The organism is Paenibacillus yanchengensis, assembly GCF_042684845.1.
Lineage (GTDB): Bacteria > Bacillota > Bacilli > Paenibacillales > Paenibacillaceae > Pristimantibacillus > Pristimantibacillus yanchengensis.
Window position 1 is genome coordinate 1 of record NZ_JBHUMH010000063.1, and the last position, 57,671, is coordinate 57,671.

Annotated in this window: 44 protein-coding genes and 1 rRNA gene (1 of these 45 running past the window's edge); 2 read left to right on the plus strand and 43 right to left on the minus strand. The window is 39.8% G+C overall.

Annotated elements, in window-relative coordinates; all coding sequences use genetic code 11:
* From ACFSTH_RS19020 to ACFSTH_RS19040, 5 genes are all read right to left on the minus strand, one after another.
* A 16S ribosomal RNA gene (locus ACFSTH_RS19020) occupies positions 1-95 on the minus strand; the annotation flags it as partial.
* Between the two features lie 497 nt (positions 96-592).
* Positions 593-2,650: an NAD-dependent DNA ligase LigA gene (gene ligA / locus ACFSTH_RS19025; protein ID WP_377773616.1), complete on the minus strand. Its 2,058-nt coding sequence runs from the start codon at positions 2,648-2,650 to the stop codon at positions 593-595.
* Positions 2,651-2,691: 41 nt separating this feature from the next.
* Complete coding sequence (gene pcrA, locus ACFSTH_RS19030; protein ID WP_377773618.1) at positions 2,692-5,055, minus strand: DNA helicase PcrA; 2,364 nt, start codon at positions 5,053-5,055, stop codon at positions 2,692-2,694.
* 172 nt (positions 5,056-5,227) lie between these two features.
* On the minus strand, positions 5,228-5,938 hold the full coding sequence (locus tag ACFSTH_RS19035; RefSeq protein ID WP_377773620.1) for a heptaprenylglyceryl phosphate synthase: 711 nt from the start codon (positions 5,936-5,938) through the stop codon (positions 5,228-5,230).
* 103 nt (positions 5,939-6,041) lie between these two features.
* Positions 6,042-8,591: a U32 family peptidase gene (locus ACFSTH_RS19040; protein WP_377773921.1), complete on the minus strand. Its 2,550-nt coding sequence runs from the start codon at positions 8,589-8,591 to the stop codon at positions 6,042-6,044.
* A 256-nt stretch (positions 8,592-8,847) separates the two neighbouring features.
* Between ACFSTH_RS19040 and ACFSTH_RS19045 the strand changes: the two genes are divergently transcribed.
* Complete coding sequence (locus tag ACFSTH_RS19045; RefSeq protein WP_377773622.1) at positions 8,848-9,819, plus strand: sugar phosphate isomerase/epimerase family protein; 972 nt, start codon at positions 8,848-8,850, stop codon at positions 9,817-9,819.
* Between the two features lie 353 nt (positions 9,820-10,172).
* Here the strand turns inward: ACFSTH_RS19045 and ACFSTH_RS19050 are convergent, their stop codons facing one another.
* The 3 genes from ACFSTH_RS19050 to uvrB all read right to left on the minus strand — a co-directional run bounded on the left by ACFSTH_RS19050 (position 10,173) and on the right by uvrB (position 15,596).
* Entirely contained in the window at positions 10,173-10,394 is a 222-nt protein-coding gene (locus ACFSTH_RS19050; RefSeq protein WP_377773624.1) for a hypothetical protein, read from the minus strand.
* A gap of 330 nt (positions 10,395-10,724) precedes the next feature.
* Entirely contained in the window at positions 10,725-13,589 is a 2,865-nt protein-coding gene (gene uvrA, locus ACFSTH_RS19055; RefSeq protein ID WP_377773626.1) for an excinuclease ABC subunit UvrA, read from the minus strand.
* A 15-nt stretch (positions 13,590-13,604) separates the two neighbouring features.
* Positions 13,605-15,596: an excinuclease ABC subunit UvrB gene (gene uvrB, locus ACFSTH_RS19060; protein ID WP_377773923.1), complete on the minus strand. Its 1,992-nt coding sequence runs from the start codon at positions 15,594-15,596 to the stop codon at positions 13,605-13,607.
* Between the two features lie 504 nt (positions 15,597-16,100).
* On the opposite strand from uvrB, the gene ACFSTH_RS19065 reads away from it, so the two are divergent.
* Positions 16,101-20,636 carry a collagen binding domain-containing protein gene (locus ACFSTH_RS19065; RefSeq protein ID WP_377773629.1) on the plus strand — a complete coding sequence of 1,512 codons (4,536 nt, stop codon included), beginning with the start codon at positions 16,101-16,103 and terminating at the stop codon, positions 20,634-20,636.
* A 152-nt stretch (positions 20,637-20,788) separates the two neighbouring features.
* Here the strand turns inward: ACFSTH_RS19065 and ACFSTH_RS19070 are convergent, their stop codons facing one another.
* The 35 genes from ACFSTH_RS19070 to ACFSTH_RS19240 all read right to left on the minus strand — a co-directional run.
* The gene (locus tag ACFSTH_RS19070) at positions 20,789-20,992 is read right to left on the minus strand and encodes a helix-turn-helix transcriptional regulator (RefSeq protein WP_377773631.1); all 204 of its coding nucleotides are present in this window, start codon (positions 20,990-20,992) and stop codon (positions 20,789-20,791) included.
* 15 nt (positions 20,993-21,007) lie between these two features.
* Positions 21,008-21,316, minus strand: a complete 309-nt coding sequence (locus ACFSTH_RS19075) for a DUF6442 family protein (protein ID WP_377773633.1) — start codon at positions 21,314-21,316, stop codon at positions 21,008-21,010.
* Between the two features lie 170 nt (positions 21,317-21,486).
* Entirely contained in the window at positions 21,487-22,866 is a 1,380-nt protein-coding gene (locus ACFSTH_RS19080; protein WP_377773635.1) for a serine protease, read from the minus strand.
* A gap of 126 nt (positions 22,867-22,992) precedes the next feature.
* On the minus strand, positions 22,993-24,465 hold the full coding sequence (locus ACFSTH_RS19085; RefSeq protein ID WP_377773637.1) for a S41 family peptidase: 1,473 nt from the start codon (positions 24,463-24,465) through the stop codon (positions 22,993-22,995).
* Between the two features lie 125 nt (positions 24,466-24,590).
* The gene (locus tag ACFSTH_RS19090; protein WP_377773639.1) at positions 24,591-25,808 is read right to left on the minus strand and encodes a murein hydrolase activator EnvC family protein; all 1,218 of its coding nucleotides are present in this window, start codon (positions 25,806-25,808) and stop codon (positions 24,591-24,593) included.
* 12 nt (positions 25,809-25,820) lie between these two features.
* Positions 25,821-26,738 carry a permease-like cell division protein FtsX gene (ftsX, locus tag ACFSTH_RS19095; RefSeq protein WP_377773641.1) on the minus strand — a complete coding sequence of 306 codons (918 nt, stop codon included), beginning with the start codon at positions 26,736-26,738 and terminating at the stop codon, positions 25,821-25,823.
* Positions 26,728-27,414, minus strand: coding sequence for a cell division ATP-binding protein FtsE (ftsE, locus tag ACFSTH_RS19100; protein WP_377773643.1), 687 nt, complete (start codon positions 27,412-27,414; stop codon positions 26,728-26,730). The genes ftsX and ftsE overlap by 11 nt, the downstream gene beginning before the upstream one ends.
* Positions 27,415-27,621: 207 nt before the next feature.
* On the minus strand, positions 27,622-29,037 hold the full coding sequence (argH, locus tag ACFSTH_RS19105) for an argininosuccinate lyase (RefSeq protein WP_377773645.1): 1,416 nt from the start codon (positions 29,035-29,037) through the stop codon (positions 27,622-27,624).
* Positions 29,034-30,278 (minus strand): argininosuccinate synthase, encoded by a 1,245-nt coding sequence (locus tag ACFSTH_RS19110; RefSeq protein WP_377773647.1) that lies wholly within the window; start codon positions 30,276-30,278, stop codon positions 29,034-29,036. Before ACFSTH_RS19110 ends, argH begins: the two co-directional genes overlap by 4 nt.
* A gap of 48 nt (positions 30,279-30,326) precedes the next feature.
* Positions 30,327-31,283, minus strand: a complete 957-nt coding sequence (gene argF / locus ACFSTH_RS19115) for an ornithine carbamoyltransferase (RefSeq protein ID WP_377773649.1) — start codon at positions 31,281-31,283, stop codon at positions 30,327-30,329.
* A 14-nt stretch (positions 31,284-31,297) separates the two neighbouring features.
* A complete protein-coding gene (locus ACFSTH_RS19120) occupies positions 31,298-32,524 on the minus strand; it encodes an acetylornithine transaminase (protein ID WP_377773925.1) in 1,227 nt (408 codons plus the stop codon).
* A gap of 58 nt (positions 32,525-32,582) precedes the next feature.
* Positions 32,583-33,368, minus strand: a complete 786-nt coding sequence (gene argB, locus ACFSTH_RS19125) for an acetylglutamate kinase (protein ID WP_377773927.1) — start codon at positions 33,366-33,368, stop codon at positions 32,583-32,585.
* A 68-nt stretch (positions 33,369-33,436) separates the two neighbouring features.
* The gene (gene argJ / locus ACFSTH_RS19130; protein WP_377773651.1) at positions 33,437-34,678 is read right to left on the minus strand and encodes a bifunctional glutamate N-acetyltransferase/amino-acid acetyltransferase ArgJ; all 1,242 of its coding nucleotides are present in this window, start codon (positions 34,676-34,678) and stop codon (positions 33,437-33,439) included.
* A 39-nt stretch (positions 34,679-34,717) separates the two neighbouring features.
* Positions 34,718-35,767 carry an N-acetyl-gamma-glutamyl-phosphate reductase gene (argC, locus tag ACFSTH_RS19135; protein ID WP_377773653.1) on the minus strand — a complete coding sequence of 350 codons (1,050 nt, stop codon included), beginning with the start codon at positions 35,765-35,767 and terminating at the stop codon, positions 34,718-34,720.
* A 300-nt stretch (positions 35,768-36,067) separates the two neighbouring features.
* Complete coding sequence (locus ACFSTH_RS19140; RefSeq protein ID WP_377773655.1) at positions 36,068-36,277, minus strand: hypothetical protein; 210 nt, start codon at positions 36,275-36,277, stop codon at positions 36,068-36,070.
* Positions 36,243-36,779 (minus strand): Rpn family recombination-promoting nuclease/putative transposase, encoded by a 537-nt coding sequence (locus ACFSTH_RS19145; RefSeq protein ID WP_377773657.1) that lies wholly within the window; start codon positions 36,777-36,779, stop codon positions 36,243-36,245. Before ACFSTH_RS19145 ends, ACFSTH_RS19140 begins: the two co-directional genes overlap by 35 nt.
* 225 nt (positions 36,780-37,004) lie before the next feature.
* A protein-coding gene (gene prfB, locus ACFSTH_RS19150; RefSeq protein ID WP_377773659.1) for a peptide chain release factor 2 occupies positions 37,005-38,118 on the minus strand; the annotation gives its coding sequence in 2 pieces (ribosomal slippage) (positions 37,005-38,045 and positions 38,047-38,118; 1,113 coding nt in all).
* Between the two features lie 84 nt (positions 38,119-38,202).
* Positions 38,203-40,710 (minus strand): preprotein translocase subunit SecA, encoded by a 2,508-nt coding sequence (gene secA, locus ACFSTH_RS19155; protein WP_377773661.1) that lies wholly within the window; start codon positions 40,708-40,710, stop codon positions 38,203-38,205.
* A gap of 359 nt (positions 40,711-41,069) precedes the next feature.
* Positions 41,070-41,615, minus strand: a complete 546-nt coding sequence (hpf, locus tag ACFSTH_RS19160; protein WP_377773663.1) for a ribosome hibernation-promoting factor, HPF/YfiA family — start codon at positions 41,613-41,615, stop codon at positions 41,070-41,072.
* Between the two features lie 245 nt (positions 41,616-41,860).
* A complete protein-coding gene (locus ACFSTH_RS19165) occupies positions 41,861-42,058 on the minus strand; it encodes a cold shock domain-containing protein (protein WP_377773929.1) in 198 nt (65 codons plus the stop codon).
* A 151-nt stretch (positions 42,059-42,209) separates the two neighbouring features.
* Complete coding sequence (locus tag ACFSTH_RS19170; RefSeq protein ID WP_377773665.1) at positions 42,210-43,022, minus strand: formyltransferase family protein; 813 nt, start codon at positions 43,020-43,022, stop codon at positions 42,210-42,212.
* Entirely contained in the window at positions 43,019-44,365 is a 1,347-nt protein-coding gene (locus ACFSTH_RS19175; RefSeq protein ID WP_377773667.1) for a DUF4910 domain-containing protein, read from the minus strand. Before ACFSTH_RS19175 ends, ACFSTH_RS19170 begins: the two co-directional genes overlap by 4 nt.
* 20 nt (positions 44,366-44,385) lie before the next feature.
* On the minus strand, positions 44,386-45,531 hold the full coding sequence (gene pseC / locus ACFSTH_RS19180) for a UDP-4-amino-4,6-dideoxy-N-acetyl-beta-L-altrosamine transaminase (protein WP_377773669.1): 1,146 nt from the start codon (positions 45,529-45,531) through the stop codon (positions 44,386-44,388).
* A complete protein-coding gene (gene pseI / locus ACFSTH_RS19185) occupies positions 45,528-46,574 on the minus strand; it encodes a pseudaminic acid synthase (protein ID WP_377773931.1) in 1,047 nt (348 codons plus the stop codon). The genes pseC and pseI overlap by 4 nt, the downstream gene beginning before the upstream one ends.
* Positions 46,575-46,576: 2 nt before the next feature.
* Entirely contained in the window at positions 46,577-47,554 is a 978-nt protein-coding gene (gene pseG / locus ACFSTH_RS19190) for a UDP-2,4-diacetamido-2,4,6-trideoxy-beta-L-altropyranose hydrolase (RefSeq protein ID WP_377773671.1), read from the minus strand.
* A gap of 113 nt (positions 47,555-47,667) precedes the next feature.
* Positions 47,668-48,339: an HAD family hydrolase gene (locus ACFSTH_RS19195; protein ID WP_377773673.1), complete on the minus strand. Its 672-nt coding sequence runs from the start codon at positions 48,337-48,339 to the stop codon at positions 47,668-47,670.
* Positions 48,336-49,271, minus strand: a complete 936-nt coding sequence (locus ACFSTH_RS19200; RefSeq protein WP_377773675.1) for an ATP-grasp domain-containing protein — start codon at positions 49,269-49,271, stop codon at positions 48,336-48,338. The genes ACFSTH_RS19195 and ACFSTH_RS19200 overlap by 4 nt, the downstream gene beginning before the upstream one ends.
* 17 nt (positions 49,272-49,288) lie before the next feature.
* Positions 49,289-50,014 (minus strand): cytidylyltransferase domain-containing protein, encoded by a 726-nt coding sequence (locus ACFSTH_RS19205; protein ID WP_377773677.1) that lies wholly within the window; start codon positions 50,012-50,014, stop codon positions 49,289-49,291.
* Positions 50,015-50,016: 2 nt separating this feature from the next.
* Entirely contained in the window at positions 50,017-51,180 is a 1,164-nt protein-coding gene (glf, locus tag ACFSTH_RS19210) for a UDP-galactopyranose mutase (protein WP_377773679.1), read from the minus strand.
* Between the two features lie 2 nt (positions 51,181-51,182).
* Positions 51,183-51,683, minus strand: a complete 501-nt coding sequence (locus tag ACFSTH_RS19215; protein WP_377773681.1) for a hypothetical protein — start codon at positions 51,681-51,683, stop codon at positions 51,183-51,185.
* A gap of 27 nt (positions 51,684-51,710) precedes the next feature.
* Positions 51,711-52,601, minus strand: a complete 891-nt coding sequence (locus ACFSTH_RS19220; RefSeq protein ID WP_377773683.1) for a glycosyltransferase family 2 protein — start codon at positions 52,599-52,601, stop codon at positions 51,711-51,713.
* The gene (locus tag ACFSTH_RS19225) at positions 52,598-54,064 is read right to left on the minus strand and encodes a CDP-glycerol glycerophosphotransferase family protein (protein ID WP_377773685.1); all 1,467 of its coding nucleotides are present in this window, start codon (positions 54,062-54,064) and stop codon (positions 52,598-52,600) included. The genes ACFSTH_RS19220 and ACFSTH_RS19225 overlap by 4 nt, the downstream gene beginning before the upstream one ends.
* 31 nt (positions 54,065-54,095) lie before the next feature.
* Positions 54,096-55,607, minus strand: coding sequence for an HAD-IIA family hydrolase (locus ACFSTH_RS19230; protein WP_377773687.1), 1,512 nt, complete (start codon positions 55,605-55,607; stop codon positions 54,096-54,098).
* A 36-nt stretch (positions 55,608-55,643) separates the two neighbouring features.
* Positions 55,644-57,050 carry a glycosyltransferase family 2 protein gene (locus ACFSTH_RS19235; RefSeq protein WP_377773689.1) on the minus strand — a complete coding sequence of 469 codons (1,407 nt, stop codon included), beginning with the start codon at positions 57,048-57,050 and terminating at the stop codon, positions 55,644-55,646.
* Between the two features lie 34 nt (positions 57,051-57,084).
* A protein-coding gene (locus ACFSTH_RS19240) for a CDP-glycerol glycerophosphotransferase family protein (RefSeq protein ID WP_377773691.1) crosses the window boundary here: on the minus strand, positions 57,085-57,671 show its final stretch. The gene runs 832 nt beyond the window's last position; 587 of the gene's 1,419 nt are visible here — the last part of the coding sequence; its start codon lies off the right edge, out of view; its stop codon occupies positions 57,085-57,087.

Here is a 57,671-nt window from a genome sequence, read left to right on the forward strand (position 1 = left end):
AAAGAAAGCAAGCTTTCTTCTAAACCCCGCTCGACTTGCATGTATTAGGCACGCCGCCAGCGTTCGTCCTGAGCCAGGATCAAACTCTCCAATAAAAGTTTGTAGCTCATTTCTTGCTGACTTGCTTATTAAAAAACCATTGTCATAACTTGACTTGATTCATTTGTTCAGTTTTCAAAGAACTTACTGTCGGTGTCACTGTTTTGTGGTGACAAGATAATACTTTACCAGAGCAACTTCCGATTGTCAAGAACTTTTTTGAAAATGTTTTTCTCCATATTTCTACAAGTTCTTTCATTTTTCTTCGCTTCGTAAGAAGTGAAAATCAGTTGCTACAACTCAATAGTTTAGATTATATCGTTGTGGTTTTTGTCGTAAAATGTAACATTGATAAATTTAGCACATCCAATTCCAAATTGCAACATCAATTTTCAATTTCTTTTTCTGCAACATCATATATCAGCTAACAAAACTACAAAGCCGCAACCAGTATCGTCATACAACAATCTAGTAACGGCTAATGCAGTTGACCATATATAGCGGTCGATCATTTCTTTTTCCTTCAATAGATACTATATACGCATATATTGCTCTACTGTTCTAACATCCGCAAAAGTTCTACTTCATCTTCTATTATAGTAACTCCTAGCTGTTGTGCTTTCGTTAATTTACTTCCCGCTTTTTCACCAGCGATCACAAAATCCGTTTTTTTGGATACACTACCCGTTATTTTCGCACCACAGCGTTCTAACCTTTTTGCTGCTTCATCTCGTGTTAAAGTCGGTAACGTTCCAGTCAATACGATCGTTTTCCCATAAAACGGATGATCTTCCCGTGGAGTTAAACCTTCTCCCCCACCAGCTATTTCTTCCAATTCCGATTCCATCTCTACTTTTACACCTGCTGCTCGCATTTTGGCAATACTTTCTCGATTTCGTTCATCTGCGAAAAAAGCTATAATACTTTCAGCAACAATCATACCAACGTCAGGTAGCGTTATTAACTCTTCTATAGAAGCATCCAACAGTTTATCCAAACTACGATAATAGTCAGCCAACATTTTCGTCGTTGCCCGTCCCGTATTCGGAATACCTAGCGCAAATAAAAAAGCAGCAAGACCACGTTCCTTTGATTTTTCAATCGCAGCTAACAAATTATTTGCCTTCCGCTCCCCGAAACGCGGCAAATCAATAATATCTTCATATTGTAGTCGATATAAATCAGCCGGGTCGTGTACATCACACTGTTCATATAACAATTCGGCCGTCATGACACTAAAAGTCTCAATATCCATCGCATCACGCGAAGCAAAATGAGTTAACCGGGCAATGATTTGCGGTTTACAATCTAATTTATTATCGCAAAATAAATGCGCCCCCCGCTGCTCAAGCGGTGATTGACAAGCAGGGCATAAAGTAGGAAAAACAATTTCCTCTCCTTGCTGTTCATCTGCTTTTCCTAATATTTCAGGTATAACATCATTTGACCTACGTATCGTTACTAGCGTTCCCAGCCCATAGCGTAGATTTTTCCGTTCAATATCACCAATGTTGTTCAACGTACAGTTCTGTACCGTCACACCACCAATTTCTACCGCTTCCAAACGAGCGACTGGCGTTATTTTCCCCGTTCGACCTACTTCCCAGCTTACAGATTGCAAAATAGTCTCTACTTCTTCCGCTTCAAACTTAAAAGCAACTGCCCAACGTGGAAACTTATCCGTATAGCCCAAAACTTCTCTCGTTCGAATATCTGTCAATTTCACAACAGCACCATCGATCAAAAAGTCCAACTCAGCCCGTCTCGCATCCAATTGTTGTAACTCCGTAACGACATCCGTTATCGCATTAAAATATTGCACATACGGATTTACTTTAAAACGATTATCTCGCAAAAAACGGTGCATCTCTTCATGATTGTCAAATGAAATACCTTTCGCATAACCAATATGATAGAAAAAAGCATCCAACTTTCGTTCCGCCGTAGTAGCTGGATTTAAATTACGAATTGCACCAGCAGCAGCATTACGTGCATTTTTGAGCGGTTCAATAGCCGTTTGGTTATATTTCTCCAAGACAGACAGCTGCATAATCGCTTCTCCCTGTACTTCAATCACTCCGTCTGAAAACGAGATTTCTGTCGGAATCGAACGAATCGTTTTCACTTGTGCTAATATGCCTTCTCCCACTTCCCCATTACCACGTGTAGCAGCCTGCACTAATTGTCCGTTTTCATAGGTTAAATTTAAAGATAATCCATCAAACTTTAACTCTATAACATAGCTTGGCTCCGGCAAAGCGACAAAATCAGGCTCATCAGCATTTTTCATATTATAATCTGCAATGACACGACGCACACGGGTATCCCACGAAAGTATATCATCCGCTTGCTGCGCTTTGTCCAAACTCCATAACCGTGCAAGGTGACGATGCGGCAAAAAACCAGCTAACAGTTCTCCGCCTACCCGCTGTGTAGGAGAATACGGTAATATTAAGCCTGTCGTCTTCTCTAGCTCTACCAGTTCATCATATAAAGCATCATATTCCACATCGCTAATTCGCGGCTCATCTAGGGTATAGTAATAATAATTATGTTCATTGAGTATAGCTACCAAAGCTTTCACTCGATCTTGCTGCTCCATTGCCGCCATAGAACCGTCCCCTTTTCACAATATAATGTTATTATGTGCAATTATAGTTTTTTAATCGGTGCATAAGTGGCTAACAATCGTTTAATACCAACAGGAGCAGCAAAAGCAATTTGCAATTCCGTATCATTACCGCTACCTTTTACCGATACGATTGTTCCTTCTCCCCACTTACCGTGCGCCACTTTATCGCCAGCAACAAACGTAACACCAGCACCCGCTCCAGCAGCAACACCTTGCCCGCTACTAGTTTCGCCTACGCCACCCATTCCAGTTACAACGCGTACACCACTACTTTTTGGCTGTATTAGCCCAGCAGACTTCGCAGCACTTGCCGCTCCATAACTGGTCGTTCCACTATTCGCTCGCGCTCCAAACCCACCGCTACTTGCTTTTCTTCCCCAACCACCACCGAATGAACCAGTATCTGCTGATTGCTCCTGTAACAATTCAGTTGGAATTTCTTTCAAAAAACGAGAAGGTTCATTATAGTTAGTTCGCCCGAATAACGTCCGCATTCTAGCACAGCTTAAATATAACTGCTTTTCAGCACGTGTAATACCGACATAGGCTAGTCGTCGTTCTTCTTCCATTTCTTCATCATCCATAAATGTACGACTGTGCGGAAATACCGACTCTTCCATGCCAACGATAAAGACATACGGAAACTCTAGCCCCTTGGCACTGTGCATTGTCATCAATACGACAGCTTCTTCCGCTACTTGCTCCGCATCATCTGGATTATTATTCATCGAATCAATATCGGCAATTAACGCTAGATCAGTCAAAAAGGCTACCAAAGAACGATCTTCATTTTTCGCTTCAAAATCTAACGTTACTGATAGAAACTCATCAATGTTTTCCACTCTCGCCTGTGACTCTAACGTATTTTCACGATGTAGCTCTGCTTTGTAATCCGTTTTTTCTAATACTTGTTCTGTTAATTCTGTTACAGTCAAATAATCTGCCATCGTATGCAAATTGGAAACTAACTGATAGAAATCAATTAACAGTCCCCGTGTGCGAGAATTAATGTCCAGCGCTGGATCAATCGACTGCTCCAATTCGCTTAGTACGCGATATAGTGACATGCCGCGAGCAGCCGCTACTGCTTCTAGTTTTCCCACTGTCGTATCACCAATACCTCGTTTCGGTACATTAATAACTCTAAGCAAACTAATATCATCATCTATATTGGAAATAAGCCGTAAATAAGCTAAAATATCTTTGATCTCTTTTCGATCGTAGAATCGAATACCGCCCACGATTTGATACGGAATATCCGATTTAATCAAAATTTCCTCTATAACCCGAGACTGTGCATTCGTTCGATACAAAATAGCATGATCCGAATACCGCACGCCCTTTTGCTGATTTTCACGAATTTTCCCAGTGACAAAGTATCCCTCTTCATGTTCCGAATCTGCTTGATGAACTGTAATTAGCTCTCCTGGACCTTGATCGGTCCACAACTTCTTCGGTTTACGACCAGTATTGTTACTAATGACAGCATTTGCCGCATCCAAAATATTGCCGGTTGAACGATAATTTTGCTCCAACAAAATCGTATTCGCTTCGGGGTAATCTTTTTCAAAGTTCAATATATTAGTAATATCCGCACCACGCCACCGATAAATCGACTGATCACTATCTCCAACGACACATATATTATGATGGTCATCGGCAAGCATTCGACATAACATATATTGCGCACGGTTCGTATCTTGATACTCATCCACATGAACGTAACGGAACTTCATTTGATAAAATTTAAGCACTTCTGGCTCATCTTTAAATAGTTGAATTGTCAACATAATCAAATCATCAAAATCCAAAGAGTTGTTCAGCTTCAACTTTTTCTGGTATAGCTTGTACACATTAGCTGCAATACTTTGAAAATAATCACCTGTTTTATCTTCAAAACGCTTTGGCGTAATTAATTCATTTTTCGCATTACTAATCGCTGCTTGAATCGCCTTCGGCTCGAACTTCTTCGTATCCAAATTCAATTCCTTCATACAATTACGAATAACAGATAACTGATCTCCCGAATCGATAATGGAAAAACTAGAGTTATAACCAATCCGATGGATATCTTTACGTAAAATCCGAACACACATCGAGTGAAAAGTAGAAACCCACACATCTCGTCCCGACAGCCCTATTAAGGAAGATACACGCTCTTGCATCTCACGAGCCGCTTTGTTCGTAAACGTAATCGCCAATATACTCCACGGTGCTACTCGTTTATTATCAATTAAATAAGCGATACGGTGCGTAAGCACCCGTGTTTTCCCACTACCTGCTCCTGCCATAATAAGTAGCGGACCTTCCGTAGCGAGCACCGCTTCTTTTTGCCGTTCATTCAATTTATCAATCGCTTGTTCTATCTGCTTCGGATGAAACATTATAGCACTCCTTTTCTACCAAAACATATTTCTACACTAACGTTGTTCGTATTTTGTTCGCATTTAACTATTCACAGTGTATATGACTTTTTCGGGACCTGTCAATCACTAATACATGGTTCTTTTCTAGTACCATTCCAGAACATCGATTATCGTCCAAAAATAGAGAATATTAATAACTTTTAGCTAGTACTGCCTCAACTGTTGCTAATGCTGCTGGCAAATCCGTATATACAACATTACCTACTACTACCGTATCCGCAAATTGAGCTGCTTTTTTCGCCTTATCCACACTATCAATGCCACCACCGTAAAATAGCTGCGCTTCCGTTACCGTTTTTTGCACTGTAGACACTATTTCCATCTCGCCAAACGTACCACTATATTCTATGTAAATTATCGGCAATCGCATCAAACGATCCGCCATCTGCACATGAGCTACCACTTGTTCTTTCGATAACTGCGTCTCCGCTTGCGTAAGTTTTGCTACCGTTGATTGTTCATGCAGTACAATATATCCTTGTGCCGCTGTTATATGCCATGGTACAAAACGACCATACTCGATCAAACCAGCCGTATGCTTCCCATTAATCCACGTCGCATCAGCCGTATTTAGTACTAGTGGCACAAAATAACCGTCAAACCCTGGCACAGCCGCTTCCAACGTCGAAACTTCTAGTGCGCAATCTACTTCAAACCGACGAATACGAGAAAGTAAATCTACAATATTTTCAAAAGTTACGCCACTTGAGCCACCTACAATGATAGCATCCGTACCCGACATACATATTTGTTCTAGTGCTTCCTCCGTCAATTGTTTATCCGGATCTAATTTAAATGCGTGCCGCCAGTGGGAATACCATGTTTCTTCTTTGTTAACCATACTATCCGCCCCTCTTCTCTACACGAATTAGAAAAAACAACTCGCAATAAACGAGCCTACTGCACCGTAAAGATCGCTATGCAATAGGCTCCTGTTTCCATTTCTATTTTACTAATTGACCGCGCGTTACTCCCAGTTGATTCGTCGCTTTTAATTTACGCCACACTTGCGTGCCACTAATTCGTCCATCTAATGCAGCTCGGTACAATTCCAATACTTCATGGACTTGATCTGCTGTTTCTTCCAAAAACTCTACTCTAAACTGCTTAACGCCCCGCTCCATAAACTGCTGTAAATATTCTGCTCCCGATTGCTCAATCGCATTATAAACCGTATTTCGGCAGCCTTCGTCTACTCGAACGGGGTGAGACATTCCAATTCTGTCTTGCAACGACACTCGATGATCCTCACATGGACGACCACAATTGCGGAAATCTGTTCCTTCACTTAAAAAAGTACAATACACACAATGCTCCGTATGAAACATCGGCAAATGCTGATGAATAACGATTTCAATTCCGTCTGTTTGGGCAACATCTAACATATCGATCATTTGCTGAATATTCAAATCATACGAAGGTGTTACCTTTTGCAATCCTGTTTGTAAAAACAGCTCAACCGCTTTATGATTAGCAATATTCAATGAAAAATCACCGATCAACTCCGGAAACGGCTGACCTTTGCTCTCCGCTCTCGCTTGCATATAGAAGTAGAGCGCTCCTGTATTACGTACTAACACCGCATCTGGCTGCAAACGTAAAATATTTTTGTGATACCCATTTTCGTTCGGCATATGAATTCGTGGTGTAGCAAGCGCAATTTTTTTGCCCGCCCGCCGTGCTATTTCAATCGCAGCCGGAAACTGCTTAATAAATTCAAAATCAGCATATATATAGTTGACATCGGTCATTGCGGCAGCTTCAACCTGCTCCAAACTACGACAAAGCACAATCAACTCTGCACGTGCCGACGCATCACTGCCTGTCCGGTTGATGGATACTGTTTGACTATTGTCACTGTGCGCTACTTCTCCAGAATGTAGCTCACCTACCGGATGCCTTCTATATATAGGAGGTTTCGGACGTTCTCCCGCCAACTGTTCTATTGCTTCTCGGCGCAGACGATTAAGCTCACGTACTGGCAATATAATATCGCCTTGTAACGCCACTTCCAACTTATCCAGTTGATAAATTGTACCGCCCAATCGACCTAACTGTTCTTCCAGCAAAGCTGCTTCTAACGGACGTTTACGAGCAACTTCCAATTCCATCTCCGATTCCACATATACAGTCGTTCCTTTGTCTACATCCGTCCACCACGTTTTCAACGGCTGACCAGCCGCACCAGTTACACGTGCATGTAGCGGAAAAGTCCGATATGGTTTGTCTGTTTCGAACGTAGCTCGCAATCGTTTATCGAGTGCCGGATCGTTTGTTTTCCATACTTTATCACCGACACGCACTTTGCGAAGATCGACATCATTACGTCCCGGTACTAGCTCAATTTTCGTTCCTTCTTGCGCTTCGCCGTCCAGCTTAATCCCTTGCCTGCGCAAATCATAAATCCGACCGCCTTCTTCTTTTTTCGTCGGATCACCAGCATCGAATACAATACCATCGCCACGCTTCAGCGGTGCTTCCAGTCGAACTGTCACGGCATCTCGCATAACTTGCTCCACTCTACCGACATAAACACCACGACTTTTTGGGAAAGTACCGTCAACTAATTGCTTATTATTCGTCCCCTGCAAAAATCCATGTGTAAAACCACGTGAAAAGCTTTGTTGTAGTTCCCGTACATCTTCTTTGGAAGGAGCGGACAAATCACCGTCAAAATATTTATCAATCTCCGTCCGATATTTACTTACTACATTTGCCACATACTCCGGCGTTTTCAATCTGCCTTCTATTTTAAAGGACGTTACACCCGCTTCAATTAATTCTGGTACCAAATCAATCGCCGCCAAATCTTTCGGAGACAGCAAGTAAGTAACATCTCCCATCGGGCGATGCTCGCCATCCACCATCAAATCGTAAGGAAGTCTACATGCTTGCGCACATTCCCCCCGATTGGCCGACCTTCCACCCCACATTTCGGATGTCAAACATTGCCCAGAATACGAAACGCACAACGCTCCATGTACAAACACTTCCATCGGCAACTTCGCCTGCTCGCCAATCGTCCTAATTTGCTTCAAATTATTTTCACGCCCAAGTACCACTCGCTCCATCATAAACGGTTTTGTGAACTCGACCGCTTCTGGCGATGTAATCGTCATCTGTGTAGATCCATGAATCGGGAAGTCAGGCGATATTTCTCTGATCAATTTCACCAAACCTAAATCCTGCACAATAACAGCATCGACACCAGCATCGATACACATCTCAATCAGTTGCTGTGCCTCTCGCAATTCATCTTCAAATACTAAAATATTAAACGTTAAAAAACCTTTCACTCCATACGTATGCAAAAAAGCCATAATTTCAGGTAGCTCTTCACTACGAAAATTGTTTGCTCTAGCCCGCGCATTAAACTTCTCCACACCAAAAAAGATGGCATCCGCTCCATTAGCTACAGCCGCTCGCATACAATCCCAATCACCAGCAGGTGCGAGCAATTCAATATCTGTTCTGGTTAACCCAGTTTTGTTCATCATTCCAATTCCTCTCATTATCCAAACTATGCTTATTTGTCATTATTTTATCAAACAGTGAGCGACTATGCTACTATTACTACCTAGCAATTTGTTACCAGCACTATTGCTCACTCATTTTGTCTAATAGTTATGTGATATTGGCATGTCGCCTTTGTTGAGTAGTAGAGTTCCATTGCTTAGTGCTATACTATAGGAGAACTGGCAATGCTAATGGAAGTAACGTCATATTTCTAATTAACAGGAGGTACACAAAATGAAATTAGGTGTATTCAGCGTACTATTTGCCGAGAAATCATTGGAAGAAACGTTAAGCTATATTGCTTCCAAAGGGCTTGAAGCAATTGAACTAGGAACAGGTGGCTTTCCGGGTAACGCCCACTGTAATCCGGACGAACTACTAGCAGACAACGGCAAACTTAAAGCATTCAAACAAACAATCGAATCAAGCGGTATTATGATCAGTGCGCTTAGCTGCCATGCTAATCCACTTCACCCGCAAAAAGCGATTTCTTCTGTACAAGATGCAGAATTACGTAAAACAATTGAACTAGCTAACCGTTTAGAAGTACCAGTTGTTAATACATTCTCTGGCTGCCCCGGCGACCATGAAGATGCAAAATATCCAAACTGGCCTGTAGCACCATGGCCAAATGATTTTCAAGAAATTTTGAAATGGCAATGGGAAGAGAAAGTTATTCCATATTGGACGGAAGTTGGCGGTATCGCTACTAACGCTGGTGTGAATATCGGTCTTGAACTACACGGCGGATTCTCCGTGCATAGCCCAGCAACACTACTTCGCTTGCGTGAAGCAGTTGGCGGCAATGTTATCGGTGCAAACCTTGACCCAAGTCATATGTGGTGGCAAGGAATTGATCCGGTACAAGCGGTTCACATTCTAGGACGTGCTGGAGCAATTCACCATTTCCACGCCAAAGATACGACGATCGACCCAATTAACGTTAACCATCACGGTGTAACAGATATGCAGTCCTATGCACTTATGCTAGACCGCGCATGGCAATTCCGTACAGTTGGATACGGTCATGATATGAAAACTTGGGCAGACATCATCAGCGCACTACGTCTAGTTGGTTATGACTACGTAGTAAGTATTGAACACGAAGACGGACTAATGTCTGTAGACGAAGGATTTACTAAAGCTGTTGAAAACCTACAACAAGTACTTATCCGCGAGCCACTTGGCGAGATGTGGTGGGTGTAACAATTACACCATCGGTGTTATTGCATTAGTTGGATTATAAAAGTTGGACGAAATGGAGGTGCGACACCTCTATCCGCTCCAACTTTTTTTATTCCCATTATGGGGTGTATCCCATTCGCTCAGCACCATTTTATTACATAATTTCGTTCTGTTATCATATTAATACCGACTGGCAACTCACTAACATGTACACTGAGCGAATGGGATACGCCTATAAAGATGACATTAATACCAACAGACCCATCATTTGAAATACCTATGCACGTTAAAAGAGTCTTGTCCCCTTTACTGGTAAAGGATGACAAGACTCTTTATGGTTCATTCATTTTAATTTACACTGTACCGTTACACTTTTACACGAACCAACCTTTGATCATGACAAAATCAATGAATAGGAACAAACCAAGTGCTACAGCAGTAAAGCCAATTGCAAACAGGTTCTTTCTAGGACGTGCTAGCAATAGTCGTACAAACCCAATTGCAATAACAATAGTAATCGCTAGCATAAACCAATCGAAGGGGTCGATGCCAGATTTTGTTGCTTCCGTTGCTGCCTCGCTTGCCGCTAAAAACATGTAGGGACCTCCTTTAATCTATCCGATGACAATAACTGAATTATAGTTTTGATAACATCTAGAGCTACAATTCGCCTAATCTTACTCTATGTTAGCTGGTTGTGCTACAAGATGCAAGTATTACCTTTAAATCGTAACAGCTTTGTCAACTTTGCCACAATTGTTACATTTTCACGCAAAGTTATTATATCATACTGTACAACAGAAAGTACTATATTATTCCTATTTTTTGAACATATTTTTGTATCAAAATCGACGAAAGCTGAAACTCCCTTACGCAGGAATTTCAGCTTCTCATGGACACACATTTATACAGTTAGATTTAATACTTTATTCTACCTTTACAGCATGACGCTGTTCTGTTCTGGCACGATCTCTCTCCAATATTTCTTGCAAATAATGTCCTGTATAAGAACCAGCTACTTGTACTACTTGTTCAGGAGTTCCGACGGCTACTAATGTTCCGCCTTTGTCGCCACCTTCTGGACCTAAGTCAATGATATAGTCAGCAGTTTTAATAACGTCTAAGTTATGTTCGATAACAAGAACTGATTCTCCCGAATCAACGAGACGATGTAGCACATCGAGTAAACGCTGAATATCGTGAGCATGCAAACCAGTCGTAGGCTCGTCCAATATATATAGCGTTTTGCCCGTACTGCGGCGATATAACTCCGATGCAAGTTTGACACGTTGCGCTTCTCCACCAGATAATGTTGTTGCTGGTTGACCAAGCTTCATATAACCCAACCCTACATCCACTAATGTACTTATTTTACGCTGAATGCGTGGCAGGTTCTCAAAAAATTGACAACCATCTTCTATCGTCATATCCAATACTTCAGCGATATTCATTCCTTTATACTTCACTTCCAGTGTTTCCCGGTTATACCGTTTACCTTTACATACTTCACAAGGAACGTAGACATCTGGCAAGAAATGCATTTCTATTTTAATAATTCCGTCACCACGACAAGCTTCGCAGCGTCCGCCTTTGACGTTAAAGCTGAACCGCCCTTTTTTGTAGCCACGCACTTTCGCTTCATTCGTACTAGCATACAAATCACGGATATCATCAAAGACACCAGTATATGTTGCTGGATTTGAACGAGGTGTTCTACCAATCGGAGATTGATCGATGTCGATCACTTTCTCCAAATGCTCCAACCCCTTCATTTCCAGATATTGACCAGGTCTTACTTTCGCTCGATTCAAATCACGTGCCAACGTTTTATAGACAATTTCATTTACAAACGTTGATTTCCCAGACCCCGATACACCAGTTACTGCGGTAAACACACCTAGTGGAATTTTCACATTCAGTTGTTGTAAATTATTTTCTTTTGCTCCACGAACATCCAACCATTTACCATTCGGCTCTCTCCGCTTGAGCGGCACTTCAATAAACTGACGACCACTCAAATATTGCCCCGTCAACGAACGTTCATCTTCCATTACTTCCGCAGGTGTTCCTTCGGCAATAATTTGACCACCGTGAATACCAGCTCCAGGACCAATATCGATAATATAATCCGCAGCCAGCATCGTATCTTCATCATGCTCTACTACAATTAGCGTATTACCAAGATCTCGCATATGCTCTAACGTTTTAATTAATCGATCATTATCACGCTGGTGCAAACCGATACTCGGCTCATCTAATATATAGAGTACACCCATCAAACTAGATCCGATCTGCGTAGCCAAACGAATCCGTTGTGCTTCACCACCAGATAGCGTACCAGCGGAACGACTCATCGATAAATAGGATAGCCCCACATTTACTAAAAAACCTAATCGACTATTAATTTCTTTCAAAATAAGCTGAGCGATCATCGTTTCTTTTTCGTTTAATTGAAGTGTATCGAAAAAGTTTTGTGCTTCACCAACAGAAAGCGAGGTAACATAAGCAATATTTTGCTCTCCGACTGTAACTGCCAACGTTTCTTTACGTAGACGCTTCCCTTTACAACCAGTACACGGTTTAGCACTCATATAGCCTTCAATATGCTCCCGCATATATTCGGAACTCGTATCTCGATAACGACGCTCCAAATTATTAATAATTCCTTCGAACGGCACCAATGCTTCTTTTCGCATACCAAACTCGTTTTCATAAATAAAGGTTACTTTTTCACTACCAGTACCATACAGCAGTGTATTCATCTGTTCTTTCGTGAACTCGCCAACTGGCATATCTTCTGGTATATGATAGTGTTTACACACGGCACTTAAAAATTGTGGATAATAGTTCGATGTACTACCTGCCCATGCAACAAACGCTGCATCTTCAATAGATTTACTTTTATCTGGAACTAGTAGATCAGGATCAACTACCATACTCGCTCCTAATCCATCACAATCTGGACAAGCGCCAAACGGACTATTAAATGAAAACATACGTGGAGCGAGTTCATCCATACTGAACCCACATTGCGGACATGCAAAGTTAGAGCTGAACAAAAGCTCTTCGTCGTCAATAATATCTACAATTACTTTGCCTTCCGCTAGTTGCAATGCTGTTTCTAGCGAATCCGCTAAACGGGTTTGAACATCTTCCTTGACAACAATCCGATCCACGACTACTTCTATATTATGTTTGCAATTTTTCTCTAGTTCGATCTTTTCACTTAGCTCACGCAATTCACCATTCACACGCACTCTAACATATCCTTGCTTGTGCATCTCTTGCAACAGCTTCACATGTTCCCCTTTGCGCCCGGATACAATCGGAGCTAAAATTTGCAGTCTTGTACGTTCCGGATACTCCATCACTCTATCTACCATCTGTTCTATCGTCTGCGATGAAATCGGCACATGATGAACAGGGCAATGTGGCTTACCGATGCGCGCAAACAACAAGCGCAAGTAATCATATATTTCAGTCACTGTACCTACGGTAGAACGAGGATTTCGACTCGTCGTCTTTTGATCAATAGAGATTGCAGGAGACAGCCCTTCAATGGAATCCACATCTGGTTTATCCATTTGCCCTAAAAACTGGCGCGCGTAAGCAGACAGTGACTCGACATAACGCCGCTGCCCTTCTGCATAAATCGTGTCAAAAGCTAGTGATGATTTGCCAGAACCACTTAGTCCTGTTAAAACAACAAACTTGTCTCTCGGAATAGTTACATCTATATTTTTCAAGTTATGGGCACGCGCACCCTTTACTACTATTTTATCTATCGCCAATTCTTTCTCCTCCTACTATCCCGTCTCCGCACGTAATTCTAGCAACGCATCACGCAGCTCTGCCGCACGTTCAAATTGCATCTGCTTCGCTGCTTCTTTCATCTCTACTTCGAGTCGATCCAACAATTTTTGCTTCTCTTTCTTAGTTAGCTTGCTGCCACCAATTTCCGTCAAATAATCTGCTTTTTGCTCAGCAACCTTCGTCGCTTCGATTACATCATGCACCTTTTTACGAATCGTTTGTGGTGTAACACCATGTTTTTCATTGGAAGCTATTTGAATCGTTCTTCTTCGTTCCGTCTCTTTTATCGCACGATCCATAGAATCGGTTATTCTGTCAGCATACATAATAACTCGCCCATCACTATTACGGGCAGCACGACCAATCGTTTGAATTAACGCACGATCTGAACGCAAAAATCCTTCCTTGTCTGCATCCAATATCGTTACCAAAGATACTTCAGGAAGATCAAGCCCTTCTCTAAGCAAGTTAATACCAACTAATACATCAAATTCTCCCAATCGTAAATTACGAATAATCGCCAGTCGCTCTAATGTTTTAATATCCGAATGCAAATAGCGAACTTTAATCCCTGTTTCTTTCATATAATCCGTCAAATCTTCCGCCATTTTCTTCGTAAGTGTCGTCACCAGCACCCGCTCGTTTCTCTCCACTCGAAGTCGGATCTCTTCTAACAAATCATCAATTTGCCCTTTCGATGGACGCACATCAATAATCGGATCTAATAATCCAGTTGGACGAATAATTTGTTCAGTCATCACTGGACAATGCTCCAACTCATAAGGACCCGGCGTAGCTGAAACATAGATTAACTGCTTTGCTTTCGCTTCAAACTCTTCAAACCGCATCGGACGATTATCAAGAGCAGATGGCAAACGGAATCCATGCTCAATTAGCATTTCTTTCCGTGCTTTATCTCCATTGAACATCGCTCTAATCTGTGGCAAAGACACATGCGACTCATCAATAACGACTAGCATATCTTCTGGAAAATAATCGAACAACGTATATGGCGTCGCTCCACGCTCTCGAAATGTAAGTGGACCAGAGTAGTTTTCAATACCAGAACAAAAACCCATCTCTTCCATCATTTCCAAATCATAACGTGTCCGCTGCTCCAGACGCTGCGCTTCCAGCAACTTATTGTTACCTCGAAGCTCCTCCAACCGTTCCTCTAGCTCACGTTCAATATTTTTAATCGCTAATTTCATCGTATCTGCATGCGTCACGAAGTGAGAAGCAGGGTAGATTGAAATATGTTGCCGTTCCGCTACAATTTCACCAGTAATAACATCAATAGAAGAAATGCGTTCGATCTCATCTCCGAACAGTTCCACTCGTACTGCTTGCTCATTACTTTCAATCGGGAAAATTTCTATCACATCACCACGTACACGAAACGTCCCTCGAGTAAAGCTAATATCATTACGTTGATACTGAATATCTACTAACTTATGCAATATTTCTTCACGAGACCGCTCCATCCCTTTGCGTAAAGACAACACTAGCGATCCGTAATCTGACGGCGAACCTAAACCATAAATGCAAGAAACACTCGCAACGATAATAACATCACGACGCTCAAACAATGCACTCGTTGCCGAGTGACGCAATTTATCTATTTCATCATTAATGCTGGCATCTTTCTCAATGAATGTATCTGAAGATGGAATATATGCTTCTGGCTGGTAATAATCATAGTAACTGACGAAATACTCTACTGCGTTGTTAGGAAAAAATTCCTTAAACTCGCTACACAATTGCGCTGCTAACGTTTTATTATGAGCAATAACAAGGGTTGGTCTATTCAACTGTTCAATTGCATTAGCAATCGTATACGTTTTTCCCGTTCCCGTCGCTCCAAGTAAAGTCTGATGCCGTAAGCCTTGTTTCACACCTGCAACCAATTCTACAATCGCATTCGGTTGATCACCTTGCGGTCGATATTCCGAAATTAACTCGAAAGGACGTTCCAGTGGTTTCATAACCGTCACAACTTCACTCTCCTTGCGTTGTCTCATTACTACTATTAAGTTTATACGAACATTATGGACATTAAATCAAGCAATCAGTATCTTCTATAACGTAATCGGCAAACTTTGCCACAAACAAGAATGTACGTTCTCTTTTTTCATATTATAACGTTACTACTCATTTGACGCAATATAAATATTCATCATTTTAATGGACAATTATCCCAACTAAGGTTTTAAGTCTTTGTACCTATATTATTATAGTCATAAAGATGTAAATATTTTTCATGAATCGAGACCGATGAACCATTTATGAAAAGGTAACCTTATCTTTCACAAGTTTTTCAGAAATTTTCTAGTTATCTCTGCTATCATAACAGATACGATGCCTACAGTATGTATTTCATTATGGAGGTGCATTACATAAGAACAATGTGTACAGTAAAGCGCAGTACAATACGTATAGCCTAGTACAGTTGAGTAGGTAAGGTTTATTAAAAATTGGAGGGAAATTGTATGTCGAAAAGTTTGAACCAAAAAACGCTGGCAATTCTAATGGCGTTCTTATTGGTATTTCAAATGGCAGTCTATGCAGGTGTAACTAATGCAGAGACGAACTTGCCAGAAGAAGTGCCGTTGACTGAGATTCAAGAAGTGATTGAAGGTGGAGAAACGACACCTGAGGATGAAGGAGCAGTTGAGGGAGCGCCTGATGAGGGTGCAGAGACTGATGAAACTACAGAAGGTGAGCCGGAAAACACACCTGAAGCTGGAAACGAGGAAAATGCATCAATTAATTCTCTCATGGCAAATGCAAACTCATCTGGAGTTGATTGCACAGAGAACGAAGCTCTTTGTTTCTTCTTGAAAAAAATCAGCTTTACGGTTGATGGCGATCCTGTTGTTACTCTAACAAAATCGAAATATGATGACACAGAATATGTAAGTGAAATTAAAGAAGATTTCGAGTTTAATTATAACGAAGAAGTTACTTACTCTGTAAAATATGATTGGGAAATTTTAGATGGGCACCAATTTACAGATGGTTCCATTAAAACATTGTCATTACCTGAAGGATTTCTTTTTGATGACCTAACAACCCCTGCCAACCTTGAAGTAACTGGTCCAAATGGACCTCTTGTTATTGGAACATACACAGTTATAAACAAGGAAATTATTATTGAATTCAATGATAAAATAACTGATGAGATAATATCAAATGGCGTTGTTACTCTTGAGTCAAAAATGAAAATTGAGAATCAATTTGAAGATTATGAATTGAACTTTTCTGAATATTTTGATCAAGTAATTAAAATACCTGTTAAAAACCCTAATAAAGAAAATTATATCGATAAGTCTGGTTCAGCTCTTCCAACACCAATTAATAGTAAAGAGTTAGAGTGGAAAATTAACATTAATCTTGCTTTAGATGAACTTACTAATGCGAAGTTATTAGAAAAATTGCCCGAAGGAGTTAGCAAACCAACAAGTATTGAAATAAAAAAAATTAATAATCCTTTAGATTCTGAACCTAAATGGACTTATACGCCTCTTGAGCCAAGCAAATACACAAATATAGGATTAGATAACACAGATAATCAAGAATTCAGCATCGCTTTTAACGAAAAATTAACCGATGCTTATCAAATTACATTTAAAACCCAAATTACAGATTCCACTAAGATAAAGTTTAATAATGTAGCTACTTTAATACATTCAAATGACAGCGATGGAAAAAGTGATGATTATGAAGTGAACATTACACGTAGTCCATTGTTTAAAAAAGAAGGTAAAGTAGTAGATAATTCATCTATAGAATGGACTATAACTTATAATGAAGCGCAACAAAAAATAACTAATGAAGAATTTAAAACGATAGTTGACTCCTTTGAAAGTAATAATGAAACAAATACTCATCAATTTGATAGCACAACTTTTGAGGTGTGGGAGAAAAAAACAGGAGATAATAGCTACAAAAAATTACCTAATCATTCTCCATTTGTTTTGAATTCTACAACTGATAAAACTGGATTTGAACTATCTTTAGAAGCTGATGTTAACAGTATTAATAGTTCCTATCAATTCAAGTATAGAACCAAACCAACTGACAACACATATATATTTAATTCCAACACGGACAAATATATAATAACAAACACAGTTAAAGGCGGCGAGGAATCTGCTCCTCCAATAGGCGTGGGTGTTGACTCCGGTATTCTGCATAAATGGCATGAAAATATTGACTATTCCACAAAGTCTCTTACTTGGAGAATAGACTTTAACCGTGAACACTATGATATTAAAGGGACAGATGGGGTTATCATCCTTACAGAAAAACTTCCTGCTGGTATGTCTTTAATAGATAATTCTCTTGTTGTAGGATACAAAGATAAAAATGGTGAGAATCAGAATTTACCAAATGTTAGTTTCGAAACTGGTGCTGACGGTCACTTAACATTAGAACTTCCTGAAGGAAACAGCAGAAAATATAACATTGAGTTTAAAACAACTTTTGAGAATAACGAAGATGCGTACGATAGTAATAATAATTATTGCAACACAGCAGATATGCAATTCAAGCATTCAAAGTTTAATAAAGAGAAAGTATCAGCAACATCTTGTTTTAATGCGCATAGTTATACAGAACACAATGGTTTTAAAGAAACAAAAGGCTATGATGCTACTACGAAGACAATAACATGGGGTATCGTTGTTAACTATAATTCAAAGACAATGAATAATGTAAAAGTCGTCGATATAATGAGGCCTTTTATCATTACTTCTGAACCCCTATTCGAAATTTATGAATTAGATATAAATGCAAATGGATCAATTTCTAAAAAAACAACCCCTTTAAACGAAAAAGACAAAAAAGATCTAATTAATATGTCTTTGAATACAGCTGAACAAACTATAGATTTCAATTTCATAAAAGAAATCAACAAACCTTATTACATTGAATTAAAAACTGTTATTGATGGTACTATTCCAGATGATGGGAAAATTAAAAACAAAGCTACAATTTCTGCCGACGGTTTTGGCGAAAAAACAACAAATGAAGTTCAAGTTAATATTCCTAACGCCGGAAACGAAATCACTAAGCAGTTTGTAAATCAAGAACAAAATAATGCTTTCGTTGCTAATTGGTCCATTATTATGAACAGAGCTCAATCAACAATAGAGACTGCTAAAATTATAGATAAACCTAGTGACAATCAAATCGTTATTAGAGAAAGTATTAAAGTTTATTCTACAGATGTGGATAAAGATGGAAATATATCTGAGGGTAGTATGATCCAATCAGATAGCGATCTATATAAGCTGAACTTTAGTGATAAAGATAACTCTTTCACAATAGAATTCTTAAGTAAAATTGATCGTCCTTTTATCATTAAATATCAAACATTTATCGATGTTGTTCCAAGTGCTAGTGTGACAATCGATAATGATGTTGAACTAGAAACTACTGTCGATCATTCTTATAAAATAAAAAAACCAGTTTCAAAGTCTAACTTATTCCAAGACAATAGCGCCGCTGGTGAATACGGAAGTGCCACTCTTACTATTCATAAAAAAGATGAGCAAGGGCGAGCATTACCTAATGTAGAATTTGACTTAAAGAGAACAACAACTGGAAAAATAATTCCTGGTAAAACTGATGCTTCTGGTACTCTAGTTTTCGAGGATTTAAAGTATTCCAAATATGAATTAATAGAAACAGGATCGCTTCCGTATTATGATCTCCAAGGTGATGGAAAAATCAATATTGCTATTGGTGGAGATACTGAAGTTACTGTAATTAATACTAAAAAACCAAGAATCGATATTACTGTTTCGAAATTAGGAGAGCAAATAGATGGATCAAATGAAGCATTAGCCGGCGCTGAGTTCGAGCTTTATGAAGATTCTAATCCTAATACGTTTATAGCTAAAGGCGTAACTAATGCTGCAGGAAAACTAGTCTTTGATGGAACGACGGGAGCATTAGAGCTTTACCCAGACGTTTCCTATACTTTGAAAGAAGTTACTGCTCCATTTGGTTACACAGTACACGCTGATGTTCCTGTATCAATAGATCGTGATAATAATGTTCCGATCGTTGTCACAAATAAATTGCTACCATATCAAGACATTGTTATCTATAAAGTTCATGAAGGTAACTCAAACAGAGTATTAGAAGGTGCAGTTTTTGAATTGTTAGATAAAAATAATATCGTGAGATATACTGGAACGAGCGATATTAACGGAAGTATTACATTTAAACACGTACCTATCGGACAATATACTTTAAAAGAAACAACAGCACCATCTGGTTATCAATTGTTAAAAGAGACTATTGAAATAACTGTTACTGAAAATGACATAACAATAATTAAAGCACCTGCTCTTGTAGCACAGGATCAAAATACAGGTGAAATCACAGTCTACAACAAACCAAACAACTATCCACCGTATGAACCGGATCCGACGCCAGAGCCAACTCCGACACCTACACCAGGTGGACCAGAGCCAACTCCGTCACCTACACCAGGTGGACCAGAGCCAACTCCGTCACCTACACCAGGTGGTCCAGAGCCAACTCCATCACCTACACCAGGTGGTCCAGAGCCAACTCCGTCACCTACACCAGGTGGACCAGAGCCAACTCCGACACCTACACCAGGTGGACCAGAGCCGACTCCGACACCGGTAGATCCTGAGGTAGAAGTACCGGATGAGGAAGTACCAACAGGAGGAATTCCTGAAATAGTTACTCCACCTACAAAAGGTAAAGTTATTATTACACCTGATGGCAAGTGGAAATACGTTCCGAACCCAGGTCAGAAGGGTAAAGATACGTTTACATTGTTAATCGATGGCGAGGAAGTTTTATTCGAAGTCGATCTTGATGAAATTCCACGTGGTGGAATCGAAGGCGAAAAGATTCCGAACTTAACTAAACTACCTAAGACAGGTCAAGATAGTTATCTAGCTGTTCAATTGGTAGGTGCAGCAATCTTACTTGCAGGTATCGCATTGTTACTTCGTCGCCGTATAGCTGTTAAGAAGTAATCTCCTGCATTTGATCATATCGTTATCATTTGATTAGTAAGTCGAAATGAAAAAAAGGGCAGTCCAGAAAGTCAGTGAAAACTGACCTCTGGGCTGTCCTTTCTTAGTTTTCCTTTTTCCAGAATCGCACCCCATATTTATAAAATGAAAAATTAAAAATAATCCTCAAACTTTTTCTCTAAAGCGATACAAAGGACTAATGCCAATTTGGCAGTTGGATTAAATTGACCTGTCTCAATCGAACTGATTGTATTTCTTGATACCCCAACAAGATCTGCCAATTCTCTCTGCGATATTTTTTTTTCCTTCCGTACGTCACTAATATTATTTTTAAGAACCAACTCTTGACTTTGCATACAACTTACCTCATTTTAAATAGTTTGGATAACATACCAAATGATAAAACCAATACATACAACACTGCTAAATAGACTAAATATTAAAATGTCTTTTTCTCGTGTTTTTTTATAACGGTGAAAACCACCAACAGCTAAAAAGCTAAAGAGAAGTGCTGGCACGTCACCAAATGGAACATCTTTATAAATCTGATATATCATGAAAAGTACTGCCAACACCATCATAACTGAAAAACCCTTAGAGTCAGACACATGATTTAAATGATCGCGTCCTTCATCTTGTTTCTCAGAACGATACTTTTCTAACAACTCATCTTTTTGCATAGTATTCATCTCCCAATTTGCCAAGTTTACTTGTCAAGTGTAGATGAATATTACAACTTCTATATTTGCATCTTTACTGAACATCTGCATAAAAAAGAAGGACACTAGTCAATGAAACCCTGTGTCCTTTAACAATCACCATCATTTCTATTTACTTCTACTATCTCCGCCTACTTCATTGCTTCCGTATCATCCGCAGTATTCTCATTTATGGTGTTTTTCTTTTGTGGTTGTGCATTATTTTTACGCCGACTACTGGTCGTTCTGTTTCGTTTGAATAGATGCAGCCACGTTAAACTATTTTTCCCTACAATTTGGTAGTTGGATTGGGCATGTGGTACGAGAATGACACCCAGTTGATGGTGATCTCCCGCAAATCTTGCTCGCTGGGCAAAGCGTAATTCACCATCTCTATTTAAAATATCTAATTTGCAAAAGGCAGCATTAATCATTAGTGCTTCGTACAATTCTTCTTGATTGTTGACTGCAACATTATTTACTTTGACAATCGTTTCACCCGGTATAATACCAAGCTCGATTGCTGGTGTAGCAGGCACTACTCCTAGCACGTGTAAACCTTTATTATATGGGACGTAAAGCGGTGGTTGAGCTATCTCTTGCATACGAGTCCAAGCTCGTGTTACCTCATGCATAAGCAGTAGTACAACAGCTACAAATGGTAATAGTATTGGCTGCCACCACGCAAGTGTTGCCAACACTAATAGCACAGCACTATAAATGTACAATTGCTTTATGATAGACTGTAATTTTTGTTCTGGCCACTTCGAAATTGTCACTTCACTAAATCCAATCATGACGGGAAAGGCAAGTAACGACCAGCTGGCACTTAATGAACCGCTGAACAACGGATCGAACGGCAACGTTGCTCCCGCAGTAGCTATAGAACCGAAACTTATCGTTGATGCGCCGATATTAGCTGCTGGTACAAGTAAAAACAACGGTATGGGCCAAAATCCTTGCAAACGATAACCGCCAATTAGCTTACCACGTTTTCCTTCGAGAATGAAAGGTGTCGCTAATTTCATCCCTTGCCTACGAATAAATAAAGCTTCTACCAGATGTAATAGCGCTGCGAGTAATAATAAACTTACACCATCTATTGCAGCAAGCGAACGAGCGGCTTGTCCGAGCCAATCTGCGCGCTCCGCCAGCGATGTGAAGGTAATGACGACCCATTGACTCAAAACGAGCAATCCAGCACTATAAGCGTAGCGTAGAAAGCGAATACGAATAATGGATAACAGAGCTGCTGCCCCCCATAACCACCACAGCGCTTCTATAGTTAAAGATGTACCGAAAAATACACTTACTAGCGATAAAATAATTCCCGCTAACAAACCATATATAATCGCTTTAACCGTCAGTTGTTTCCAATCATAAAGTTTAACTGCAAATAATTTCCGCTCTAGCGTCATCTGTCGATAACGAATAAAAATAATAATTAAGATGGCTACATAATAAAAAGGTTGCGTTAACATTTGTAACCATGCAGCACCGATTTGCGCTAACCACTGCATTAATACGTCCACTATGGTCACCTCTATTCCTGGATAAAAAAAGAGCAAAGGTTGGCTTTCACGAAGAAACCAACCTTTACTCTATTCGACACATACCTTCTGTAATCCTGCCTCTTATTTACAATAGAAACTTTTGGATTACTTCGTCGCTTTTTTACCTGCTTGCTTCACCCATTGAATAGCTTCTTGTAATTGACGATCGTTTTTCTCTGCACCAATCCAATCGATCACTTGTTTTTCAAGCGCTGCTACTGTGGGCTTATCCAACATACTTGTCACTTTCAGCTTATTAGCACGTTGGAATTTCGTAATCGCTTGTTCTGTTTTCGTATCAAAATAACCGTCTTCACGACCTATTTCATATCCAATACCTTGCAGCATAACTTGGGCACTGCGAATTTGTTCGCTGAATTGATCCTTTTTAAATGGTTCATCTAACATAATCCGAGCGACTGTGTATAGTGCTGGCGGAGCAACCACTTTGTTTGGTTTCACGCCAACTTCATTTATCCAATTACCTTTTGGTGTCAACCATTTTGCAATCGTCAGCTTCACCAAGCTGTTATCTCCAAGTGCTTTGTTATAACTAACTTGAATCGTACCTTTACCAAAGGTATCTTCTCCAATGACATGCGCCAACCCATTTTCCTGCAATGCACCAGCTAAAATTTCGGAAGCACTCGCGCTACCGTTATTCGTCACCACTGCAATAGGATATGGCTTTTTTTGTCCGCCTTGTGCTTTGGATTGTTCTTTACCACCATCGCGATCTTCCACTTGCAAAATAACACTGCCTGGCTTCATCATTGCTTGCGCCACTTCTACAACCACTTGCAGCACGCCACCAGGGTTATTACGCACATCAATAACAAGCCCTTTTAGTTTCTGTTGCTCTAACTTCTTCAACTCTTCTATAAAACGTTTGCCCGTATTCATGGAGAACTGACGAATTTCAATAACACCGATGCCCTGCTTATCTATACTTGCAAAGACGGTTTCAATATCAATATCGTCGCGGACGATAACGACTTGAATCGGTTCCGTACTGTTGTTACGCAATATGGATAGCTTCGCTTTACTACCTTTTGGTCCACGTATTTTGTCCACTGCTTCTTGCAAAGTTAAACCGTCCACTGACTCACCATTAACAGATAATAAGATATCTTTCGCAAGCAAACCAGCTTTTTCAGCGGGTGAACCTTTGATTGGCGATACGATAACGACTCGCCCATTCTCCATCGACACCTCTGCCCCAATACCAGAGAAAGAACCATCGATTGATTCTGTAAATTGTTTCGCCGTATCATCTTCCATGTAGACAGAATACGGATCATTAAGCGCACCGAGCATACCAGAGATAGCTCCATCCAGTATGTCTTCCCGTTCTACTTTTGTGAAATACTTTGTCTCGATCAATTCCAACACAGCATTCAGTTTGCCCATCTCGGTTTTTGTCATTTGATATGACTGTTTATTCGAGGATGCTGCAACTACCGATAATGGTTGCTTGTTGTTATCGACCAGTTTGTCCGTTACTAACAATGTAATTAATACGGACGCGATCATCGTTGATAGTACCGTAATTAGAACGGAACGCCCTTTAAATTGCAATGTTCTCCACCACCTTCTGTAATCTCAACCTGCCCAACTTCCATATTATATGTCAATTATAGCAAAATTATTTGAGATCCATACCGCATTTCTCTCTCTTCACTACTTTTATTTTTTACCTTCAACTATTTCAAATAACTTCCCGGATTAACTGCTATTTCATTTTTACGTACTTCGAAGTGCAAATGCGGTCCTGTTGAGTTTCCTGTATTGCCAACTTCCGCAATTTTTTGTCCTCGTTTCACCGTATCACCTTTATCTACCAATAAACCGCCATTTTTAATATGCGCATATAGCGTCCATAGTCCATTACCGTGATCCACAACGACAGCATTACCGTAAGTACCCCAATATTGTGATACTATTACTACGCCACCTTCCGCAGCATAGATCGACGTTCCAGTAGGTGCACCGAAATCCATACCAGAATGGACATGACGTTTTTTAGATATCGGATGCGTTCGTGACCCAAACTTTGACGTTACACGATAGCCACTATCGATCGGCATAGCCAACTTACCACCACTATACGGTGTTTTAATCTTTTTCTTTTCTGTTTCTAGCTTCGACATTTCTGCCGCCAACGCCACGAGCATTTTTTCTTGCTCTTCATTAATAGACTCTAGTGCTTCTAACTCTTGATCCAATTCACTAATCGTTGCATTATAGGAAGCAATTAATACTTCTTTTTCTTTTTCTTGCTTTTCCATCGCTACTTTTTGAATCGACAGCTCGGAATAAAGCTCTTGAATATTTATTAATTGTAACTCAATTTCTTTTTGTTTTAATTCCACTAACTCTTTATCATGTTTATGTTCATCTAATATTTGACGATCCTGATGCAAAATAGACTGTAGTGCGTCAAATCGAAACAAAAAGTCAGAAAAACTAGTAGCACTCAACAAAACATCAATATAAGAAACTGTTCCATTCGTGTACATTAGACGCATTCTCGATTGCAGCAATTCATCACGCTCGACAATCCGTTTCTCGACTTCTGTTAATTCCTCTTCCGTCACCGCAAGCTCTTTGTTTTTACCGTTAATTTTAACTTCTGTTTCGATCATTTCCCCAGCAATTTTATCAATCTTTCCAAGAACAGCAGTTAGTTCGTGTTGTGCATCTTCTTTTTTGACAGCAATCATCTGTCGTTTGCCTGCTGTCGCTTTGGCATCATTCGTCGCTTGTTCCGCTCTGCGCTTAGCATCACTTGCCTTTTTCTTAGCTTCAGAAATTTGTTTTTCAATTTGCGATAGCGAACGAGCATCCAAGTGTTCCGACATTTGCACCGATATGCCGATCAGCATTGCGATTACGATAACTAAAGTGGCGAGCCTCTTCATTCTATCTGTCACCTACACTTTCAAATACTTGCGAACCGAAATAACACTACCCCATATTCCGATCAGCGTTCCTAAACCGATTAAGATGAGCGCCGTTATGTACATCGAATCCTGTGGCGCCTTCATTGAAACCATAAACAGCGACAAGTCCATACGGACCATATCATAAAGCTTATCGTACCCTAGCCATACTATAACTGTCGTTAACAATGAACTGAAAAATCCAATCAATGCACCTTCTATAAAAAACGGCCAACGAATAAAAGAATTCGTAGCTCCGACCATCTTCATAATCCCAATTTCTTTCCGTCTTGCTACAATTGTCATCCGAATCGTATTAGAAATTAAAAATATTGCCGTAACCGCTAATCCAATAACAACAACAAAACCGATGTTACGGACTGCATTTGTTATTTTAAATACTTTTTCAACTGTTCCCTGCCCATAATTCACTTTCCAGATCGGAGCTTCTTCCTCTGATACATTTAACGCTTCAATTTGTTTCGCCGTAACGGCAATTATCTGTGGATCATAGACATCGACCAAAAAAGAATCTGGAAGTGGGTTATTATCGTTTTCATATCCTTCCAGCACCTCTCGATTTTCCTCACCCATTCTTTCTTTCAAATCGGTAAGTCCTTCTTCTTTTGTCACAAATGTTACTTTACTTACCTCTTCTAAATTTCCAATCTTATTTTGCACTTCTGTTATTTTTTCTTCTGAAAGGTCTGATGCTAAGTAGACACTAATTTGAATTTTACTTTCAAACTGGTCAGCCATATAATTCATGTTCATTGCTAATAGCATAAATGCACCTAACAGCAATAAAGAAATACACATCGAACTAACCGAGGCAAAAGACATCCATCCATTACGCCAAATGTTTTTGGTCCCTTCCCGAGAATGACGAAGCAGCGTCCTAAATTTCATATCCGTATTCCCCTCTCGCCTCGTCACGTACAATGACACCATTTTCAATAGCAATTACTCGTTTCCGCATATTGTTCACTATTTCTTTGTTGTGAGTAGCCATTACAATCGTCGCACCGCGATAATTGATTTCTTCCAGCAAGTGCATAATGCCCATCGAAGTATCTGGATCTAAATTACCTGTCGGCTCATCCGCTACAATAACAGTGGGATTATTAACGATCGCCCTAGCAATCGACACTCGCTGCTGTTCACCTCCTGATAACTGTGATGGTAAACTAGCTTGTTTGTGATGCAATCCTACTAATTCCAACACTTCCAGCGTCCGTTTCCGAATAGCGCGACGCGGCGCTTCGATTACTTCCATCGCAAAAGCGACATTATCAAACACACTTAATTGCGGTAACAATCGAAAATCTTGAAAAATAACACCAATATTACGTCTAACGTAAGGAATTTTTCTCGACTTTAGTTTTCCGATATTAAAGCCACTCACTGAGATTTGGCCTTTGGTCGGAACTTCTTCCCTATATATCAATTTCATGAAAGTAGACTTGCCTGCACCCGAAGGTCCTACCAAATAAACAAATTCATCACTGTCAATTTGTACCGAAACGCCACGCAAGGCGTGCGTCCCATCGCTGTAAGTTTTCCATATGTCATGCATTTCGATCACACTATCACATCCTGACTTAGTTTCAATACTACTACTTCGACAGTATGCGGCTAATTCCTGCAAATAAGCACTGGATTCTACTTTTTTCACAATTCTAATCTATAGCCATATTGTGAACAAACAGATAAACCAAAAAGACCGCAAGGAACAATTCGCCTTGCAGCCTATCACTGCGTAAACCAGTAACACTCAAATATTCATGCCATATTATTGGCTACGTTTAGTATATTCTTCTATCCATTCTGCGGTATCGGCTAATGCCAATTCTGCACGATTTATTGCTGCTGCTACTTGCTCTTTAGCAGTTCCACCGTATATATTACGGGCATTTACCACTTGTTCCGGCTGTAGCACCTCATATATTTGTCCATCGAACAATTCGGAAAATTGTTGGAATTCCTCTAGCGTCAGATCAAGCAAATATTTTTGCTGTGAAATACAGTACAATACTGTTTTTCCAATTACTTCATGTGCTTCTCGGAATGGTAACCCTTTTCCAACCAAAAAGTCTGCAATATCGGTAGCATTCGAAAAATCTTGCTGGACCGCCCGCCGCATACTTTCTCTATTTACCTTCATCGTCCGAATCATCGGCGCAAACAGCTGTAACGCTCCTTGTAGCGTCTTAACCGTGTCGAACATACCTTCCTTGTCTTCCTGCATATCTTTATTGTAAGCAAGCGGCAGCGACTTTAGAACTGTAAGTAAGCCCATTAGGTTACCGTAGACTCGTCCCGTTTTGCCACGAACTAGCTCTGGTACATCCGGATTTTTCTTCTGTGGCATAATACTGCTTCCTGTACAAAAAGCATCGTCTAATTCAATAAAATCAAACTCTGTACTCGACCACAATATAAGTTCTTCGCTTAGCCGAGACAAATGCATCATGATTATCGACGCATCTGCCAAAAATTCGACAATAAAATCACGATCGCTGACCGCATCCAAACTATTTTCATACACTCGATCAAATTTTAACTGTTCCGCAACAAAATGACGATCAATCGGAAACGTCGTTCCAGCAAGTGCACCAGCGCCTAGCGGCAGTACGTTAATCCTTTTGTAGCTGTCCATTAACCGTTCAGCATCTCGACCAAACATCGCCACATACGCCATCAAATGATGAGCGAACAAAATCGGCTGTGCACGCTGCAAATGCGTGTACCCGGGTATCAACGTATCCAAATGCTGCTTCGCTTGTTCAACTAACGCTTCTTGCAATTGCTGCAACAACTGAACCAATTCCACTACACGTTTACGTAGCCACAAATGCATATCGGTCGCTACTTGATCGTTGCGACTCCGCCCCGTATGCAGCTTTCCACCTACTGAACCAATATCTTCAATCAACGCTTTTTCGATATTCATATGAATATCTTCATCACTGACCGCATACGTCATCTCGCCTGCTTGCACACGAGTCAAGACACGTTGTAACCCTGCAATAATTGTTGCCACATCTTCCGCAGGAACGATCCCTTGCTTGCCGAGCATCGTAATATGAGCCAAGCTGCCAGCAATATCTTCTTCCGCTAATTGTTGATCAAACGAAATCGATGCTGTATATTCTTCCACCAATTGATCCGTCTGTTTCGTAAATCTGCCGCCCCATAGTTTACTCATCGCCCACTTCCTTTCTGCAGCTCTACACCAGCAGAAACTTTCAAACGAAGTGCTTGCAATTGAATAAAACCAGTAGCATCCCCTTGATCATACGCTTGCGTTGGATCAGCTTCCATCGTTGCAATATCCGGATGATACAAACTAACTGGACTTTGAACGCCAGCACCAATAATATTTCCTTTGTACAGTTTCAATCGCACCGTACCACTCACATTTTTTTGTGACTCTGCCACTAATGCTTGAATCGCCAATCGCTCAGGCGCAAACCAAAAGCCGTTATAAACTAGCTCACTATATTTAGCAATCAATGAATCACGCAAATGCATCACTTCTCGATCCATCGTCAGTGACTCTATTTTGCGATGTGCCGTAAACAATATCGTGCCGCCCGGCGTTTCATACACTCCTCGGCTTTTCATCCCGACAAACCGATTTTCGACCATATCGACGCGTCCGATGCCATGCTTACCACCTAGCTCATTTAATCGCTCCATTACTGCAAGTGGCGTTAACCGCTCCTCATTAATAGCTACGCAATTTCCTTGCTCAAACGTTAGTTCCACGTATTCCGCAGTATCCGGTGCCTTCTCAGGCGATACCGTAAGCATATACATCGCTTCATTCGCATCACTACTCGCATCGAACCAAGGATCTTCCAATGCTCCACTTTCAAAACTAATATGCAACAAGTTACGATCCGTCGAATACGGTTTTGCAGCAGAAGCCGTTACTGGTATTTGATGTTCTTCTGCATAAGCGATCATTTCCGCTCTACCCGGGAACTGCGTCCGAAACTCCGCCATTCGCCACGGAGCAATAACTGCAATATCTGGAGCCAAAGCTGCTACATTTAACTCAAACCGTACTTGATCATTCCCTTTTCCTGTCGCACCATGAGCGATCATCGTCGCCCCTTCTGCCCTTGCAATCTCTACCATCCGTTTGGCAATCAAAGGACGAGCAATCGATGTACCTAGCAAATATTGTCCTTCATACAACGCTCCCGCCTGAAACATCGGAAATATAAAATCTTCTGCGAATTCCGCCGTCAAATCGTCAATATATACTTTTGTTGCACCTGTTGCCAATGCCTTAGCTTCTAATCCGTCCAACTCTTCCTTTTGACCAATATCAGCTGTGAAGGCAATAATCTCTGCATCATATGTTTGTTCTAACCACTTCAAAATAATTGACGTATCCAATCCGCCGGAGTATGCTAATACAATTTTTTGCTTTGCCATGATTGCTATGTCCTTTCGTTATTCCAAGAATGTGTTGCTATATAAAAATTACGCCATAATGGCTGCCATAATTGCTTTTTGAGCATGAAGACGGTTTTCTGCTTGATCGAAAATAACAGAATGATCGCCATCAATGACTCCTTCACTAACTTCTTCTCCACGATGTGCTGGCAAACAATGCATAAACAAGTAGTCTGCTTTAGCATATTTCACTAAATCCTCATTTATTTGAAAAGCCGAAAATGCTGCTTCTCGCTCCTGTTGCTCCGCTTCCTGCCCCATACTAGCCCATACATCGGTATAAATAACATCCGCATCGGCAATAGCTTCCTTCGGATCACGATACACTTGTAGTGTCGCCCCTGTTTCTGCTGCATTCGCCTGCGTTTGTTTTACCAAGTCTTCATCTGGTTCATATCCTTCTGGTGTAGCTATCGCCACATTGACACCAAATTTTGCCCCACCCATCATTAGCGAGTGCACCACATTGTTACCATCACCAATATAAGCTAGTTTAATTCCTTCCAAACGACCCTTTTTCTCCAAAATCGTCTGATAATCAGCCAACGCTTGACATGGATGTGATAAATCAGTCAAACCGTTAATTACAGGTACCATAGCACCACGAGCCAGTTCCACTACATTACGATGAGCAAACGTACGGATCATAATCCCGTCCAAATAACGAGATAGTGTCTGTGCTGTATCCCATATCGTCTCTCCACGACCAATTTGCAAATCGTTGCTGCTCAAAAATAGCCCTTGCCCACCTAGCTGATAAATACCTGTCTCGAAAGAAACACGTGTACGTGTCGATGATTTTTCAAAAATCATTCCCAACGTTTTCCCTCTTAGTGGTTGATATATTTCGCCTGCTTCTAATCTTTTTTTCAAATCTATTGCCAAATCGATCAAATAACGCAGTTCCTCCGGGCTGTAATCTACTAACATCAAAAAGTCGCGCCCTTTTAAGCTTTGCGCCATTTCTTCATTAAAATGCATCATAATGCCTCCTCGTATTATTCCGCTGCCTCTGCCAGCAATTTCGCCAGTATACTAACAGCTATCTCTATTTCTTCATTCGTCACTAGCAAATTAGGCAGCAAACGAAGTACATTCGGACCTGCCGATATAATAAGTAACCCTTCCTGTTGCGCTTTAACAATAATATCTGCAACTGGTCCTTTGCATGCAATACCAATTAACAAGCCTAAACCACGAACTTCTTCTACAAACGCGTTACCAGCTAAGTTCTCTCGTAGTTGTTCTACCAAATAAGCCCCTTGCTTCGCCGCACGTTCCCACAAATTATCAGCAACAATTATTTCTAGTGTCGCCTTCACAGCTGCCGCTGCTAGTGGTGTACCACCAAATGTGGAACCATGGCTACCCGCACTAAAACCAGCACGTAGTTCTTCCTTCGCAACCATCGCTCCAACCGGAAACCCGCTACCTAATCCTTTGGCAAGCGTAAAAATATCTGGTTCAATACCATAATGCTCATGTGCAAACAACTTACCTGTCCGTCCGATACCCGTTTGAATTTCGTCAATAATAAGTAAAATTCCTTCTTGCTTACACAAATCAGCTACTTGCTTCAAGTAAGATTGGCTTGCCGGATAGATGCCGCCTTCCCCTTGCACCGTTTCAAGCATAATCGCTGCTGTATGATCACTAATTGCCGCTTTTAGCACATCAAAATCATTATATTTGACCGTTTTAAATCCGCCCGGTAGAGGCGCAAATCCTTCTTTCACTTTATCTTGTCCGGTCGCCGTTAAAGTTGCCAGCGTTCTTCCATGAAACGATTGCTCAAACGTAATAATTTCATACCTTCCGTTCTGTTTCACCAACTGCTGATAACGACGGGCTAGTTTAATCGCTGCTTCATTCGCTTCCGCACCGGAGTTACAGAAAAAAACAGCATCTCCACCACTATTATCAGTAATTAACTTACCCGCTTCTTCTTGATTCGGAATTTGAAACAAATTAGAAATATGCCATAATTCATCTATTTGCTTCACAACTGCCTCTTTCACTTTTTCTGGCACATGTCCCAAGTTCGTTACAGCAATCCCGCTCATAAAATCCAAATATTTACGACCTTGATCGTCCCATAGCCAGCTACCCTTCCCTTTCACAATCGCTAGCGGAAAACGTGCATAAGTTGGCAACAACGACTGGGCGTTTTGCTCATTATGCGCTTGAGCGTTAGGCGACTTTACTTCCACCTCTTGTTTACTCATCATAATACCCTCCCCTACTATTGCAAAACTTCTCATCATTGCTATCTATGTCTCAAATTTAGCGAACAATCGTCGTACCAACACCGCCAGCTACTACAGCTTTCGTTAGTACTCCTTCTTCCTTACCGCTGACAATTACTACTTTCTGCACTTTCCCTTGAATACAAGCAATCGCCGCTCGTACTTTCGGAATCATCCCACCATATATTTCACCAGATGCAATCATCGCTTCAATTTCGGCAACTGTCACCTGTGGCAATGTTACCATTTCTCCATCGACCTGCTTCATAACGCCTGGAACGTCCGTAACGACAATCATTTGCTCCACATCGAGAAACGATGCCACCGCACCAGCAGCCGTATCCGCATTGATATTGTAACGCTGCCCTGCCTCATCAATACCAAGCGGTGCAATGACCGGCATATAGCCCATATTAATAATACCTTCAATAATCTTCGCCTTTACCGCCACTACTTCTCCGACAAACCCTACTTGATCAGCATTCGCCACCGGTTGCGACAATAACAACTGTCCATCAATACCGGATATACCTAACGCATGTGCGCCACTTTGCTCTATTTTGCGAACGATCTCCTTATTAATTTTGCCGGACAATACCATCTCGACTACATCAAGTACACTTTCACTCGTTTTTCGTAAGCCGTTCACAAACTCCGACTCAATACCAAGCACATCCAACAACTCCGAAATCGCTGGACCACCACCATGAACGATAACCGGATAATGACCATTTGTTTGCAATTCCCTTAGCTCTACAAAAAACCGCTCTGGCAAAGCAGCCAGTGTACTGCCGCCACATTTCATAACAAATCGCTGTTGCATCGCTATACCTCCAAATTCACGCTTCATCCTGGTTCCACCATTATCTACAACGACATTGCCGCTCGTTACTACGTGCGATAAGCTGCGTTAATCCGTACATAATCATACGTTAGATCACAGCCCCATGCTTTCGCCGCGCCATCCGCCATATGCAAATCAACATGAATAATGATCGTATCGCCTTTCAAATATTCCAGCGCCGCTTCCTCATCGAATACAACTGGCTTTGACTGTTGAAGCGTCTGAATCGATCCAAGCGCAATATCTACCGTGTCCACTTGCACCGGCTGTCCTGCTCGACCAATCGCTGCAATAATTCTTCCCCAGTTAGCATCTGCACCAAACATCGCTGACTTCACTAATGACGAACCAACGATCGTTTTGGCAATGGCTTGAGCCGCCTCATCACTTACCGCTCCTTGCACCTGCACTTCAACTAGCTTCGTCGCCCCTTCTCCATCACGCGCAATCCCTTTGGCCAAATGCTCACATACATGACGTAGCCCCGCTACAAACTTCGCCAAATCCGGATGTGCTTCCGTCAATGACGTATTTTCCGCTAAACCACTCGCCATCGCCACTAACATATCATTCGTACTCGTATCTCCATCTACCGTAATCATATTAAAAGAAAGATCCGTCACTTGACGCAACAACGTCTCCAGTACCGTTCCTTCGATTTTTGCATCTGTCGTCACAAATCCAAGCATCGTTGCCATATTAGGCGCTATCATCCCTGATCCTTTGGCAGCACCAGCAATATGGACTGCACGCCCATCAATTTCTACTTGTACGCAAATCATCTTTTGCACCAAATCCGTCGTCAATATCGCTTGACAAAATTGTTCCGCAGCATTCCTATCGTCGCCCAAATGCGTTGGCAACTGATCAATACCACCTATCAATTTATCCATCTTCAATAGCTCTCCGATAACTCCTGTCGAAGCTACCGCTACTTGTTCCTCTGGCACAGCGAACACTTCTGCAAAATGATTACGCATCTGAAACGCATCTTGCTCGCCCTGCTCACCTGTACAAGCATTAGCGTTACCACTATTTACGACAACTGCACGCAACAAACCACTACTAGCAATACTTTGTTTCGTTACTTTAATCGGAGCTGCTTGAAAGGCATTCAGCGTATACACACCAGCTGCCGCTGCTGGCACACTACAAATAATTGCTCCCAAATCATGACGCGTTGATTTTTTTAGCCCACTATGCAAACCACCTGCTGTAAAACCTTTTGGCGTCGTAATCGATCCTTCCGGCACTACTGTAAACAATTCCGCACCCGCTAATTGTCCCATAATAAGTTCTATCTCCTCTACCCAGATATATTAAAAAACTTATGGATAAGCAGGAACGAATTGTAACCCTAGTGACTCATCCCAGCCCATCATCAAATTCATATTTTGAATTGCCTGCCCTGCAGCACCTTTAACCAAATTATCAATGACCGATACAATCGTAACCCGATTCGTTCTCGTATCAACCGCAAACCCAATATCACAATAATTCGAACCCCAAACTTCCTTAGTCGCTGGCAATAACCCAGCTGGACGAATACGAACAAACTGGCGATCTGCATAAAACTCTTTATACGACGCTATAAACTGTTCCGTCGTCCGTTCACCTACTATATTGGCATACATCGTAGACATAATTCCACGCGTCATCGGTACAAGATGTGTCGAAAACGTCGTAACTACTGGCTTTTCGGCAACATCCGAAAGCACCATCTCAATTTCTGGAATATGTTGATGCTGATTAAGTTTATATGCTTTAAAATTCTCGTTCAATTCCGAATAATGAGTCCCAAGCGAAACGCCTCGTCCTGCACCAGATACGCCCGATTTCGCATCAATAATAATAGACGCCGGATCAATAAACCCTGCTTTAATCGCAGGCACCAAGCCCAATAACGTAGCTGTCGGATAACATCCCGGATTAGAAATAAGTGCTGCCCCTTTGACCCGCTCACCATATATTTCAGCTAAACCAAACACCGCTTCACTCAAATACGGTTCTTCCGCTGCCGGCTTTTTATACCACTCTTCATATAAGGCTGGTGACTTCAACCGGTAATCACCTGACAAATCAATGACCTTCAAACCTGCTTGCAAAAATGCTGGAGTAATCTTCGCAGCTACTCCCGCTGGTGTTGCTAAAAAAACAACATCTGCCTTCGTACGAATAAGTGCCGGATCAACATCATCCAATAACTCCTCACGAATATGTTGCAAATGAGGAAAACCATCAGAAAAAGGGGTGCCTGCACTAGAAGATGAGATGACGGAAGTCACTTTCGCCTGTGGATGGGAAGCTAACAAACGTACCAATTCCACCCCACCGTAACCGGTCGAACCTACAATCGCCACTCTCAACTGTTCACTCATTACACTCTCTCCGTTCTATGTCATATTATTTATATCAAACCAACTAGTCTACATTACTAACTTATAATTGTACAACATTCCGTCCGTGATGAAAATAACATGGCATGATGTATTATTATACACATCAGCTAATAATAATACAATAGACTGTATATCATTAAAAAAATCTTTCCTACCTACACTCACAGTTACCAGTTCAAAGCCCGAACCATAAACGATCCGAACATTTCCCTACTGCTTGTAGATAAGAAAGACTTTATTAATCGCCTCCATCGCACGCTCTAACGAACTTTACTGTCGCTATATGTCTTTACTATTTAATAGCTCTACCTTCAGTTGCTCTACTTCTTCCATCGTAAAACCAGTAGTCGCTGCAATGAGTACCACATCCATTTCCAGATTAAGCATCCGCATTGCTATCTCCAATCTTTCCGCATGCCTACCTTCTTGCTTTCCTTCTTGAATCCCTTCTCGCTTAAGATTGTCTAGTGCTTTTTCGAATCGTAACATCTCTGTTTCCTCCTTTTCGGTGTAAATGAGTGTTTCTAACAATATGTGTACATCCGTTTCGTAATCCGGAAGTTTCTTCTTCATAACATTTTCCATTATACAATACAATTGGTACGATTGGCGGCAGCCGAAACGATTTGCGATTAGCAATTAATGTAGCTTCGTTCTGCAATAAGTATCGCCAGATTTCCACTTGATATAACAACAAACGATATGGCATCCGGTAGTCTACGCTGGACTGAAGTTCCAATAACAAGTAGAAAATAACATCCTGACCTTGCAGCTTCACACGATAAACTAAATCCGCCTCTTGCCGCTTAAAATCTTGCAAAACAAACGTATGTGGAATTTCTTCTACTTGTTCCTCATTTACCTCCTGCACCCAACCACGCTTAACAAACGAACGGAGTAAATCAACAAATAACTTTTTACTGGACAATAAAAATCGGTAAGATGTGTCATGTCGTGGATGCAACGTTTCTTCCTGCGGTGCAGTCTCCATAAATTACAACTCCTCACGTTATAATATAATATGTATTTACTCACTCATACACATCACTTAACTGATCTTTTTCTATAAAAAACAAAAAAATCTCCCTCAGCCACAAACAGCGAGTATTCCGTAATCGTCTCAAAAGGACGATCACCTACTGCTGCTTGCAGATAAGAGAGATTTGTTATAGCGTGCTAGCCTATTGCACACTATACTTACTTTTTGCTTCTAATTTTATTGCTGATCCGTTTTAATTTGACTACGTAAATATCCATCAATAAACGAATCAATTTCGCCATCCATTACTGCCCCGACATTTCCTGTTTCCACTTGCGTACGATGATCCTTCACCATACTATACGGATGGAACACATACGAACGAATCTGATTGCCCCACGCAATATCGGATTGCTCGCCACGTATTTCGGCTAGCTGTTTTTGTTGCTCTTCTATTTTGCGTTCATATAGTTTGGAACGAAGCATCTTCATCGCTCGATCACGGTTGGCAATTTGCGAACGTTCTTGCTGACAAGAGACAACGATACCGGTCGGGAGATGCGTAAGTCGAATAGCTGAATCCGTCTTATTAACGTGCTGACCACCAGCTCCACTTGCCCTATACGTATCTACCCGCAAATCTTCCGAGCGAATATCTATTTCTACCGAATCATCAATCTCCGGCATCACATCACAAGATACAAATGACGTATGACGACGACCATTGGAATCGAAAGGTGAAATACGAACTAAACGATGAACTCCTTTTTCTGCCTTCAAATAGCCATATGCGTTATGTCCTTTTATAAGCATCGTCACACTTTTAATACCCGCTTCATCTCCAGGCAAGTAATCCAGCAACTCCACTTTAAAACCACGATGTTCCGCCCAGCGCGTATACATCCGGTACAACATCAGACCCCAATCTTGCGACTCCGTACCGCCAGCACCTGGATGTAACTCCAAAAAGGCATTCAACTTATCATACGGCTGATTAAGAAGTAGCTGCAACTCGAAAGAACCTACTTTTTCCTGCAATCCTTTGACGCTGTCCGCCATATCATTGATTAGCGATTCATCGCCTTCTTCTTCCCCTAACTCCAACATTACTTGCAAATCTTCCAGTTCATTAGCAAGCTCTTCATAGTCTTCGACAACAGACTTCACACCATTTAACTCACTAATTAAACTTTGCGCTCGCTCTTGGTCATCCCAAAAATCAGGCGCACTCATCTTTTCTTCGTAATTCGCAATTTGCTCTCGTTTAAAATCGAGGTCAAAGAGACCCCCTAAGGTTTTGCAAACGCTGAGCAATATCACGCAAATTTTGTTTTACTGTTATATCCAACATGATGCGTTTCTCCCCATTTCAGCAATAATTAATACGAAACGGTACCGCTCCGCTACATCCTACAAGTTTGTTGGACCACTACCGTTACTGACCGTGGCACACTTTATACTTCTTACCGCTACCACATGGGCACGGATCGTTACGCCCTACTTTTTCTTCGCGGCGTGCAGGACGATTTTCTGGCTTCTCACCGCCACCACTCGTAGACGTTGTTTGACCTTTTACCACTTCTTGACGTTCCAAATTACTTTCTACACGAGCTTTCATAATATATCTGGAAATTTCCTCTTGAATGTTCTCAATCATTTCTTGGAACATCTCAAATCCTTCAAACTGATACTCACGTAGCGGATCTGTACCACCATAAGCGCGCAAATGAATACCTTGACGTAATTGATCCATCGCATCGATATGATCCATCCACTTGCTATCTACTGCACGAAGTACTACAACCTTCTCGAACTCACGCATCATCTCTTCGCCAAGCTCTTGCTCACGCTCATCGTAATAAGCAGTAACCTTCGCTTTTAGCCACTCGATAATTTCTTCTTTCTCCTTACCTTTCAAGTCGTCACGAGTAACCGACCCTTCTGGTAACAAGTTAGCATGAACATAATCGATAATTGACTGCAAATCCCAATCTTCCGGAATATCATCCACACAGTGAGCTGCAACTGTACGTTCAATTACAGGCATAATCATATCCATCACTTCAGAACGAATATTTTCCGATTCCAAAATACTTTTACGCTGTTTATAAATAACTTCCCGCTGCTGATTCATTACGTCATCATACTGCAATACGATTTTACGAGTATCAAAGTTATTACCCTCGACTCGCTTCTGTGCTGATTCTACCGCTCGAGTAATCATCTTACTCTCAATCGGCTGATCTTCATCCAATCCGAGACGATCCATCATCGACATAATGTTTTCTGCACCAAATCGGCGCATCAACTCATCTTCCATCGACAGATAAAATTGCGAAGAACCTGGGTCACCTTGACGTCCCGCACGTCCACGCAGCTGATTATCTATCCTCCGGCTTTCATGACGTTCCGTACCGATAATGTGCAAACCGCCAATCTCTGGAACTGAATCTCCTAATATAATATCCGTACCACGACCAGCCATATTCGTTGCGATCGTCACCGCACTAGCTTGCCCTGCACGAGAAATAATTTCTGCTTCCTCCGCATGGAACTTAGCATTCAACACTTTATGCTTCACGCCACGTCTGCGTAACAGCTCCGATAACTTCTCAGAGTTTTCAATCGAAATCGTTCCGACTAGAACCGGTTGATTTTTACTATGACGTTCCGCCACTTCCTCGACAACCGCTTTGAACTTGCCCGTCTCCGTTTTATACACGACATCTGGCATATCTTTTCGTACCATCGAACGGTTTGTAGGAATTTGAATAACATCTAGTCCATAAATACGTCTTAACTCTTCTTCTTCTGTTTTCGCTGTACCAGTCATACCTGCTAGCTTGCGATACATACGGAAATAGTTTTGGAACGTAATCGTTGCCAGCGTCATACTTTCATTCTGTACCTTTAACTGCTCTTTCGCTTCAATTGCTTGATGCAATCCATCACTATAACGACGACCAGCCATCAATCGACCGGTAAACTCGTCAACAATAACGACTTCCTCTTCTTGGACAACATAATCAATATCGCGACGCATAATAACATGCGCTTTTAACGCTTGTTGAATATGGTGGTTAATCGTAACATTATCATGATCAAACAAGTTCTCGATATGGAATGCTTTCTCCGCTTTCTCCACACCAGCCTCTGTCAAAATAACCGTTCGTAGCTTTTCATCAACAGTGAAGTCTTCCTTCGTTTGCAAACGAGTGACAAAACGATCTGCCATATGATACAGCTCCGTAGACTTAGCTGCTTGTCCCGAAATAATAAGCGGCGTACGCGCCTCATCAATAAGAATAGAATCGACCTCATCAATAATAGAAAAATAAAGCGGACGCTGCACCATTTGCTCTTTATAAAGCACCATGTTGTCACGTAAGTAATCAAAGCCAAACTCATTATTCGTTCCATACGTAATATCACATGCGTAAGCTGCTTGCTTCTCATCATGCGATAATCCGTGCAAATTACATCCAACTGTCAAACCAAGGAAATTATACAATTCCCCCATCATCTGACTATCCCGCTCCGCCAAGTAGTTGTTCACCGTAATAACATGAACCCCTTTGCCCAACAAAGCATTCAAATAAACAGGAAGTGTCGCAACGAGCGTTTTACCTTCCCCTGTTTTCATCTCCGCAATATTACCTTCATGCAGCACCATACCACCCATTAACTGCACATCAAAGTGACGCATACCAAGTACACGTTTGGAGGATTCTCTTACTGTAGCAAAAGCTTCTGGCAGCAACGCATCCAGTTCTTCCCCTTTTGCCAACCTATCCTTAAATTGCTCCGTTTTCGCTTGCAGCTGCTCATCCGTCAGCGCAGCAAATTGTGATTCTAATCCATTTATTTCTTCTACTTTTCGAGATAAACGCTTTACCTCGCGTTCATTTGGATCTCCAAATAATTTCTTAACAAGTCCGAGCATGGTTTTCCCCTTTCATGGTCAGCCTTCATTTATACTTTGCTTTAAATTGTAACAGTTTGTAGTCTCTGTCGCAATGTATGAAACAAGCAAATATAACCATTTTACATAATACTGACCGCGCATTCTCTCACAACAGCAAACAAATAAACCATTGCATACGAATATAATCGCATTAATACCCAATATATCCTAATTTATACGTACCTTCACAAACATTCAATATAATCTTAAAAAATATAATATAAATATAGTAAACACACTCATCTGAACCAATCTGATGTACCTCTATTTAAGATCAGCAAAGCCCTGCTCCAGCAAAGGAACAGGGCTGTATTCTCATTATTATGTGTAGGTGTTAATTATTCTTGCTCAATAAGTCCGTATTTTCCATCGCTTCGCTTATACACAACGTTAACTTCCTTATTCTCTGCGTTAGCGAAAACGAAAAAGTTATGCCCTATCATATTCATCTGTAGTATTGCTTCCTCAACATCCATTGGCTTCAGCATAAATTGTTTACGACGAACCAATTCCAGTTCATCATCTTCTGCTATTCCAACAGCTGAGCCTGTCTCTTCCTTGAAGAGAGCTTTTACGCCACTATTTTGGCGGAATTTGCGATTGATCTTCGTTTTATACTTCCGAATTTGTCTCTCAAGCTTATCGACAACTCCATCGATCGAAGCATACATATCTTCGCTCTTCTCCTCGGCTCTTAACATAGTGCCTACCATAGGTATCGTTACCTCTACAGTATGTTGTCCTTTTGTAACAGATAGAGTCACATTGACTTCGGATGCAACTGGTGTTTCAAAATATCTATCCAGTCGACTAAGCTTTTTCTCTACGTAATCTCTTAAAGCTTCTGTTACCTCAATGTTTTGGCCTCGAACGTTGTAATTCATGGGGCACTCCTCCTTTACATAGTTCTATTATATCATATGTATCCACTATTTACAAAATAGATTATAGTATATTATGAATTTTCTGATAACTTAAAACCGAAATAATCCCACTTAATTATCACCTGAAAACTACACAAAAATCATACAAAAAGCCCCAATTACTCGGGGCATTCTAAACTACGCTGTAAGTTTGATTTACTTTACCAATATTGTACCATCTATCGTTCGGTCAATCGACCGGATGATTACAATCTAACTACGTTTGCAGCTTGTGGACCGCGCGCGCCATCAACAATTTCAAATTCAACATCTTGACCCTCTTCTAGTGTCTTGAAACCATCTGTTTGAATCGCTGAGAAGTGAACAAATACATCTCCACCTTCAACAGACTCAATGAAACCATAACCTTTTTCTGCATTAAACCATTTTACTTTACCTTGCATTTGCAAACATTCCCTTCATCTTCAAGTACTGTGAGAGATTCTCTATATAGCCCACAAATTGACTATACCAAGCCTGTTTAGAATTGTCAATTGATTTTTGAAAGCGAATTCATCTGTTGTATTTATATGAGGTTAACCTACATCGTTCATTTTATGAAAATGATTTATCAAAAATATTAATTAGCGATGGCTCTGTTTTCGGTAGCTTGCCATCTAAATAGTGATCGACGATATCATTATTAAAAAGCTGATATACAACACGCAAATGCTGCGGCTGCCAATCCGAGGAAACATACAATTTACCTGCACTTTTTTGCTTTTTATATGTAATCTCAGACAATTCAAATGTAGTTACAATCTTTTTCAAATCCGCCGCCACTTGTATAACAGCTTTACAAGCCACATCATGTAAACCGTCTCCATACTCTAAAGCAGGCACAGAATGATGTACAATATCTCCTGCATCTAGTTTAGAAGTTAATTGATGAATCGTCATTCCTGCCCAATTTGGCTTCAGCATATAAAAAGGCCAAAACAACGTCGTATTTCCTCGATACCATGGAGATAAACCGCCATGTATATTCCAAGCATCCCGTGGTCCAGCAGCTAACAAGTGTTCACTCAGCTTATGAACGCCATAGCTTATTAGAAGATCCGCATGCAATGATTGAATCCAATCCATCGTTTGTTGACCATTTAATGATTGCATACTAACCTTTAATGTAGGAACAGTCTGGTTTATCATGTCATTTCCAGCAAAGAAAACATGCTCTGCTTGATCACGATCCGCAAAATGTCGCATAAAATTCAAGCGATCCTGTTCCTCAAGTCCATTAGGAGGCTGCGGCATAAAGGCTTCACGTTGCTCCACCACATGTCCAACAACACAACCTAATCCAATTAACTGGTTGGCAACATAAAAATGTCTAGGGTGTGATCCTGTCAATAATACTACTTTTATCATCCTATCTCTCCTTGCTGATCACGAAATGGACCGTCCAGCAGGCCCGCTTCCTTCAAACGATCAATAGACATTTTATAATCCTTCAAAGGATAATTCATTTTTGCTGCAATATCCGTTAAAGAATGAATACCATCAGCATAATTCAAGAGCATTAGCACTTGATTCAAATGCTGCCGATTGTCAATTAACGTATTGGATGATTTACCGCGAATAGTTGGTGCATTAAGATCCGGATATAAATCATACTTACTTAATTGCGGTTCTCCAAATGGTTTCAAATTGTAATAGAATCCATTCAACTCCTGAAGCTGCAAAATTTCCTCTAATTCATCTACACTTTGCAATAATGCTTCAATCGTCATTTCCTCTTTCGTATCCAACGAATTATGATAACCTGGATATTGCCCATAAACCATGCGTGAAAATTGCCCCATAGGCAAATTAAAGCCTGGCGAACAATACTGTCGCTCATCCGAACCATTTAGAGGTGAAAATGACCTCATACCCATATCGCTTTTTCCATACTTCACCATATACTCCACTAACGCATTTAATGGCGCTTGTTTTTTACGAGACATTTTATAACTTAACGACTTGTCCTTCCCTCCCAAGCATGTGAGGACCATACCAGAATAAAGATTTTCTTTCAGATGCTCACCATACTTAGCCAAATAGGCAATCGAACCAATGGTTTCAGGGTGAAAGACAAAGCGATATGTAAATTCACGTTGCTCCCACTTTTTTAAGCGCTGATATAGAAATGCAGCTACAATAGGACCGCTAAGTTCATTATTAGCCATCGATGGGTGGCAAATATAAGAAGTGATTAACACTTCTCGCTTTGATTTACCTGGCAATACGGCTTGCGCATAATTGAGCACACCATCCATCTTTTCACTATCAATATACACATGATACTGATCGTCCACCAAAGCATCCAACTGCTGCTGTGACATACAAAAACCCCAGCGCTCTTTATAATAAGAAATAACATAAGGTATAGCGTCTGGCAAATGAGGAATCGTAAATAAATGCTGCTTTAACTCGTCCAAAGAAACAATGCGGTCAATCGGCTCGCTATAATTAACAACATGCAGATTACTATTCGTAATATTAATAATCTCTCGACCTGATGAATCCTTAATCCATGCTTCGCGAATAACCCATTCCTTGGGAATCGTCCAGTCAAACACCGTTGTTCCTGAAGGTATTTCTTCAATTTCGAGTGGAATATACTCTTGTAAAATATGAAGCGTCTGTCTCACGCCTTCTCCCGTAATGCTTCTAAACAAAGGGAATAAACGATCAAACAACTGATCCATTTGTTGTAATTCATTCATCATTTGACATCCTATCTTTTCTATCAGCTTATAATATATTTTAATTGATCCACGACATTTTGAACGTCTTCATCTTGCATCTTCGGAAATAAAGGCAAAGTTAAAGCCTGCTCATACCACTTTTCCGCAACTGGACATAGACCTCTTTGATAACCTAGCCGCTCATAATAAGGGAACCAATAGACAGGAATATAATGCACATGTACGCCAATATTAGCTGCACGCATCTCCTCGAATACTTGCTTGCGACTTTTCCCAATGATAGCTTCATCCAATTGAATAGAATATAAATGCCAGCCAGAGCTAGAATGTTCCACTTGATAGGGTATCTTAACTCCATTGACATTGCTTAACAATTCAGTATATGTTGCAGCCAACGCACGGCGGCGATCCATGAAATCATCCAGCTTTTTCATTTGAGAAATACCCAATGCCGCCTGCACATCAGTCATTCGATAATTGAAGCCTAATTCAAGCATTTCGTAATACCATTCACCTTGCTCCGCCGCATAAGGCGTTTGCGTAATACCATGACTACGAAAAAGCAGCAGCTTCTTATAATAGTTTTCATCGTTGGTTACGATAGCGCCACCTTCAGCAGTAGTAACCGGCTTAACAGGATGAAAACTAAACATCGTCATATCGGCTTGCGAGCCTATTTTCTTCCCTCTATACTCAGCACCAAACGCATGCGCTCCATCCTCAATAACTACTAGTCGATGATCCTTTGCCAGCTGCATAATTGCTTCAATATCGCAGGGCTGTCCTGTAAAATCAACTGGAATAATTGCTTTTGTGCGACTAGTAATTTTCCTTGCGACATCCGTTGGATCGATATTATACGTGTCCTTGTCGATATCAGCAAATACAATATCCGCTCCTAAATAACGAGCACAATTCGCACTTGCAGCAAAAGTAATCGGGGTCGTAATCACTTCATCCCCTTCAGTAATACCGGCAGCATAACATGCCCCATGCAACGCAGCAGTTCCATTCGAGAACGCAACAGCATATTTCGTTCCTGCATAATCTGCCACAGTTTCCTCAAATTGCTTAATAGTAGGACCCGTAGTTAAAAATGGCGAACGTAATATTGCCACAACAGCTTCTATATCATCATCATCTATTGTTTGCTGACCGTAGGGCAGAAAATCTATTCTCTTGCTCATAACAACAACTCCCAGCTCAATGCTGTTCCTTTCGAGGCATCAGCTTTAATCCGTTTTCCTATAACTAAATCATAGTACTTCGTCTCTAAACCCAAACCTGGCCTTACATTTCGAAGATTTTGTGCTGTGAAAATATCCCCAGCCTTCATATCTTCACCTACATAGAGAGAGCGACGATTATTGAGTGATGGTTTTTCCGCTTCCGTCGGACCATACTGGATATGTCCAATACTTTGCCATGCCCGCTCCGTTTCTTGCACTAACATCTGCAACTCATGCGGCTCCATAGAAAATGCAGCGTCCACGCCACCTTCCGCACGCGAGGTTGTGAAGTGCTTCTCGATCACTGTAGCTCCCAGCGTCACAGCCGCAACTGACACACCTATCCCCATCGTATGATCCGACAAACCAATCTCTGTATTGAATAATTGCTTCATATGCGGAATCGTAGCGAGATTAGAATTTTCAGGAGAAGCAGGATAAGTACTCGTACACTTTAATAAAATAAGCTGTTCATTACCTTCGGATCTTACCGCTCGAACCGCTTCGTCTAACTCTGCTGCTGATGCCATTCCCGTAGAAATAATGATGGGCTTACCTGTTTTAGCTACCTTTTTAATCAATGGAATATCTACATTTTCAAAAGAAGCTATCTTATAAGCAGGGACATCTAGTGATTCAAGAAAATCCACAGCCGTTTCATCGAATGGCGAACTGAATGCAATTAGTCCAAGCTCTTTACATTTATCGAAAATTTCTTTATGCCATTCCCAAGGAGTATAAGCTTGCTGATATAACGTGTAGAGAGATTGCCCTTTCCACAAATCTTGCTCATTCGAAATAAAAAATTCATCTGTATGTATGTCTAAAGTAATCGTATCTGCAGTGTAGGTTTGCAGCTTAACTGCATCGACACCCGCTTCTGCGGCTAACTCTACTAAATGGAGCGCCCGTTCCAACGACTGATTATGATTGCCAGACATTTCTGCAATAATGAATGGCTTACTATCTCGCCCTATCTTTTTGTTGCCAATTTGAATCATAATCACCACTCCACTATTTTTTGAAGCCAAGGATTCACTTGCCCCTGACTCGCTGTTATATGTAAACCCTGCTCACTTATTGCTTTTATCTTCTCACGTTCACTCGGCAATGAGTCCAGAAATACAGCATATGTATCTACCGTTACCTGTTCATGCCAGCCCAAGTTAAACACCGCACCTAGCTGCTGAGCTGTTTCTGTCGATATCCTCTGATTGTCAGCTACAATCGTACAGGAAGATGGCAAACCTACATAACATCTTTCCCAAGTAGTAGAACCACCTGCACCAATAGAAAAGTCCGCTTGAGACATCAGTTTAGCTATATAATCAATTTGACAATGATAAGTATATTGTTGTCTATAACATATTTGTTCGATTTCTTGTCGGTTCGCGTTACTTAAACCAACAACAACATCGACATGTTCGAACTCTGTCGTCGTATGTTGCAGTGCTGTCAAAACCTTCAACGTCTCATGAGTGGGATCGCTCCCTCCCATAAACACAAGCAGCCTGTTCACTTTACCTGTTCGCGTTACTAACTTAGCGCGTTCATCAATAAATTCATCTCGCATAATTAAATACTGTGGTCCAAGCAATTTCACACAATGCCCTGGAACTAGAGCATCATAACGATGCTCGTAATGTGGCACAACATTTTGATCTAGTAACACATCACAATCATGCAGACGATTTGCTAGATCATCGATAACGACAATTTTCCGAGCGAACGGTCTCATCTGCTGCTCCCACGAAGCATCTAGCTGATAATGATCTATAATGAGTATATCGGCAGATTGCATCTGCTGAGTAACAGGAAAACCGCGTCCTATTACAAAATCTATCAAATTACCTGGCAATAACTCCATCCAAAAAGACACGCTATGCCCTAACTTCCTAATATGATCAGCAATCGTTAAACAACGCATCACGTGACCACTGCCTATGTCGATAGAAGCGTCTGTACGAATAATAATATCCACTATAACACCAGCCTTTGCTCAATATACATTGGTTAAGCTGTCATTTGTACACATTAACACCAAAAACCTTCTAGTGCCACACTACTGGTGCGTGAACTGGAAGGTGTAGCCAATTACAAACTATAAATTTTGCTCAATTCTAATAAACTATGAATATCATGATGTGCATGATATTCTTCCGATCTCTCTAAAGAGATATAGCTTCCCCTTAATATACGAACTGTCTGAAAACCAAGTTCCTTAATTCCAACAAAGTCTTTAGCAATGTTATCGCCAACATAGACGATATCTGAAGGTTCTACCCCTTCTAATTGGGCTATTTTATTGAAACAATAAGGGGATGGCTTACTATGCTTCAGACCAAAACGATGAGTAATAAAGTATTTGTTTACACGCTCTTCTAACTGCAAGGCTTTTATTTTTCGATATTGAACAAGTTTATTACCATCTGTCACAATGTACCTGGGAACTTGATGCGCTTCTAACCTTCCTAACATAATTTGAGCATCTTCAAACAATTCTAACTTTTCTGGTTCATGTTTACGATAAACAATGACACAATACTTCACATTTTCTTTTGTTAGTTGCTGAATGGATGCAAGCGCCACATCAAAAACTTTACCACGCCCCTTACTTATCATAGTGTTCCACATTAACTCTGATAACTCATTAGCATCAGCTCCGTAACGAACTGCCAAAGAATTAGCAACGGCGCGAAAACCGCTCCGAACATAAGTTAATTCATCATACAATGTGTCATCAAGATCAAATACTACTACTTTCATATCAGCATATCCTCTGCATGACGAATCAATCTTTTCTCCTCCTTGGAACGTTCAAATACTAGCTCCTTATCAGTTGTACCTATACTCTCTTGCATAAACCAATATACACTTTGCAATCCCGCTGCGAACGACAAAGTTGATGCCCCGCCCACTCTACAATTACATTCAATTATATGAATTTTTTGATTTCCATCTAACAAAACTTGAAATATAATATGTCCCTGAAAAGGAAAATGCTCTGCAATTTGCATCATCATCGTTTCAACCTCAGGAATGCGTACGGTCGTCGTAATCTGAGATTCTCCATGAACGACTAGTTCGCGTGCACGCACTATTGCACCTTTTGCTTTTCTACCACTCACATAAACATCCACGCTATACTCCTTACCTTGTATATATGGTTGAATTAAAGGATGCTCTAGTGTGAGCATATGTACAGCTGCTTGCTCTTCTGATAGATTAATTCCGATTGCCTTAGATCCTGAACCATAACGCTCCTTTACCACATAAGCATCCATACCTGGTGGAATGCTTTCATAACTTGGAATTACAGGATAATCGAGTTCCGCTAATCGCTTACTGAATAGAAATTTATCCAAACATGTTTGTACAATAGCTTCATCAGAAATCATAATTGATATCCCTGCTTCTAATAATCTTATCTTATGCCTAGCAAAGTACAATAGCTCACCGTCACGAGTAGGTAATACTAATGTGATCTGATGAGCTGTACAATAATCAATAAAGCTATCTATGTGTAATTGCTCAAGCAATGGACTCTGCCAAAAACAATCTACAAAATACTGACCAATACACTTTTCATTCACATCTGCACCATATACCCTAGTTGTAGGATTATGAATATGCGCAGCTGCTTTAACCGCTTTTATTAAAGGAACTTTATTTGCTATACTCATCACAATTATATGCATCGTTTATTCTCCTAAAATCACACATTATTGTGTTTCTGTTCGACATGAGCATTTATTAAAGCAAGATTAAGTTGATCTTGCAGCAGTTGTCGAACCTCTAACCAGCCAAATATATCGCCCCTATACAACTGTTGATATATATTCTCAATTAATACCCAGTCTTCTATTGTATCTAGTGTTAAACGATACTTAGAATAATTTTCACCTTTACGAAATACTTCAAACTTAAACTTCTCACGATTATTCTGAAAGTAAGTTGTTACATGTTCTCGTTCAAAGTCTGACCTTCCATTGTTATATGCTTGTTGCAATGCATCCATTGTAAAGATTTCTGCGTCCAATCCACGCGGAAAAACATCTAGTCCAATTCGAGCATAATCACAAGCAGTCTGCTTAAAATGCTGTATTAATTGTTCAACAATAGATGGGTCAAGTAATGGACAATCAGAAGTAATACGAATAATTACATCTGCTTGAGCTAACTTTGCAGCTTCGTAATAGCGACTAAGCACATTATTCTCACTTCCACGATAACATTCTACTCCTTGTGCAATGGCTTCATCATAGATAGCTTGATCGCCAATTTCAGTCGATGTCGCTACTATAACCTTTGTAACGCTAGGCACTGCTACACATCTTGCAATAACATGGGCAAGAACCGTTTGATCAATAAGTGGTCGTAATACTTTACCTGGAAGACGGGTTGATCCAATCCGAGCTTGTATAATAGCAACAATTCTCATAGCTATTCTCCTCTTATAACCTGCTCATACACTTTAAGCGCCTTAGCAATACACGCATCCATATCATAATAAGTATACTCTGCCAATCTACCCAGAAGCACTACCTGATTATATTGCTTCGCTTTTTGCTTATACTGCTTATAAACAATTTGATTTTGAGACTGAGGTATTGGATAATACGGAATATCCATTCCAGGTATATCTTTACTATATGGCTGAGGATATTCTCTTACAATACTCGTATACGGATGAACTTGACCTGTTAAATGCTTAAACTCTGTAATACGTGTAAAATCATACTCATTAGGATAATTAACCGTTCCTGCAGACTGATACTTTTCTTGTTCTATTGTTTCGTGTTCAAATCGTAATGAACGATATGGTAATTCTCCATATTTATAGTTAAATAACTCGTCTATTTTTCCAGTATAAATAAATTGACCAGTAAATGGTTGACCGAACAACATTATACTACCAGTGTCAGCGTTGAAGGTTACGACTTCTTTATAATCGGTATTAAGCATTAATTTAATATTTTGATGATCTAGCATTGCTTCTACAACCCGTGTATAGCCGTTTTTAGGTAAACCTTGATAGGTATCTTGGAAATAACGATCATCATTAGATATATACACAGGAACTCGACCAGTAACGTTCCGATTTAACTCTTCTGGCGTCATATCCCACTGCTTTTTCGTGTAGTGCAGAAAAATCTTTTCATATACGTAATCAGCCAACCATTTCAATTGCTCATCTGATGTTTCACGCAACTTAAGAATCGGAACCTTAACGTTATACCCAAAGTGCGTAACTAGTTTTTGCTCTAACTGTTGTGCCGTATGTTGGGGCAATAGCGTAAACAAAGATTTTAAGTTAAATGGTATTGGTACGTGTTGCCCATCAATACTCCCTAAGACCCGATGGTGATAGTGATTCCATTCCGTAAATTGTGATATATAGTCCCAGACTTCTTTCAACTTCGTATGGAAAATATGTGGCCCATACTGATGAACAAGTATTCCATGCTCGTTATGATGATCAAATACATTACCTGCTATATGATTACGCTTCTCGATAATTAACACTTTTTTATTCAGATCATTGGCTATCCGTTCCGCAACAACAGAACCTGACAGTCCTGCACCAACAATAACGTAATCAAACATAGTTATTCCTCCGATAACTCAGATCTTATTTGAAAAAATTTAAAAAACAAATAAGGAATGACAAGAATCGAGCATAATCCAGTAGTAATTAGTGAGATAAATCTTTGCATCCATTTAAAGAAAACACCCTTATAAAATTGAGCTTTAGTCATTGTTTTTAATTCAGTATGCATATTACATTGAATATAATGATTAGCAGGAATAGTAAATGCGAACTGTAATACATTCCAAAACCCTACTCCTGTCATATTCGTCACTACATAAATAACAGCATCATAAGGTTTGGATGGTAAACCGTTGACTTTAAGTTTTCTATTAAAACTTTGTTTGTACGAATAAGGGATTATTTTGTTAATACCTTCATATTTTTCTGCAAGCTTAACTCCATGCTCATGTGTTAACAAATCAAAAACATAACCGGGCATCTGTTGTTGGATTTCAGGTAAATTTCGATCCAACTGCTGAAAACTTGCAGAACGTATAATAAGCGCCCTTTTTAACACTTTCTCCCCATCCCCCCTCTTTAGAATCTAACGATAAAATGTGAAAAATGTATCGAATGGTACTCTCAATCCATCAGCAATAACTGAATTAACTGGCTTTCGCTTACCTTTAAGTTTGTCAATATCTTTAAATGCTGAAAACATAGCCTTCAAGTAAACAGTTGTTCTTTGTTCAATACTGTTGCAAATGCATAAATATATTAGTAGCAATGTCGTTTTTAAGCACTTACCAAATTTATAGTACTTCCAAACTAACCAAAACGCATTACGTGTGTAATAAAAAGGAGCCCTCCACGAAGTTCGATTTACTGGTGAATATTTATGATAGGATACAATATCACTAAAGAACTTTATGTGATAACCTTTATCCCAGATTCTGAAAGCTGTATCCATTTCATTATTATATAGGAAAAATTCCCCCGGATAGTAACCTATCTCACGAAACAACTCTGCTCTAATTCCCACTCCTGCTCCATTGAAACTCATAAAATACTGGCTGGAGATTGCTTCCGTTTGAGCTTGGACAGCAGTTGTTACACTAACTTCATCGTAGTGATAAAAGTTTCTGACATCAAAGGCAACAGCCCCTAATAAAGGGTCTTCTTCAAACCTTTCCACCATTTTATTTATAGCATCAAAAGCAGGGAAACTATCATCATCAATAATAACGATATACTTCCCCTTTGCAGCCTCAAATCCTTTATTATATGCTTCTATTCCAATGTTTTCCGATAGTGCGATTAATTGAACTTCTGGAAATTCATTGGAGATCATCTCTGGTGTTTCATCACTTGAAGCATTATCTACAATAATTACTTCAATCGGACTGTATTGAATCTGTCTAATGCGATTTAAGCTTTCACGCACGTCATTTCTTCTATTCCAGGAAAGCATTACAATAGTGATGGTTGAGTTCATAACGATAGACTTCCTAACATAGCTTGTTTTTCTCCATCCATTCTTTCGTTGATTCTGTCCCAAACACGCTCACTAGACTTACCATCCATAAACACATGTGCCATCTCTTTTAACTTTCGACGCTCTTGGGCGTAGTAGCTTTCATTATAGAACAACTTTATAATCTCCGCCTGTAAATCCGATTGGGACATTGTTTTAGGACCCGGTGTCCACATCTCGTACGGCTCCAGTACAAATCCTCTTGATTCTGAGTACTCATCTAAATCCACTGGTGTAAACAAAATTGGGCGATCCAATAATAAGTAATCAAAATAAACACTGGAGTAATCTGTTATCAACAAATCAGCAGCGTTTAAAGTTTCATAGAGATCTGTCCTGTGGTCAAGCAATACTTGATCTGATAATAAATAAATATTTTCATCGCCTAGTCTATTCAGATATGGCATGACTTCTTCTTCTTCCAATGGATGGGTTTTTATAATAAGTGCTATATTATTTTCTTTTAAAAATTCAGAAAAATCAGCTTCTCTAAACGAATCAAAACCAAAAATATTTGACCAGTTTTTATTTCCCGAAGTTTGTTTTAGCAACTTAGACTGTCGATAGGTGGGCATTAAATAAATAATTTTCTTATCTACAAAGTTTACGTTCAAAAGCTTCTCTAATTTTTCTCTTCCATTTGTACCATATAAAAAATCATTGCGTGGCATTCCAGTAGTAACAAATTTATCGCGCGGTATCCCCATACATGCTCCCATAACTATGTTATAAAAAGATGAGTAGGAGGCGATATCATCAAATTGCAGCCAATGTTGATGATGCTTTTCGTTTTCCATAACATTTTTTTCCATATAACCCAAACCTTTAATGGGGAATCCGTGCCATAATTGAACGTAAAAGTTATCCTCTGTCTTTCTAGATGGTGAAACATCATCAAATACCAGCATACGATTCTCTAGGATTTCACGTAAAAAAGAATACCTGTTAAAAAAATGATAGCCCATTTCACTGGAATGACAAAAATTTACATTGTATTTCGTTTTATATTTCTCTGGCATCAACTTTAGTAAAGCAACAATATTCGAACCGCTGTAAGAAGACGTGATTAGTCCGATCTGCTTATGTCTCTGGTTGTAGACCGAATTATTTAAGTCGAATTGCTCGATTCTAACATTAACTTTCCCATCTTTGCCCGTATAACTTCCATGATATACCCCAAATTCTGTAATACCTAATTGAGCTAGTTGTTTCGATATTTCTAATGCATACATACTCGTAATAATGATATAGGCGTTCTCATAAGCAACTACTTGTTCAAGTGACCAGACTGGTTTGTCGCAAAAATAAGTTTGCCATTTTAATTCACTATTGTCTACAAAAGAAATAATGTTATAGTCGCGATGCATAACAGCATAAGCTTCCTGTCCCAAACCTGAAGCACCAAATAGAACAATATCTTTCAATCAGACATCACTTCCTTTTGCACAAGTAAAATTAAATCATTTGTAAAATTTCTTTTACACTTTTTACAGTCAGATTCGGGAATAAATCCAACTTGTCTATTTCTTCACGAGATGCTTCTCCACTGAGTACACAAATAAAATCAATATTTAATCTTTTCGCCATCTCCATATCTGTATATAACCGATCACCAATAACAACTGGAGTCCTAGCAGGATGACTCTTGGCAAATTGCTCAAGCTTAAATGAAAGCATTTCGATGTTAGGCTTTCCAAAAATTTTGTACGGCGTTACTTCCAGTGCAGTAGAGAACATATTAATAAATGAGCCAATGTCTGGAATAGGACCGTCAGGAGTCGGACAATTCACATCAATATGAGTTGCGAGCATCGGAATCCCTTGATTTAGAAACTTACTTGCCTTTTTAATTTTTTGATAGTTTATCTCCGTATCATAACCAAGTATAACAAAGTCTGGAGTTTCGGCATCCGTCTCAATATTATTGGATTCTAAATAATCTATCATCGCATTAGTTCCTACAGTGTAAGTTTTTAATGCCCCTTCATCCAACAGATACGCTATAAGACCGTCAGTTGATAAAATAATCTTGTGCTCATCAACTTCTATTCCAAAAAGTTGCATTTTATTTATTAGCTCAGATTTGGAATACGAAGAATTGTTTGATAGTAAAAAATATGGTATCTCATTTTTATTCAGATAATTGATAAACTCATCAGCACCTGGAATAAGTTCTTGACCTTTCATTAGAGTTCCATCCAAATCGATAAAAAACACTGCGTCTTTAATATCCATGCTTAAATTATGAAATTTCATATCTGCTAATGCCAGATCATTATAATTATCAATTTCTACCCAACGATAATCATTAATAGAATAAGGCTGCATATTAATTAATCTCTCTTTTAACACACTTTGAATCGCTACTTCCGTCCAATCCTTCAGGTTATTTTCGACATTGATAATAGTTTCAACTCTATCAAATAAAACTTTTGCTGAATTCATTGAAAATTTGTACATGTCGATAGAAACTCCGTAACTATCATCCTCATCCAAGGCCTTGGATATATCAACAATTAAGTTATCGCTATTTACTTTAATTTTCATTGACTCGTCCATAAAATTATTCTTTTCTACTGCAATCAAATCAGGATAAGGCGAATTAACTAAACTCACAAATATTTGATTATCATAAATTATATCTCCATTGCATAAAACAAAGCTTTGATTATAAAGATAAGGTTTCAACAAATAAAGTGAATACATATTATTCGTAGTTTCAAACAAATCATTTTGAATAAAATGAATCTCCATCTTCTTGAATCTACGTTTAATATATTTCTCATCAATTAATTCGGATCGGTAACCAGTAACAATATATACTTCCTCTACACCACCTTCTAGAAAAGCAGATAATTGTCTTTCAAGCAACGTTTCCCCTTGAACTTTGACCATACATTTTGGTTTATGATTCGTAATTGGTTGAAGCCTCGAACCAAGACCTGCTGCTAATATAGCTGCTTTCAATTTATTCACTCCGATTTTATATTTTTTATTGCTATTTCATCCAAAGCTCTCTACGCTGTCTCTTTTCCTCAAAGCAATTTGGCAATCAATTTCATCCTTCCTTCTTTGTAATCGGTCTACTAAGATAGGGAGGTTTATAGCTTTATAATTACTGTATATCCTCTCACAATTATCCATATATTGTTTGTCTTGTTCGTTTTCAAGAACATTAGAGTACCTGTCAATATATACATGTGGTGTAATTTCGCTATTATACAGCTTGTAGTCCAAAACATGCTTGCAAGTTTGAATAATTAATTCATACCTGTCGAGTACAAAGTCATTCATACTCAAAATATTAACTGACTTCATTTGGTCTACGAAGATTGCTGTATCTTCATTTTCATCATTCAATATTACATCAACAACTTTATCGGGATATTTATGTTCAATCATTTCAATGATGTAACTCGTTGCTGTTAAGTCACTACCAATTATTACAAGCTTATAATATTTTTCAATAACAAGCTGCGCACGTGGAATTTGTATTGGAAGCTCTAGAATTCTACCTTCTACTGCTCTTCCTCTGATCCCATTCAACATGTCTTCAAGAGCAAACTGCCTTGTTAAAACGACTTCAAATCTGTTATTATACGTGCCAAAATAAAATTCTTTAAACGACTGATCTATGATATACTCTGCAAATGAATAAATCTGATCGTAGCGAATATATTTTAAAAAGAAATATAATGTGTTTCTTCGCGAATAGTAGTCACCAAAAGTTGTCGTTCTATCCAGCGCACCTCTCTTATGGTAAACTATAGAAGGTGTGTATATCATTAATTTGTATCCATTCAATATAAATTGAAACCCCATATCAGAATCGTCCATATAAATAAAATATTCAGGGTCCATATCTCCGTACTTCACAAGCATTTCTGTTTTTATTAACATTGAACATGCAGGAATAACATCCGTTTCAATCTCAATTGGCAGTTTAGGATTGTCCTCACTATTTGCTAAATACTTTGTAATTGTAAAATTATCCATATCTATCTCAGTGTTTAAATATTGCACCCGGTCTGGATTTTCCATATAAAGCAGTTTGGATCCAACTGCCGCTACATTTGAATTTCTATTTAAATAATCCACCAGATGAAAAAGTGCGTTACTGTCAACCAATATATCATTATCAAGCAACCACAAATAATCATAATTCTTCTTCAATGCTGCTTGTATTCCCCAATGAAAGCCATCAGCACCACCAGTATTTTCTGTTTTCCGAATTAGGGTCAATTTATCCTGATACTTCTCTAAAATTGCTTCTGGCGCACCATCGGTTGAAGCATTATCCACTACGTAAATATCATAATTTTTATAAGTCGAATTTAATACTGATTCTATACAATTCAATATATATTCCTTTTTATTCCACGTACAAATTACAATACCTACTTTTTTCATGCGCCATCTCTCTTTCATTAATTTATCACTTATCTCAACGGCGGTTCAAAGTTTCATGAATATTTGCCCATACTCGTTCACTTGAATTTCCATCCTGATGATAATGAATTATATTTTTTAACGAAATTCTTTCAGTCTGATAATAATCTTTATTTTCAAGTAGTAACAATAATTGCTCTTGCAGTTCATCTTGATTGATGACCTTAGGACCTGGTGTCCAGGAATCATATGGCTCTAATAAAAAACCTCTATCTTGCGAATAATCTTCATAATCAACAGGGGTAAATAGAACTGGTCTATCTAATAATAAATAATCAAAATACACGGATGAGTAATCTGTAATTAGAAGCTCTGCGGCATTTAATGTTTCATACCAATCCATATTTTTTGAAATTAACATCTGACTGGTTACTAAATAAACATGGCTGCTGAACATACTTTCTATTAAAGGAAGAACCTCTTCTTCCTCGTGAGGATGGACTTTCATAACTATTAATAAATTATTCTGCCTTAAAAAGGTTTCAAAACTGGAATTGTCAAATACCTCCATTCCAAAAATGTTACTCCAACTTTTATTACCTGTTTCCTGTCTTAAATGCTTTGAATTACGATAAGTCGGCA

Excerpts from the sequence above, each read along its gene's own strand:
- argF (WP_377773649.1), bottom strand. The coding sequence starts at position 31,283 with ATGATGCATTTTAATGAAGAAATGGCGCAAAGCTTAAAAGGGCGCGAC.
- argB (WP_377773927.1), bottom strand. The coding sequence starts at position 33,368 with ATGCAACAGCGATTTGTTATGAAATGTGGCGGCAGTACACTGGCTGCT.
- argJ (WP_377773651.1), bottom strand. The coding sequence starts at position 34,678 with ATGGGACAATTAGCGGGTGCGGAATTGTTTACAGTAGTGCCGGAAGGA.
- ACFSTH_RS19120 (WP_377773925.1), bottom strand. The coding sequence starts at position 32,524 with ATGAGTAAACAAGAGGTGGAAGTAAAGTCGCCTAACGCTCAAGCGCAT.
- ACFSTH_RS19195 (WP_377773673.1), bottom strand. The coding sequence starts at position 48,339 with ATGAAAGTAGTAGTATTTGATCTTGATGACACATTGTATGATGAATTA.
- ACFSTH_RS19235 (WP_377773689.1), bottom strand. The coding sequence starts at position 57,050 with ATGAAAAAAGTAGGTATTGTAATTTGTACGTGGAATAAAAAGGAATAT.
- ACFSTH_RS19045 (WP_377773622.1), top strand. The coding sequence starts at position 8,848 with ATGAAATTAGGTGTATTCAGCGTACTATTTGCCGAGAAATCATTGGAA.
- ftsX (WP_377773641.1), bottom strand. The coding sequence starts at position 26,738 with ATGAAATTTAGGACGCTGCTTCGTCATTCTCGGGAAGGGACCAAAAAC.
- ACFSTH_RS19050 (WP_377773624.1), bottom strand. The coding sequence starts at position 10,394 with ATGTTTTTAGCGGCAAGCGAGGCAGCAACGGAAGCAACAAAATCTGGC.
- pseC (WP_377773669.1), bottom strand. The coding sequence starts at position 45,531 with ATGAGCAAGAGAATAGATTTTCTGCCCTACGGTCAGCAAACAATAGAT.
- ACFSTH_RS19035 (WP_377773620.1), bottom strand. The coding sequence starts at position 5,938 with ATGGTTAACAAAGAAGAAACATGGTATTCCCACTGGCGGCACGCATTT.
- ACFSTH_RS19200 (WP_377773675.1), bottom strand. The coding sequence starts at position 49,271 with ATGCATATAATTGTGATGAGTATAGCAAATAAAGTTCCTTTAATAAAA.
- glf (WP_377773679.1), bottom strand. The coding sequence starts at position 51,180 with ATGTTTGATTACGTTATTGTTGGTGCAGGACTGTCAGGTTCTGTTGTT.
- ACFSTH_RS19075 (WP_377773633.1), bottom strand. The coding sequence starts at position 21,316 with ATGCAAAAAGATGAGTTGTTAGAAAAGTATCGTTCTGAGAAACAAGAT.
- secA (WP_377773661.1), bottom strand. The coding sequence starts at position 40,710 with ATGCTCGGACTTGTTAAGAAATTATTTGGAGATCCAAATGAACGCGAG.
- ACFSTH_RS19175 (WP_377773667.1), bottom strand. The coding sequence starts at position 44,365 with ATGATGAATGAATTACAACAAATGGATCAGTTGTTTGATCGTTTATTC.
- ACFSTH_RS19110 (WP_377773647.1), bottom strand. The coding sequence starts at position 30,278 with ATGGCAAAGCAAAAAATTGTATTAGCATACTCCGGCGGATTGGATACG.
- ACFSTH_RS19220 (WP_377773683.1), bottom strand. The coding sequence starts at position 52,601 with ATGAACTCAACCATCACTATTGTAATGCTTTCCTGGAATAGAAGAAAT.
- ACFSTH_RS19065 (WP_377773629.1), top strand. The coding sequence starts at position 16,101 with ATGTCGAAAAGTTTGAACCAAAAAACGCTGGCAATTCTAATGGCGTTC.
- ACFSTH_RS19040 (WP_377773921.1), bottom strand. The coding sequence starts at position 8,591 with ATGAACAAAACTGGGTTAACCAGAACAGATATTGAATTGCTCGCACCT.
- uvrB (WP_377773923.1), bottom strand. The coding sequence starts at position 15,596 with ATGAAACCACTGGAACGTCCTTTCGAGTTAATTTCGGAATATCGACCG.
- pcrA (WP_377773618.1), bottom strand. The coding sequence starts at position 5,055 with ATGTTTCATCCGAAGCAGATAGAACAAGCGATTGATAAATTGAATGAA.
- pseI (WP_377773931.1), bottom strand. The coding sequence starts at position 46,574 with ATGATTCAAATTGGCAACAAAAAGATAGGGCGAGATAGTAAGCCATTC.
- ACFSTH_RS19140 (WP_377773655.1), bottom strand. The coding sequence starts at position 36,277 with ATGTTACGATTCGAAAAAGCACTAGACAATCTTAAGCGAGAAGGGATT.
- ACFSTH_RS19090 (WP_377773639.1), bottom strand. The coding sequence starts at position 25,808 with ATGAAGAGGCTCGCCACTTTAGTTATCGTAATCGCAATGCTGATCGGC.
- ACFSTH_RS19170 (WP_377773665.1), bottom strand. The coding sequence starts at position 43,022 with ATGATAAAAGTAGTATTATTGACAGGATCACACCCTAGACATTTTTAT.
- ACFSTH_RS19165 (WP_377773929.1), bottom strand. The coding sequence starts at position 42,058 with ATGCAAGGTAAAGTAAAATGGTTTAATGCAGAAAAAGGTTATGGTTTC.
- ACFSTH_RS19070 (WP_377773631.1), bottom strand. The coding sequence starts at position 20,992 with ATGCAAAGTCAAGAGTTGGTTCTTAAAAATAATATTAGTGACGTACGG.
- argH (WP_377773645.1), bottom strand. The coding sequence starts at position 29,037 with ATGAGTAAACTATGGGGCGGCAGATTTACGAAACAGACGGATCAATTG.
- argC (WP_377773653.1), bottom strand. The coding sequence starts at position 35,767 with ATGAGTGAACAGTTGAGAGTGGCGATTGTAGGTTCGACCGGTTACGGT.
- ligA (WP_377773616.1), bottom strand. The coding sequence starts at position 2,650 with ATGGCGGCAATGGAGCAGCAAGATCGAGTGAAAGCTTTGGTAGCTATA.
- ACFSTH_RS19205 (WP_377773677.1), bottom strand. The coding sequence starts at position 50,014 with ATGAGAATTGTTGCTATTATACAAGCTCGGATTGGATCAACCCGTCTT.
- hpf (WP_377773663.1), bottom strand. The coding sequence starts at position 41,615 with ATGAATTACAACGTTCGAGGCCAAAACATTGAGGTAACAGAAGCTTTA.
- ACFSTH_RS19145 (WP_377773657.1), bottom strand. The coding sequence starts at position 36,779 with ATGGAGACTGCACCGCAGGAAGAAACGTTGCATCCACGACATGACACA.